Source organism: Acinetobacter sp. NIPH 817 (assembly GCF_000368405.1).
GTDB lineage: Bacteria > Pseudomonadota > Gammaproteobacteria > Pseudomonadales > Moraxellaceae > Acinetobacter.
On the sequence record NZ_KB849420.1, the window covers coordinates 1452578 to 1510248 of the forward strand.

55 protein-coding genes (1 of these 55 cut by a window edge) are annotated in these 57671 nt (G+C 39.7%); 22 read left to right on the forward strand and 33 right to left on the reverse strand.

Annotated features, from left to right (window positions below):
* The 7 genes from F968_RS10510 to F968_RS10540 form a co-directional block, all read left to right on the forward strand.
* Positions 1-834: the 3' portion of a dicarboxylate/amino acid:cation symporter gene (locus tag F968_RS10510; protein ID WP_004792892.1), read on the forward strand. Its footprint begins 474 nt before the window's first position; the window shows 834 of its 1308 coding nt (coding positions 475-1308); its start codon lies off the left edge, out of view; the stop codon is at positions 832-834.
* Between the two features lie 688 nt (positions 835-1522).
* Positions 1523-2590 carry a type II asparaginase gene (locus F968_RS10515; RefSeq protein WP_004792894.1) on the forward strand — a complete coding sequence of 356 codons (1068 nt, stop codon included), beginning with the start codon at positions 1523-1525 and terminating at the stop codon, positions 2588-2590.
* 199 nt (positions 2591-2789) lie between these two features.
* Complete coding sequence (dnaE, locus tag F968_RS10520) at positions 2790-6353, forward strand: DNA polymerase III subunit alpha (protein WP_004792896.1); 3564 nt, start codon at positions 2790-2792, stop codon at positions 6351-6353.
* A 14-nt stretch (positions 6354-6367) separates the two neighbouring features.
* Positions 6368-7207 (forward strand): RNA methyltransferase, encoded by an 840-nt coding sequence (locus tag F968_RS10525; protein WP_004792899.1) that lies wholly within the window; start codon positions 6368-6370, stop codon positions 7205-7207.
* The gene (gene cysE, locus F968_RS10530; RefSeq protein ID WP_004792900.1) at positions 7200-8015 is read left to right on the forward strand and encodes a serine O-acetyltransferase; all 816 of its coding nucleotides are present in this window, start codon (positions 7200-7202) and stop codon (positions 8013-8015) included. The genes F968_RS10525 and cysE overlap by 8 nt, the downstream gene beginning before the upstream one ends.
* A 105-nt stretch (positions 8016-8120) precedes the next feature.
* Entirely contained in the window at positions 8121-9062 is a 942-nt protein-coding gene (locus F968_RS10535; RefSeq protein ID WP_004792902.1) for an ABUW_2363 family tetratricopeptide repeat lipoprotein, read from the forward strand.
* Between the two features lie 116 nt (positions 9063-9178).
* A complete protein-coding gene (locus tag F968_RS10540) occupies positions 9179-11185 on the forward strand; it encodes an esterase/lipase family protein (protein WP_034596237.1) in 2007 nt (668 codons plus the stop codon).
* A 53-nt stretch (positions 11186-11238) separates the two neighbouring features.
* On the opposite strand, the gene ahpF is transcribed toward F968_RS10540, so the two are convergent.
* The 3 genes from ahpF to F968_RS10555 all read right to left on the reverse strand — a co-directional run bounded on the left by ahpF (position 11239) and on the right by F968_RS10555 (position 14062).
* Positions 11239-12804, reverse strand: coding sequence for an alkyl hydroperoxide reductase subunit F (ahpF, locus tag F968_RS10545; protein ID WP_004792907.1), 1566 nt, complete (start codon positions 12802-12804; stop codon positions 11239-11241).
* Positions 12805-12980: 176 nt separating this feature from the next.
* Positions 12981-13502 carry a chromate transporter gene (locus tag F968_RS10550; RefSeq protein ID WP_004792909.1) on the reverse strand — a complete coding sequence of 174 codons (522 nt, stop codon included), beginning with the start codon at positions 13500-13502 and terminating at the stop codon, positions 12981-12983.
* A complete protein-coding gene (locus tag F968_RS10555; RefSeq protein ID WP_004792911.1) occupies positions 13502-14062 on the reverse strand; it encodes a chromate transporter in 561 nt (186 codons plus the stop codon). Before F968_RS10555 ends, F968_RS10550 begins: the two co-directional genes overlap by 1 nt.
* Before the next feature lie 101 nt (positions 14063-14163).
* On the opposite strand from F968_RS10555, the gene F968_RS10560 reads away from it, so the two are divergent.
* Positions 14164-15066 (forward strand): LysR family transcriptional regulator, encoded by a 903-nt coding sequence (locus F968_RS10560; RefSeq protein WP_004792913.1) that lies wholly within the window; start codon positions 14164-14166, stop codon positions 15064-15066.
* A 58-nt stretch (positions 15067-15124) separates the two neighbouring features.
* Here F968_RS10560 and arsH read toward each other — a convergent pair whose 3' ends face one another.
* The 4 genes from arsH to F968_RS10580 are packed head-to-tail and all read right to left on the reverse strand — an operon-like array spanning position 15125 to position 17690.
* A complete protein-coding gene (gene arsH, locus F968_RS10565; protein WP_004792916.1) occupies positions 15125-15838 on the reverse strand; it encodes an arsenical resistance protein ArsH in 714 nt (237 codons plus the stop codon).
* Positions 15825-16871 carry an ACR3 family arsenite efflux transporter gene (arsB, locus tag F968_RS10570; RefSeq protein ID WP_004792917.1) on the reverse strand — a complete coding sequence of 349 codons (1047 nt, stop codon included), beginning with the start codon at positions 16869-16871 and terminating at the stop codon, positions 15825-15827. The genes arsH and arsB overlap by 14 nt, the downstream gene beginning before the upstream one ends.
* A 10-nt stretch (positions 16872-16881) precedes the next feature.
* Entirely contained in the window at positions 16882-17355 is a 474-nt protein-coding gene (locus F968_RS10575; RefSeq protein WP_004792918.1) for an arsenate reductase ArsC, read from the reverse strand.
* Between the two features lie 5 nt (positions 17356-17360).
* Entirely contained in the window at positions 17361-17690 is a 330-nt protein-coding gene (locus F968_RS10580; protein WP_004792919.1) for a metalloregulator ArsR/SmtB family transcription factor, read from the reverse strand.
* Between the two features lie 83 nt (positions 17691-17773).
* On the opposite strand from F968_RS10580, the gene arsC reads away from it, so the two are divergent.
* Positions 17774-18202 (forward strand): arsenate reductase (glutaredoxin), encoded by a 429-nt coding sequence (gene arsC, locus F968_RS10585; protein ID WP_004792921.1) that lies wholly within the window; start codon positions 17774-17776, stop codon positions 18200-18202.
* A 68-nt stretch (positions 18203-18270) separates the two neighbouring features.
* On the opposite strand, the gene F968_RS19775 is transcribed toward arsC, so the two are convergent.
* The 3 genes from F968_RS19775 to F968_RS10595 all read right to left on the reverse strand — a co-directional run bounded on the left by F968_RS19775 (position 18271) and on the right by F968_RS10595 (position 21158).
* Positions 18271-18432 carry a DUF1427 family protein gene (locus tag F968_RS19775; protein WP_016141301.1) on the reverse strand — a complete coding sequence of 54 codons (162 nt, stop codon included), beginning with the start codon at positions 18430-18432 and terminating at the stop codon, positions 18271-18273.
* 55 nt (positions 18433-18487) lie between these two features.
* On the reverse strand, positions 18488-20362 hold the full coding sequence (locus tag F968_RS10590) for an amidohydrolase (protein ID WP_004792925.1): 1875 nt from the start codon (positions 20360-20362) through the stop codon (positions 18488-18490).
* Between the two features lie 109 nt (positions 20363-20471).
* Positions 20472-21158 (reverse strand): hydrolase, encoded by a 687-nt coding sequence (locus F968_RS10595; protein WP_001043290.1) that lies wholly within the window; start codon positions 21156-21158, stop codon positions 20472-20474.
* Between the two features lie 197 nt (positions 21159-21355).
* On the opposite strand from F968_RS10595, the gene F968_RS10600 reads away from it, so the two are divergent.
* Positions 21356-22246 carry a LysR family transcriptional regulator gene (locus tag F968_RS10600; protein ID WP_004792929.1) on the forward strand — a complete coding sequence of 297 codons (891 nt, stop codon included), beginning with the start codon at positions 21356-21358 and terminating at the stop codon, positions 22244-22246.
* A gap of 49 nt (positions 22247-22295) precedes the next feature.
* Here the strand turns inward: F968_RS10600 and F968_RS10605 are convergent, their stop codons facing one another.
* Positions 22296-23036 carry a GntR family transcriptional regulator gene (locus F968_RS10605; protein WP_081399532.1) on the reverse strand — a complete coding sequence of 247 codons (741 nt, stop codon included), beginning with the start codon at positions 23034-23036 and terminating at the stop codon, positions 22296-22298.
* Between the two features lie 396 nt (positions 23037-23432).
* Between F968_RS10605 and F968_RS10610 the strand changes: the two genes are divergently transcribed.
* Together F968_RS10610 and F968_RS10615 are read left to right on the forward strand one after the other, a co-directional pair.
* Positions 23433-24902, forward strand: a complete 1470-nt coding sequence (locus tag F968_RS10610; protein WP_004792933.1) for an NCS1 family nucleobase:cation symporter-1 — start codon at positions 23433-23435, stop codon at positions 24900-24902.
* Positions 24899-25633 (forward strand): aspartate/glutamate racemase family protein, encoded by a 735-nt coding sequence (locus tag F968_RS10615; protein WP_004792935.1) that lies wholly within the window; start codon positions 24899-24901, stop codon positions 25631-25633. Before F968_RS10610 ends, F968_RS10615 begins: the two co-directional genes overlap by 4 nt.
* Before the next feature lie 66 nt (positions 25634-25699).
* Here the strand turns inward: F968_RS10615 and tauD are convergent, their stop codons facing one another.
* Genes tauD through tauA form a run of 4 tightly spaced genes read right to left on the reverse strand, consistent with a single transcriptional unit; the run spans position 25700 to position 29300 of the window.
* A complete protein-coding gene (gene tauD, locus F968_RS10620; protein ID WP_004792936.1) occupies positions 25700-26581 on the reverse strand; it encodes a taurine dioxygenase in 882 nt (293 codons plus the stop codon).
* Between the two features lie 8 nt (positions 26582-26589).
* Positions 26590-27459, reverse strand: a complete 870-nt coding sequence (gene tauC / locus F968_RS10625) for a taurine ABC transporter permease TauC (RefSeq protein WP_004792938.1) — start codon at positions 27457-27459, stop codon at positions 26590-26592.
* Positions 27456-28250, reverse strand: coding sequence for a taurine ABC transporter ATP-binding protein (locus tag F968_RS10630; RefSeq protein WP_004792939.1), 795 nt, complete (start codon positions 28248-28250; stop codon positions 27456-27458). Before F968_RS10630 ends, tauC begins: the two co-directional genes overlap by 4 nt.
* Before the next feature lie 9 nt (positions 28251-28259).
* Positions 28260-29300 (reverse strand): taurine ABC transporter substrate-binding protein, encoded by a 1041-nt coding sequence (gene tauA, locus F968_RS10635; RefSeq protein WP_004792942.1) that lies wholly within the window; start codon positions 29298-29300, stop codon positions 28260-28262.
* Positions 29301-29739: 439 nt separating this feature from the next.
* On the opposite strand from tauA, the gene F968_RS10640 reads away from it, so the two are divergent.
* Positions 29740-30924: a hypothetical protein gene (locus F968_RS10640; protein WP_004792944.1), complete on the forward strand. Its 1185-nt coding sequence runs from the start codon at positions 29740-29742 to the stop codon at positions 30922-30924.
* A gap of 60 nt (positions 30925-30984) precedes the next feature.
* On the opposite strand, the gene F968_RS10645 is transcribed toward F968_RS10640, so the two are convergent.
* From F968_RS10645 to F968_RS10660, 4 genes are all read right to left on the reverse strand, one after another.
* A complete protein-coding gene (locus F968_RS10645; RefSeq protein ID WP_004792945.1) occupies positions 30985-32451 on the reverse strand; it encodes an MFS transporter in 1467 nt (488 codons plus the stop codon).
* Positions 32452-32645: 194 nt separating this feature from the next.
* On the reverse strand, positions 32646-34037 hold the full coding sequence (locus tag F968_RS10650; RefSeq protein ID WP_004792948.1) for an LLM class flavin-dependent oxidoreductase: 1392 nt from the start codon (positions 34035-34037) through the stop codon (positions 32646-32648).
* Between the two features lie 174 nt (positions 34038-34211).
* Positions 34212-35507 (reverse strand): acyl-CoA dehydrogenase family protein, encoded by a 1296-nt coding sequence (locus F968_RS10655; RefSeq protein WP_004792949.1) that lies wholly within the window; start codon positions 35505-35507, stop codon positions 34212-34214.
* Positions 35508-35625: 118 nt separating this feature from the next.
* Positions 35626-36444 carry a hypothetical protein gene (locus F968_RS10660; protein ID WP_004792951.1) on the reverse strand — a complete coding sequence of 273 codons (819 nt, stop codon included), beginning with the start codon at positions 36442-36444 and terminating at the stop codon, positions 35626-35628.
* Between the two features lie 642 nt (positions 36445-37086).
* On the opposite strand from F968_RS10660, the gene F968_RS10665 reads away from it, so the two are divergent.
* The 5 genes from F968_RS10665 (at position 37087) to F968_RS10680 (ending at position 42217) form a co-directional block, all read left to right on the forward strand.
* Positions 37087-38532, forward strand: coding sequence for a cytochrome ubiquinol oxidase subunit I (locus F968_RS10665; protein ID WP_004792953.1), 1446 nt, complete (start codon positions 37087-37089; stop codon positions 38530-38532).
* Complete coding sequence (gene cydB, locus F968_RS10670; protein ID WP_004792955.1) at positions 38525-39532, forward strand: cytochrome d ubiquinol oxidase subunit II; 1008 nt, start codon at positions 38525-38527, stop codon at positions 39530-39532. Before F968_RS10665 ends, cydB begins: the two co-directional genes overlap by 8 nt.
* Before the next feature lie 14 nt (positions 39533-39546).
* Positions 39547-39681 (forward strand): hypothetical protein, encoded by a 135-nt coding sequence (locus tag F968_RS19785; protein WP_000749813.1) that lies wholly within the window; start codon positions 39547-39549, stop codon positions 39679-39681.
* Positions 39682-39779: 98 nt separating this feature from the next.
* Positions 39780-41198 (forward strand): aminotransferase-like domain-containing protein, encoded by a 1419-nt coding sequence (locus F968_RS10675; protein WP_004792957.1) that lies wholly within the window; start codon positions 39780-39782, stop codon positions 41196-41198.
* A 101-nt stretch (positions 41199-41299) separates the two neighbouring features.
* A complete protein-coding gene (locus tag F968_RS10680) occupies positions 41300-42217 on the forward strand; it encodes a LysR family transcriptional regulator (RefSeq protein ID WP_004792959.1) in 918 nt (305 codons plus the stop codon).
* A 54-nt stretch (positions 42218-42271) separates the two neighbouring features.
* Here F968_RS10680 and madM read toward each other — a convergent pair whose 3' ends face one another.
* From madM to gcvA, 10 genes are all read right to left on the reverse strand, one after another.
* Positions 42272-43033: a malonate transporter subunit MadM gene (gene madM / locus F968_RS10685; RefSeq protein ID WP_034596245.1), complete on the reverse strand. Its 762-nt coding sequence runs from the start codon at positions 43031-43033 to the stop codon at positions 42272-42274.
* Positions 43034-43077: 44 nt separating this feature from the next.
* Entirely contained in the window at positions 43078-43479 is a 402-nt protein-coding gene (gene madL, locus F968_RS10690) for a malonate transporter subunit MadL (RefSeq protein ID WP_004702262.1), read from the reverse strand.
* Positions 43480-43532: 53 nt separating this feature from the next.
* Positions 43533-44465 (reverse strand): malonate decarboxylase subunit epsilon, encoded by a 933-nt coding sequence (gene mdcH / locus F968_RS10695; protein WP_004792964.1) that lies wholly within the window; start codon positions 44463-44465, stop codon positions 43533-43535.
* 12 nt (positions 44466-44477) lie between these two features.
* The gene (locus tag F968_RS10700) at positions 44478-45086 is read right to left on the reverse strand and encodes a malonate decarboxylase holo-ACP synthase (RefSeq protein WP_034596247.1); all 609 of its coding nucleotides are present in this window, start codon (positions 45084-45086) and stop codon (positions 44478-44480) included.
* The gene (gene mdcE, locus F968_RS10705; RefSeq protein ID WP_004792968.1) at positions 45077-45904 is read right to left on the reverse strand and encodes a biotin-independent malonate decarboxylase subunit gamma; all 828 of its coding nucleotides are present in this window, start codon (positions 45902-45904) and stop codon (positions 45077-45079) included. The genes F968_RS10700 and mdcE overlap by 10 nt, the downstream gene beginning before the upstream one ends.
* Positions 45901-46752, reverse strand: a complete 852-nt coding sequence (locus tag F968_RS10710) for a biotin-independent malonate decarboxylase subunit beta (RefSeq protein WP_004792970.1) — start codon at positions 46750-46752, stop codon at positions 45901-45903. Before F968_RS10710 ends, mdcE begins: the two co-directional genes overlap by 4 nt.
* On the reverse strand, positions 46745-47044 hold the full coding sequence (locus F968_RS10715; protein ID WP_000448951.1) for a malonate decarboxylase subunit delta: 300 nt from the start codon (positions 47042-47044) through the stop codon (positions 46745-46747). The genes F968_RS10710 and F968_RS10715 overlap by 8 nt, the downstream gene beginning before the upstream one ends.
* A gap of 2 nt (positions 47045-47046) precedes the next feature.
* Positions 47047-47931, reverse strand: coding sequence for a triphosphoribosyl-dephospho-CoA synthase (locus F968_RS10720; RefSeq protein ID WP_004792974.1), 885 nt, complete (start codon positions 47929-47931; stop codon positions 47047-47049).
* Entirely contained in the window at positions 47931-49610 is a 1680-nt protein-coding gene (gene mdcA, locus F968_RS10725) for a malonate decarboxylase subunit alpha (RefSeq protein ID WP_004792976.1), read from the reverse strand. The genes F968_RS10720 and mdcA overlap by 1 nt, the downstream gene beginning before the upstream one ends.
* A gap of 109 nt (positions 49611-49719) precedes the next feature.
* Positions 49720-50634 (reverse strand): transcriptional regulator GcvA, encoded by a 915-nt coding sequence (gene gcvA / locus F968_RS10730; protein WP_004792978.1) that lies wholly within the window; start codon positions 50632-50634, stop codon positions 49720-49722.
* A 145-nt stretch (positions 50635-50779) separates the two neighbouring features.
* Between gcvA and F968_RS10735 the strand changes: the two genes are divergently transcribed.
* The 3 genes from F968_RS10735 to F968_RS10745 all read left to right on the forward strand — a co-directional run bounded on the left by F968_RS10735 (position 50780) and on the right by F968_RS10745 (position 53557).
* The gene (locus tag F968_RS10735; RefSeq protein WP_004792980.1) at positions 50780-51550 is read left to right on the forward strand and encodes an SDR family NAD(P)-dependent oxidoreductase; all 771 of its coding nucleotides are present in this window, start codon (positions 50780-50782) and stop codon (positions 51548-51550) included.
* A 135-nt stretch (positions 51551-51685) separates the two neighbouring features.
* Positions 51686-52360, forward strand: a complete 675-nt coding sequence (locus F968_RS10740; protein ID WP_004792982.1) for a cupin domain-containing protein — start codon at positions 51686-51688, stop codon at positions 52358-52360.
* Between the two features lie 9 nt (positions 52361-52369).
* A complete protein-coding gene (locus F968_RS10745; protein ID WP_004792984.1) occupies positions 52370-53557 on the forward strand; it encodes an MFS transporter in 1188 nt (395 codons plus the stop codon).
* Positions 53558-53565: 8 nt separating this feature from the next.
* Here F968_RS10745 and F968_RS10750 read toward each other — a convergent pair whose 3' ends face one another.
* Together F968_RS10750 and F968_RS10755 are read right to left on the reverse strand one after the other, a co-directional pair.
* Positions 53566-54159, reverse strand: coding sequence for a GNAT family N-acetyltransferase (locus F968_RS10750; RefSeq protein WP_004792986.1), 594 nt, complete (start codon positions 54157-54159; stop codon positions 53566-53568).
* Between the two features lie 42 nt (positions 54160-54201).
* Positions 54202-54837, reverse strand: a complete 636-nt coding sequence (locus F968_RS10755) for an FMN-binding negative transcriptional regulator (RefSeq protein ID WP_004792988.1) — start codon at positions 54835-54837, stop codon at positions 54202-54204.
* 115 nt (positions 54838-54952) lie between these two features.
* Between F968_RS10755 and F968_RS10760 the strand changes: the two genes are divergently transcribed.
* Positions 54953-56443 (forward strand): MocR-like pyridoxine biosynthesis transcription factor PdxR, encoded by a 1491-nt coding sequence (locus F968_RS10760; protein ID WP_004792990.1) that lies wholly within the window; start codon positions 54953-54955, stop codon positions 56441-56443.
* Between the two features lie 7 nt (positions 56444-56450).
* Here F968_RS10760 and F968_RS10765 read toward each other — a convergent pair whose 3' ends face one another.
* On the reverse strand, positions 56451-57140 hold the full coding sequence (locus tag F968_RS10765) for an LrgB family protein (protein WP_004792992.1): 690 nt from the start codon (positions 57138-57140) through the stop codon (positions 56451-56453).
* A 12-nt stretch (positions 57141-57152) separates the two neighbouring features.
* A complete protein-coding gene (locus F968_RS10770) occupies positions 57153-57584 on the reverse strand; it encodes a CidA/LrgA family protein (RefSeq protein WP_004792994.1) in 432 nt (143 codons plus the stop codon).
* Positions 57585-57671 lie beyond the last annotated feature (87 nt).

Genomic DNA, 57671 nt, shown 5'->3' on the forward strand with positions numbered 1-57671 from the left:
GTACTTGTTTTCTCAATTTTCTTTGGTTCGGCACTTGCTTTTGTAAATCAAGGCAACGAGAAAGGGTCTGTTTTTGTTCGTTTGACTGAAGAACTTAGCAAGATCATGTTCCGTATTACTGATTACGTCATGATGTTTGCACCTTTTGCAGTATTTGCTGCAATCGCTTCAGCAATTACAGTACAAGGTTTAGGCTTGATTGTTGACTACGGCATTTTAATCGCTGAGTTCTATTTCGGTCTTCTGCTACTTTGGATCATTTTGTTCTCTGTTGGTGCAATCGTACTTAAAAAAGATATTTTCCGCTTAGGTAAACTCATTCGTGAACCTGTAACTCTTGCTTTTGCTACAGCTTCAAGTGAATCTGCCTACCCTAAAGTAATGGATGCACTCAATAAATTTGGTGTACCTAAAAAGGTGACTAGCTTTGTATTACCGTTGGGTTATTCATTTAACCTAGATGGTTCAATGATGTACACCACATTTGCGGTACTCTTTATTGCTCAAGCTTACAACATCGATCTTAGCTTCACTCAACAAATCTTAATTCTGCTAACTCTAATGGTAACAAGTAAAGGTATTGCAGGTGTATCACGAGCTTCAATTGTAGTTATTTCAGCAACACTCACCATGTTCCATTTACCTGAAGCTGGTATTCTTTTATTGCTTGGTATCGATCAGTTCCTTGACATGGGTCGTACTGCCACAAACGTAGTAGGCAACAGTATTGCTACCGCTGTTGTTGCTAAGCTTGAAGGCGAAAAAGTAGCAGATACTGAAGAGCTACCAGAGCCTGTATTAATTAAATCAACTCAAGAACAAACAACCGCTTAAGTTTCTCTTTTCTCCCACTCTCCCAACTTAAGAGCAATTTTATATGACCTTATAAAATTGCTCTTCTTTTTATTCTAAAATTAAACAATAAAAATTTATGTGTATTTCCATATTAAATAATGAACTAAATAATGTATTTTCACTTCTATTAAATTTTCTTAAAATAAACCTTAAAAAGAGAATAAAAATCACCCAAACAGAATTTATATTCTTAGAAATAAACATCAATTGATTAATTTTTAATTCATTTCATTAATAATTAATTATATTAAACTATTGAAATTACTATTTAGTTTAACTATCAAAAAATCCATATAATTTTATTAATAAATAATATTATATATAATCAATAACATATAAATACCAAATGGTAAATAAAAACTATATCAAACCCATTATTTTTAAATTTTATAATAGTGATAAAATTATTTACCTCCTTTATATTAAAAACAAAAAAAATTAAGATAAATTAGAAAAACTTAATAGATTTTTTATTTTATTCATGATATTTATTAACGCTAAATAAAGGCAATGACTAAGCAATTGTTGATGAAACAAAATGCTATTCAGGGATGCTTCTTATTCAAACAAGTTACGAATATGTTTTACATGGTATGTGTTTTGCTTAGGAAAAGCTGACATATTCGACAAACTTTTTTACTTTCGTCACTTCATAAGGATATTTTCGATGTTGACTAAAACTGTTAAATCTTTAGGTTTAGCGATGGGCTTATTGGCCTGCTCTCTCCCACTTTACGCAAAAAATAATGTAGTTGTTGTAGCCACTGGCGGTACTATCGCGGGTGCTGGCGCAAGCTCAGCAAACAGTGCAACCTATACTGCTGCAAAAGTTCCAGTTGATGCCTTAATTAATGCTGTTCCACAAATCAAAGATTTGGCGAATGTCACCGGTATTCAAGCATTACAAATCGCTTCTGAGAGTATTACTGATAAGGAATTATTGGAAATTGCTCGTCAAGTAAATGAACTGGTAAAAAAACCATCTGTTAATGGTGTCGTGATTACTCACGGTACAGATACTTTAGAAGAAACAGCGTTTTTCTTAAATCTAGTTGTTCACACTGATAAACCTATTGTACTTGTTGGTTCAATGCGTCCTTCAACTGCTCTTTCAGCAGACGGACCACTTAACCTTTATAGCGCAGTTGCTTTAGCTGCTTCTGATGATGCAAAAAATAAAGGCGTTATGGTTCTTATGAACGACTCTATTTTTGCAGCGCGTGATGTCACTAAAGGCATTAACATTCATACAAATGCTTTTGTTAGCCAATGGGGCGCTTTAGGTACGTTAGTTGAAGGCAAGCCATACTGGTTCAGACAATCTGTAAAACGTTTTACAAATGCTTCAGAATTTAATATTGAAAATATTAAAGGCGATGCACTTCCAACTGTACAGATCGTTTACGGTTCAGACTCTATGCTTCCAGATGCATATGAAGCGTATGCAAAAGCAGGCGCTAAAGCGATTATTAATGCAGGTACTGGTAACGGTTCTGTACCAAAATATATCGTACCAACTTTACAAAATCTTCACGACAAGAACGGTATTCAAATTATCCGCTCATCACGTGTTCCACAAGGTTTTGTATTACGTGATGCAGAACAACCTGACTCTAAATATGGTTGGGTAGCAGCACATGACTTAAACCCTCAAAAAGCGCGTATTCTTGCTGCATTAGCTCTTACTAAGACTAATGACGTTAAAGAAATTCAACGTATGTTCTGGCAGTACTAAGTTTTTCAACCAGCTTAAACCTTGGTGTTTGAGCTGGTCATATTTTATAAAAATAATGTCTTTTATATTAAAACTGCACAATAGATGTTCAACTCATTCTTCTTAAATAATAAAATCCTTAACAGTTTGCCAAAATATTAACCATTTCCTTTTAACTTTGCGTGTTAAACTATGCTTCGGTCGCATTAAGGATTGGTTTATGCAGTTTGTTCATCTAGGTATTTATACAGAATTTTCGATTACAGAGTCGATAGTTCGCATACCTGACTTGGTCAATGCTGCGGTTAAAGACCAAATGCCTGCGTTGGCATTAACTGACCTCTCTAATCTCCATGCGGCAGTAAAGTTTTATAATTCTTGTTTAAAAAAAGGCATTAAGCCTCTTTTAGGTAGCACAATTCGCCTTGATGATGCTCAACACCGTGCAACCTTACTTGCAATGAGTGATGTCGGGTGGAAAAGTCTAACCGAAATTGTTTCACGCGGTTTTATTGAAGGACAACAGCTCAGTATTCCATGTGTACAAAAAGAATGGATACTTGAACAGCATCAAGATATTATCGTTTTACTTGGTCAGCATAGTGATGTTGGTCAGATGCTTTGCTCATCTAACCCGCAAAAAGCAGCTCCTCTTTTAGAAGCATGGCTCGAAAAATTTGGTAATCGTGTTTATCTTGCTTTAACACGTACCGACCGTCCCGGTGAAGAAGACTTTATTCAAGAAGCAACTAAGCTTGCTGCACAATATAATATTGGTGTAGTTGCACATAATGATGTGCACTTTGTAGAAAAAGAAGATTTCGAAGCACACGAAGCACGTGTTTGTATCGCTGATGGTTATGTACTAGCAGATAATCGCCGTCCACGCATATATAGTCCTGAGCAGCACTTTAAAACCTCAGATGAAATGATCGAATTGTTTTCCGATATTCCTAGTGCTATCGAGAACACCTATCATATTGCTAAACGTTGCAACGTTAAACTGCAACTCGGTACTTACTTTTTACCTGACTATCCAATTCCAGATGGTTTTACCATCGACACTTATTTTGAACATTTATCTAAAGTGGGCTTGGAAGAACGCTTAAATTATCTTTACCCTGTTGAAAAACGTGGCGAAGACTGGCCAGAGATTCGTAAGCCTTACGATGAACGAATTGATTATGAAGTTGGTATTATCCTGAAAATGGGTTTCCCTGGATACTTCCTCATCGTCATGGACTTCATTCGATGGGCAAAAAGTAATGGTGTTCCTGTCGGGCCAGGTCGTGGTTCAGGTGCAGGTTCATTAGTCGCCTATAGCTTAGAAATTACTGACCTTGATCCTCTTCGTTACGATCTGCTCTTCGAACGTTTCTTGAACCCAGAACGTGTATCGATGCCTGACTTTGACGTCGATTTCTGTATTGCCGGACGTGACCGCGTTATTGATTATGTATCACGTACTTATGGTCGCGAAGCCGTTTCACAAATTGCAACTTTCGGAACCATGGCAGCAAAAGGTGCAATCCGTGACGTTGCACGTGTATTGGGTAAATCTTACGGTTTAGCTGACCGTATTTCAAAAATGGTGCCTACCAAACCACTCGGTGTGGACTTAGCCACCGCCATTGATATGGAACCTCAGCTTAAAGATATTGTGACCAATCCATCTAACCCAGATAACGACGATGCAAGCGAAATCTGGGAAATGGCATTAAAGTTAGAAGGTATAACCCGAAATACTGGTAAACATGCCGGAGGTGTAGTTATTGCACCAGGTAAAATTACCGATTTCTCGGCTGTACTTTGTGATGCAGATGGAACAAACCGTGTTGCTCAATATGATAAAGACGATGTAGAAGCAGCGGGTCTGGTCAAGTTCGACTTCTTGGGTTTACGTAACTTAACCGTTATTGAAGACGCGATTCAAAATATTAATAAAAACCGCGACAGTAATGATCAACTCAATATCTTGCATGTTCCTCTAGACGACGCTAAAGCCTATTCTGTCTTTGCAGATGCAAATACGACAGCGGTATTCCAGTTTGAATCCGTCGGTATGAAACGGATGCTTAAAGAAGCACGTCCAAGCAAATTTGAAGAAATTATTGCGTTCGTATCCTTGTATCGTCCGGGTCCAATGGATCTGATTCCTGACTTTATCCACCGTATGCATGGTGGAGATTTTGAATATCTCCATCCTCTTTTAGAAGGTGTATTAGAACCAACTTACGGGATTATGGTTTATCAGGAACAGGTGATGCAGACTGCACAGATCTGTGCAGGTTATACGTTAGGTGGCGCAGACTTATTACGCCGTGCAATGGGTAAAAAGAAACCCGAGGAAATGGTCAAACAGCGCCAAATCTTCTTAGAAGGTGCTGCTGAAAAAGGGATTGACGAAAGTACAGCAAACCATATCTTTGACTATATGGAAAAGTTTGCAGGCTATGGTTTTAACAAATCTCACGCGGCTGCTTATGCCCTAGTTGCCTATCATACTGCATGGTTAAAAGCTCATTATCCTGCTGAGTTTATGGCAGCGGTAATGACATCGGAAATGCAAAACACGGACAGTGTTGTATTTTTGATTGATGACTGTCGAAACAATAATCTTGAAGTCTTACCACCATCAGTCAACATGTCGACTTATCACTTCCATGCAAGTAACGATAAAACGATTGTTTACGGTTTAGGTGCAATTAAAGGCGTCGGCGAACAAGCAATGCAGTCAGTTATTGACTCTCGTCGACAATTTGGTCCTTATACAGATTTATTCGATTTTTGCCATCGTATTGATTTGAAGAAAATCAATAAGCGTACTCTTGAAGCTTTAATTCGCGCGGGTGCACTCGATTGCTTAGGAATTGAACGTGCAAGCTTAATGGCACAATTGCCTGAAGCTGTTCAAGCTGCTGAACAAGCTCGAAGTAACCGTGAAAGCGGAATTATGGATTTATTTGGTGAGGTTGAAGAAGTTCAGCGCAAGCCAGCTAAACCAGTAAAACCATGGAGTGACGAGGTTCGTCTCAAAGGCGAAAAAGATACGCTTGGTTTATATTTAACGGGTCATCCAATTGATGTCTATCGACAAGAACTCAAAGCTTTTATTCCTGTAAAACTAAATGAAATTACTGCGACGCGTCGTGGTGTTACAACGGTTTATGCAGGTTTGGTCATTGATGTCGCAAACTTCCCGAACCGTGTGGTCATTGTACTTGATGATGGCACGGCACGTATTGAAGTCAGCTGTAACCATGAACGTTTCCAACGTTTTAAAGATATTGTGCAAGTTGAACGTGTTGTAGTTTTCGAAGGCGAAATCTATGAGCGAGAAGGCTTTGATCGTCCAATGGGACGTTTAACCAAGGCTTTCACATTAAATGAAATAAGACAAAAACGTGCTAATAGTATTCAAATCAAATTAACAGAAGAGTTCATGCAGCCAACATTGGCAAAAGATCTGCAAAACATGATCTTGCCATTTTGCAATGTAGATATGCATCAACATATCACTCTACAGTTACAGATTGACCAGCCTTATGCTCAAGCCGAGCTTCTGTTTGGTCCTCAATGGAAAGTCGCTCCTCTAGATGAATTACTTGCTAAACTCAGAGATTATTTTGGTAAAGATAATATTTATATTGAATATCAAGTAAAGTCGAAAGCAGCTAAAGCAGCAGACCCTGTTCGTCCACATGCTGTTGCCCCTCCTCCTGCGGGTATGTCTATGGACGATGCATTGGATTTATACCAAAGCGAAGTTTCTCAATATTCGTAATTTCTGGAAATCTTATGAGTTCGTTTGACCACACCACCGTGTCAAAACAATTAGCACAAGTGCGTATTGTCATGGTAAATACTACTTTGCCTGCTAATATTGGCAGTGCTTTACGTGCCATGAAAACAATGGGACTCATTAAATTAGTTCTTGTAGCACCCAAAACATATCCTCATCCAGATATACAAGCGCTTGCTGCTGGTGCTCAAGATTTATTTGAGCACCTTGAGATTGTAGACACCTTAGAAGATGCGATTAAAGATTGCCATTTGGTCTTTGGAACAAGTGCACGTAGTCGTACCATTCCTTGGCCTTTACTGGATGTGAGACCTGCAGCTAAAGAAGCTATTAAGGCAACATCTCAAGGACAACAAATTGCTATTGTTTTTGGCCGTGAAGACCGTGGCTTAACAAACGAAGAATTAGCACTGGCAAATTATCATTTAACGATTCCTGTTAATCCAGACTATGGCGTATTAAATGTTGCGCAAGCGATTCAAGTTGTATGTTACGAACTTCGCATGTCTGCTCTTGAGCAAGAGCAAGTCGATCAGAATGTAGATGAAATGCCATTAGTTCAAGGCCAAAGCATGCAATGGGATGAACCTTTGGTGACTCAGCAACAAATGGAAGAGTTTTATCCTCATCTTGAAAAAATGCTGACTGAAATTGAATTTTTAGATCCAGAAAATCCACGTTTATTACCTTTACGCTTGCGTCGTTTATTTGGTCGTATACAATTAGATCGTATGGAATATCATTTACTTCGCGGTATTTTTAGTCGCGTACAAGCTTTAACAAGTGGTAAATGGAAAAAAGCATTATCTGACAAGGAGGATCAACCCAATGCTTAAGCAGCTTAAAGAAGATATAAAAGCTGTATTTGCGCGAGATCCTGCTGCCCGCAATACACTCGAAGTTCTTACCACCTACCCTGGCATTCATGCAATTATGATGCATCGTGTCGCGCATGAATTATGGCAAAAAGATTGTAAAGGTGCGGCACGCCTACTTTCTTCATTTAGCCGTTTTGCAACAGGTATTGAAATTCATCCAGGCGCTAAAATTGGTAAGCGTTTTTTTATTGATCATGGCATGGGTGTTGTGATTGGTGAAACTGCTGAAATTGGCGACGATGTAACGCTTTATCATGGGGTAACCTTAGGTGGTACAACATGGAAGACCGGCAAACGTCACCCAACTTTAGAAGATGGCGTGGTGGTTGGTGCGGGTGCGAAAATCTTGGGTCCATTTACTGTAGGTAAAGGTGCAAAAGTCGGTTCGAATGCTGTAGTGACCAAAGCTGTTCCTGCCGGTGTGACTGCTGTAGGCAACCCTGCTCGCTATATCTATAAAGATACCGACAAAACTAAAGATAAAGATGAAGAACGTCGCCGCGATTATGCACAAAGTATTGGTTTTGCCCCATATGCGACAACTGCTGATCAGTCGGACCCTATTTTAGAAGGTATGCGCGTTTTACTTGATCGTATTCAGCACAATGAAACGCGTATGAATAATTTATGTCAGCGTTTATCAGAGCTAGATCCTAGCTTCAAAAAGGAAAGTCAAGATGAACAACCTTTTAGTGATGAAGAGCTAAAAATTCTTGAAGAAGTGCGTCGTGAATGTGGGGCACAAAACAAGATATCAAAAACGTAATATTCTTGATTCATAATGTAACACGCTTACTCTTGCATGTCGGTTTAGCTTTTTCTAGACTTGTCACTACCAAATCTGACTTTACTAAAATGAACGGAAGATCCTATGAATTTTAAGCCTTTGGCATATATCATCCTTGCGACTTCAAGTTTAACAGCTTGTACAATGGCACCTGTAAAACAACAAAAAATTGAGCCTTTTGTTTTCAAGGAACCAGAGCTTACTCCTCCTTTTTATGCGTTAAATCCTTTTAACTACGATCAACCGCCAGCATTTGAAGTTGCCTTAAAAGACGCTGCTGCACAGCCAGTAACCAAAATGGTTGTTAATCGTCAAGATGACCCAACTAAACAGCTTACTCTCGACGTCAATAAATTGATTGTTCCAACTGTAAATAATTCACAGCGTTCAATGAAATATGCTGTTTTAGCTGGTGAAAATGAAATTGATGTTACAAGTATTGACGACTTTTTACAGTTAGTAGAAGGCAAAGCTCGTCACTACCCACCTCGCTTTACTGATCGCCAAGAACGTAAAGGTTTCGAAAGTAAACTTAAAGAAGTAACACAACAACTTGATACACTTGCTGCAAACCCAAATGCATCATTTGATATTTTGCTTCGTGCTTTCAAAGCAAGTGTTCTTGCGCGTAATCTTGATTTAGGTACCGTTCATACCACTAGATCTTTAGAATATGCTCAAAGACTTTTAAAAATTAGCCCAGATGATGCAGAAACGAACTTCTGGTTTGGTTTCGGTTTATCTGAAGGTGGTGGTCAACGTGAAGCCATTCCTTACTTAGATAAAGCCATTAAAGGTAATGTTCAAGAAGCATATCTAGCTGCTGCAAATAACTATATTGCAATGGAGCAAAAGAAAAACGCGATTCAGACACTTAAAAATTATAAAGTTAAATACCCAGATGAATCGGAAATTGCTGATCGTTTAATTCAAGAAATTGAAAAACAAGGCCGTTGGAATGTATGGCAAGTTTTAACTAACCCTGCAATGTCTGCAACTACGCCTAGTGCTACATCTAAGAAATAAGCTTAATTTAGATAAAAAGGGCTGTTTTGACAGCCCTTTTTTTTATTTGATCATTTGAAAAGTACTTTAAAATTTGTATGATCTACATACCATTGAGCCACTATATTTTGACCCTAATGTTTTCAATAAAAAGAAACAAAACAGTACTGACGGTCATGCTACTCGGTTCAATTCTGAGTGGTTGTCAGGTCGTAAATGTTAAACAGCAAGCTTTGAATGTAACTATTGCAAATGAACGTAATAGTATTCTCACTCAAGACAAACTTAGTGAAGCAAGCTTAAATGTTTTATCAATGTCAGGTCAAGAAGCCAAGGTATGTACCGAATCACCTGAAACTTGCGTTAACCAGTTAAAAAAGCTTCCTCAGATTCTTGATGAACAATTTCTCTCGTCTGCCAGTGAAATGTATCTTGCCAAGGCGATGGCTTTGTCAAATTCTTCAGATTGTAAAGTGAGTAGATTTAGCAAGCATAGAGGCGAAGAGGAACAAAAAATAATTCAAAATAAATATGATGATTGTTTAGACCAACAATTAGATTTACTCGATAAAAGTATCCGTTATAGCTATGCTTATCTTTTTGCAACGAAACGCTTACCTGCCGACCGTATTTTTGATAATAGACAAGTTCAAATACGTGACTTTTACAATCAAGCGATTGCTAAAATGGTGAGTGTTTATGATTTACGCTATCCTAAAAAAGATACTGTAGAGCCTCAAATACATATTGGTAAAAGTGTCTATTCGATTGATTTTGAATTTCATCGACAACTTACAGGTCAAAAACTAGAAAAGTTAATTTCGAGTTATAACTTAAACTTTTCTGGTTTAAGAACGATAAACCGTAGAGATGGTTTTGGATCAGAGTTTGTGGCCGTTTTTCCAAATACTGTGAAAAATGAAACCAACGAATATATTTTAGATCCCCTCAACTATACTTATAAAGATGGGATGAATCCTAATATTCATCATGCGCGTTATTTGGCTGCCACGATTGTCGCAGAACCTAAACATGCAACAACTGTTGAAGAAATTATAAACACCCCCGAATTTGTGATTCGGGTTTATGACCCCTACCGTACCGACAACATTAATGTGGCAGGAAAACAATATCCATTAGCAGCGAATTTTTCTGCACCTTATGGTTTATGGTTAGCCGAAAATAATTTAGGTGTTGCAGCTTATTTAAGTTTGATTGATCGTGATCAGCACTTAACTATGCCGCACCTCTACATGCTTGAACCGTATAATCCAAATAAGAAAATTATTGTGTTAGTCCATGGTTTGGCAAGTAGCCCCGAAGCTTGGATTGCACTCACCAATGATGTTATGGGTGACACTGTTCTAAGAGATAATTATCAAGTTTGGCAAGTCTTCTATTCAACCAATATGCCAATTTTGGAAAGCCGTTTCCAAACTTATGCCCTTCTTAAACAAGCTTTTGGTTCTTTGAACCCAAATGATCCTGCTGCACATAATGCTGTTCTTGTGGGCCATAGTATGGGAGGTATTATTAGTCGGTTACTGGTTAGTGATGGTGATATTACTAAGCCTGCTTTAGATTTGATGACGATTCGTCAGCAAAACCGTTTCAAGAAACATCCAATGGTTACTGAGCGATTGCAAATGCATTCAATCAATAATTTTGATCGTGCAATATTCTTGGCATCGCCTCATAAAGGCACAGATTATGCAGATCGTTGGTTTACTTTAGCTGCTCGTAAAATTATTCGCCTACCCGGTGCATTTTTGTCAGCTGTAGCAACGTCTCTCACCACCGAAAATCTAGATGTTAAAGATTTCTTAGGTAATATTGATAATGGCTTGATTCAAAATGGTCCAAGCGATTTGAGTCATCAGTCCAAGTTTATGGAACTTACAGAAAATATTAACCCTCATAAAGGATTGGTTTTTCACTCAATTATGGGAAATATCACCAAGAGCGATGATCCAAATGTAATTACGGATGGTATTGTTCCTTATAAGAGTGCTCACTTAGAAGGTGCCAAGTCTGAAAAAGTTCTCCCAGGGGGACATTCAATCCAGCTTACTCCGCAAGCCGTATTAGAGCTACGCCGTATTTTACGAGAGCATTTAGTCGAACATGGTTTATATAAACCTTAAAAGTAAAAAGAGCCAAAGGATAACCTTTGGCTCTTTTGTTTTGGCGTTAAAGTTTACTGCCCAGAACGGATGATGTAATCAAACGCAGAGAGTGATGCTTTAGCACCTTCGCCTGTCGCAATAATAATTTGCTTGTAAGGCACAGTCGTACAGTCACCCGCAGCAAATACACCTTTGACATTGGTTTCGTTGCGGTCATTCACAATGATCTCACCACGGTTGGTTAACTCAACTTCACTGTCTTTCAAGAAGTCAGTGTTTGGCAATAAACCAATCTGTACAAAGATACCAGCAAGCTCTACAACATGCTCTTCATCAGTCGCACGGTCTTTATATTTAAGACCAGTCACTTGTGAGCCATCACCTAACACTTCTGTACTTAACGCATTCATAATCACAGTTGTGTTTGGCAAGCTATGCAGTTTGTTTTGCAAAACTTGGTCAGCACGTAGTTTTGTATCGAACTCAACCAAAGTCACATGCTCAACAATTCCTGCAAGGTCAATCGCAGCTTCAACACCTGAGTTACCCCCACCAATCACGGCAACACGTTTGCCTTTGAACAATGGGCCATCACAGTGTGGACAGTACGCGACACCACGGGTACGGTATTCTTGCTCACCCGGTACATTCATTTCTCTCCAACGTGCACCTGTTGAAAGGATCACAGTTTTTGATTCAAGTTTTGCACCGTTTTCAAGTTCAACTTCAACCAGACCATTTGCAGTTTGGTTGGCACCTGTGATTTTGCTAACACGTTGCAGGTTCATGATATCGACATCGTATTCACGAACGTGTGCTTCCATTTCAGCAGCAAACTTAGGACCTTGAGTCTTTTGTACAGACGTGAAGTTTTCAATGTCCATGGTATCCATCACCTGACCACCGAAGCGTTCAGCCACGATACCTGTGTTAATGCCCTTACGTGCTGCATAGATTGCTGCTGTTGCACCCGCAGGACCACCACCAATCACTAATACATCAAAAGCATCTTTGGCATTGAGTGCTGCTGCATCTTTTTCAGCTGAGTTGGTGTCAAGTTTTGCCACAATTTCTTCAAGGGTCATACGACCTTGACCAATGTGTTCATTGTCTTGGAATACCATTGGTACAGCCATGATTTTGCGTTGTTCAACTTCGTCTTGGAAGAATGAACCATCAATCATGGTAGCTGTGGTGTTCGGATTATAAATTGCGATCAGGTTAAGCGCCTGTACCACATCCGGACAGTTATGACAGCTTAGCGATACAAACACATCAAAGTTGGCTTTGAGGTTTAAGCCTTTAATCTGGTTGAGCACTTCATTTGACACTTTAGGTGCATAGCCAGACACTTGTAACAGAGCCAAGATCAAAGATGTAAACTCATGGCCCATTGGTAAGCCTGCAAAGAACACACGAGGTTGTTCACCTACTTTAGCCACACCAAAGCTTGGACGACGTGTATTGTTGCCATCAAAACGGGCAGTCACCTTTTCAGAAAGTTCAGCGATTTCACTCACCAACTCTTTAATTTGAGCTGCTTTATCTGATTCATCTAAAGCAGCAACTAATTCGATTGGACTTTCTAAACGTTCTAAGTAAGCTTTTAATTGAGTTTTAATGTTTTGATCTAACATCTATTTTTACTCCAATGCATCCAAATTCTTTCAATAGATGCATAGTACGTTAAAACATAAAATAGGTAAAACAGTATGTTTTTATAGATTTAATCGGTTTTTTAGATTTTATTATTTACTTCAATCAAAAAAAGCCAACCTGAACTCATCCAGCTCAGGTCGGCAAACTGGTTAAACTATAGTAAAACTACACCAAATAACGCACCAGCAATCAAGACATGCAAGGGATGAACTTTTTTAATTAAAGATAATAAAGTTGCAATGACTACCATAATGACAAGTAAAGTATTTATTGCTGCTGCCTCAGAAATAATCCACGCACTGGCAAGCACCGTTCCAACAGTGACAGGTTGTAAAGCAAGCTGTAAAACACGGCGCCATTTTTTATCTTTAAATTTTGACCAACCTCTCATTACAAATACAGTAATAATCGATGAAGGTAAAAATTTAGCTGTAGAGGTTACAAGCAAACCAGACAACCCTGCTACATGCCATCCCACCAGTGGAACGATCATCATGTTCGGTCCCGGTGCTGCTTGAGCCATGGCGAACAATGCACTAAATTCTTGTGCTGTCATCCAATGGTGAATATCAACCACCTGACGTTGCATTTCGGGCAAAATCGTATTTCCACCACCAAATGCAATAAGAGACAATTGAGTAAAAATGATGGCTAAAGTAAGTAGAACTGCACCCATTACACACGTCTCCAAATGATGGCAGAATAGATCGATAACAAAATCACCATCGTTAAAAGTAGAGAAACTTTTAGAAAGGCAATACTGACAATTGCAGATACGACCACACACATCGCTAATGGATTACGTAATAATGGTTTAAGCATTTTCAAACCTGTTGCAACCAAAAGTCCTGCCGCCGCTGCTGCTAATCCTTCGAAAAGATGCTTAACCATAAGGTTGTCTTGGAACTGCTCATAGACATAGTGTAAAAGTACAACAATTATCGTAGGCGCAAGGATCAAGCCAATCAGTGAACTCACCGCTCCCCGAACACCGCGAAACTCCATACCAATCGCAACAGATAAATTAATGATATTGCCGCCTGGTAGGAATTGGCATAGACCCAGTAACTCAGTGAATTTTTCAGGACTTAGCCACTGCCTTTGCTCTACAACAACTTTACGTGCTAAAGGCAATACACCACCAAATCCAATTAAACCTAATGTTAAAAAACCTAAAAATAACTCCGTGCAGGTCGGTACGCTCTCCTTCTGCACGGCAATCTCAACATGGTTCATTTTCGTTACTTTTCACTTTATCTGACCAAGATAGAATGATACTTTTATGATATATCTACAAATGCTTTTATTTTCATTAACCATACCCTAAAGGTATTCCTATGCTAGATTTACATAAGCTTCATGCCTTTGTGGTGGTAATTGAAGAAAGAAATATTACTCATGCAGCAAACCGTTTGTTTATTCAACAACCGCCTCTAACGCGTTTACTCAAAAAACTTGAACAAGAACTCGGTACTCAATTACTTATTCGTCAACCGCGTGGAATTGAGCCGACAGAAGCAGGTTTAGCCTTATTTAAAGAAGCACAACTTTTATTAGAACATGCCAGACATATACCCCAATTAGTCCAAGATGTTAGCCAAGGTAAAACGGGACAACTTAATATTGGTTTTACTAGTTCAGCCGGCTTACATCCGCTTATCTCATTAGTATTACGTTCATATCGGGAAATATATCCAGGAGTACAAACCAAACTTGAAGAAGCAGGCAGTCAAAAACAACTGGACTGGTTAATTTCAGAAAAGCTAGATATTGCTTTTTTAAGAGCACCGATCAGCCGTGATATTGGGTTAAAACACTTACATATATTAGATGAGCCAATGGTGGTTGCATTGCCTATAGGACATCCTCTTACGCAAAAAGAGAAAATTAGTTTAAGTGACTTATCAGATGAGAATTTTGTTTTATACCGTCGTTCTTCTGGACAAGGTTTATATGACAATATTTTATATAGTTGCTATCAGGCAGGTTTTAGTCCACGCATTATTCAAGAAGCGCCGCGTCCTACCGCAACATTAAATTTGGTTGCTGCCGGAATTGGCATTACTATTGTGCCAGCCTCAATGCATAATTTTTGGGATCATGAAATTATTTATCGCGAGTTTGATCACTCAATAAAACTGAATGCACCCATTTACTTGATTACCAGAGAAAATGAAAATTCGGCCAAAGTTTCCAACTTTATTGAATTATTACAAAAACTATTACCTACAATGACTTAGTCTAAAAAACACTCAATAAAAAGTGCTCTAACTAGAGCACTTTTTGGGATAAAACTTTTTATTTTTGATTTACTCGTTTTGATAGCTCTTCTGCCGATTCTTTCCGCTCCGAATAGCGATTGGTCAGGTACTGTTTTTGCCCGCGTGTTAATAAAGTGAATTTATAGAGTTCTTCCATTACATCAACAATTCGGTCAAAGTAAAAGGATGGTTTCATACTGCCATCTTCTTCAAACTCTAAAAAAGCTTTAGCAACAGAAGACTGATTTGGGATGGTAATCATGCGCATCCAACGTCCTAAAATACGCATTTGATTCACAGCATTAAAAGACTGTGAACCACCGCTGACTTGCATAACGGCTAAGGTTTTACCTTGTGTTGCACGTATTGCTCCGCCAGCTAAAGGAATCCAATCAATTTGAGCTTTTAAAATTGAACTCATTGCCCCGTGACGTTCAGGCGAACACCACACCATACCTTCTGACCAAGCCAAAAGTTCATGTAACTCTTGTACTTTTGGATGATCAGTTGCTGCATCTTCGGGCAAAGGCAAACCTTTAGGGTGAAAAATTTTGACTTCGGCACCTAGGTATTCAAGGATACGCCCAGCTGTTAGTACAGCAAAACGACTATAAGAGCGTTCACGATTCGAACCATATAACAGTAAAATACGGGGTGGATGTTCAAGCTGCTGTGCTTGTATTTGTTCGAATGTAGGCTTATCCAAAAGGTTAAGCTCTACATTTGCTAAATCATTATTAGAACTGTTCATGTGAGAAATACTTTTTCTTTAACCAAAGCGAAACTGAAACGAGTGAAATTAAAACCGGAACTTCAACCAATGGTCCAATTACTGTAGTAAAAGCAACCGGAGAAGCTAAGCCAAATGTTGCAATTGCAACTGCTAAAGCGAGCTCAAAATTGTTACCCGCTGCGGTAAATGAAATGGCAGTAGTACGTGGATAGTTATTCCCCATTCGTTTACTCATAAAGAAGCTGATAAAGAACATCACCACAAAGTAAATTGTTAGTGGGACAGCAATCAGTAATACATCTAGAGGTAAACTCACCACATCGCCACCTTTTAAACTAAACATGGCAACAATAGTAAAGAGTAAGGCGATTAGACTTAACGGGCTAATTTTTGGTAAAAACTTGGTTTGATACCAACTCAAACCTTTTGCCTTAACTAAAACTAGACGAGTCAAGAAACCCATTAAAAATGGAATACCCAAATACACCAATACAGCATGGGTAATGGTCCAAAAATCGACATTAATGACTTGTCCTGCCACACCAAAATAAGGTGGCAAAAAGGTTAGAAATAGCCATGCATAAGTGCTAAAGAATAAAATTTGGAAAATACTGTTAAAGGCAACTAGAGCAGCTACGTATTGGTTATCGCCACATGCCAAGCCATTCCAAACTAATACCATTGCAATACAACGTGCTAATCCAATAAGAATCAGACCCGTCATATATTCCGGATAGTTATGCAGAAAAATAATCGCTAAAGCAAACATTAAAACCGGAGCAATTAACCAGTTTTGTACTAAAGACAAAGCGAGAGTTTTCTTATCTTTAAAAACTTCTGGCAAAGCTGCATAGTCTACTTTTGCCAAAGGAGGATACATCATTAAAATTAAACCAATCGCAATTGGAATATTAACGTTATCTACACTGAGCTGATTTAAAGACACTGATGCTTGAGGAAAGAAAACACCAATGGCTACACCTAAAGCCATAGCAATAAAAATCCATAGCGTTAGGTTTCTATCTAAAAATGATAGCTTAGATTTGGCCATGTTATTCTCTTTAATCAATATGCGAGATTTGGTTAATTTCATTAATAAGTTGCGAACGGCTCAAATGTGCAACATCTAATGCAAATAAAGCCTCTAAACGGCGGTTAATATGATTTACAGTATTTTGGAACGCCTTGAGTTTTTCTTCTTTTGGTAAGTCGAGATGTGACGGGTCACTTAAGCCCCAATGTGCTTTAATTGCGCCACCTAAATACAATGGGCATGCTTCTTGCGCTGCTGAGTCACAAACAGTAATTACTACATCTGGTTGATATTGCTCGCAATCATCAATCGTTTTACTCCATAAGCCATCTGTAGATAAACCTAAATTTTCAAGGGTTTCAATCGTTAACGGATGTACCTGACCAGAAGGTTTGCTGCCCGCACTATAAGCTTTCCACCCTTCTGGTGCGCGGCTATTAAATAAAACTTCTGACAAAATACTACGGCAACTATTACCCGTACATAGAAATAGAAATTTCATGATCTTTACTCACAAAAGGTAGAAATAGACCCTAGCCGACCAGACAATGGTTTCATTGCATCGTCATCTTGCTGCGCCAAAATATTCAAAATGTTGATTGCCCAGATCGGCAGCTCAGGATTAACGCTGTAATACACCCATTGTCCCTGTCTTGAATCAAGAAGCATGCCATGGGTGCGTAATAGGGCTAAATGTCGGGAAATTTTTGGTTGGCTCAACTCAAGCTGTTCGGTTAGCTCGCAGACACAAATATTTTGTTTGCTCAGAACTAACTTAAGAATGTTTAACCGAGTTTGATCAGAAAGACATTTAAAGAAATCGACTTGAGTGATCATATGTGCAGCCAATTATATTCGTTATTGCAAATATACGGATATCCATATATAAATGCAATATCTTAATTCAATGAATAGTTATCATGGCGGAACTAGTGAAGATTTATCATAACCCTGCATGTGGCACATCGCGCAATACATTGGAACTCATTCGTCATGCGGGGTTTGAGCCTATAGTGATTGAATATTTAAAAACACCCCCTAGTAAAGATGAACTGATCCAACTCATTAAGGATTCAAAATTAATTGTACGTGAAGCAATCCGTAAAAATGTTGATCCGTATAAAGATTTAGAACTTGAACAAGAGCATTGGACCGATGAACAGTTAATTGATTTTATGGTTCAGTACCCAATTTTAATTAATCGCCCATTTGTGGTTACACCAAAAGGCACACGTCTTTGTCGCCCTTCTGAAGTGGTACTCGACATTTTAGATTCAAAAAACTTAGGCTATTTTGCAAAAGAAGATGGTGAAGTGATTATTGATGATCAAGGCCGTCGTATAAAATAATTGAAGACACTCATCAATATAAAAAGCTAAATGGCACAACACCATTTAGCTTTTTTGAGTGAAACGGGTTAAAAATAAGACTTAATAAAAGGAAGAAGTTGCTCTCCGACTACCATGCCCAATAACCCCACTAATGCAACAAGAGGCGGAGCCGGTGACTTAACATTTAAAACGTAATATAAGACGCCAACGAGCAACCCTACAGCCAAAGATAACAAGTACATTTTCATCGTACATACCTTAGGGAAGCAAGCCATTTAATAGCAGGTTCCCATACTGTTTTATTTAAAATGCAAAACAAGAACACCCGAGTGCACCCCAGAAAGATTTTTTATCTTTATCATTTACAGGAACATCAAGCATCCATGAGTGGCTATGTCCATGCATGCCACAACTGCTAGCACATTCACACAATGCACTTTGTGACTGTAATGATTGATTCGAAGGTGCATTACGATTTTCGGATAAACGCCACTGACCACCAAAGCGTTTTACTGGCGACCATGTTGGAGATGCTGGTGGTAATGGCGGATCATCTTGCTTAAACTCTGCACCTGCATAGACCACTTTTCCGCCTAAAACAGTGAGTACAGACTCAATCCACTGGATATCTTCTGCTTCAACCTTAAAGTAGTCATCGGACAGCACAACTAAGTCGGCAAGCTCCCCTGCGATGAGTGAACCTTTGATATCTTTTTCACCTGAGAACCAAGCCGAACCTTTAGTCCAGAGTTTGAGTGCCGTTTGTCGATCTAATAGATTTTTTTCATCATATAAAGGTAAACCACCAACTGTTTTACCAGTACTTAGCCAATACAAACAAACCCAAGGGTTATAGGATGCAACACGGGTCGCATCTGTGCCCGCACCCACAGGAACACCGAGTTCTAGCATTTTCTTGACGGGTGGCGTTGCTTGAGCAGCTTCGGCTCCATAGCGTTTTACGAAAATCTCACCTTGATATGCCATACGGTGTTGAATGGCGATACCACCACCCAACGCACCTATACGTTCGATATTACGCTCAGATACAGTTTCGGCATGGTCAATAATAAATCGGGTCGCAAATGGCTGTTTGGCATTTACTCGCTCGAATACGTTGAGTAAGCGATTAATACTTTCATCATAGGTTGCATGAATACGGAATGGCCATTTCTTGTCAGCTAAATGTTCAACAATGGCTTCGAGTTCACCTTCCATTTTTTCTGGCAAATCAGGTCGTGGCTCATAGAAATCTTCGAAGTCACCCGCCGACCAAGTCAGGTTCTCACCTGCGCCATTCATTCTAAATAATGCATCACCATCGCCTGGAAATGTCATTTCTGTCCAACGGCGATAATCATCAAGCTCTTGGCCTGCTTTTTGAGCAAATAGGTTATAAGCAATTCGAACCGTCATTTGATTTTGGTCATGTAATTGCTTAATCACATCATAATCTTCAGGGTAATTTTGACCGCCGCCACCTGCATCAATTGCAGAAGTAATACCTAATCGGTTCAACTCACGCATGAAATGACGAGTTGAATTAACTTGATCTTCAACTGGCAATTTCGGCGCTTTACCTAGGGTCGAATATAAAATCATAGCGGATGGCGTTGCGAGCAACAGACCTGTTGGCTCACCTTTTTCATCACGTACAATTTTGCCACCTGGCGGGTCTGGCGTGTCTTTGTTAAAGCCTAATACATCAAGCGCAGCTCGGTTCAACAAGGCACTGGCATATAAATGTAAAACAAAGACAGGAGTATCTGGTGCTGCTCTATTAATTTCTTCTAAAGTCGGTAAACGTTTTTCGGCAAACTGGAATTCAGTCCAACCACCTACTACACGCACCCATTGTGGAGCTGGCGTATTATCTGCTTGCTCTTTGAGTAAACGTAGTGCATCTGCAACGGAAGGTACACCTTCCCAGCGCAGCTCCATATTGTAATTTAGGCCACCACGAATAATATGTAGATGACTGTCATTTAGACCCGGTATAACGCGACGGCCATTTAAGTCTACAACTTTGCTGGTTGGTGTTGCGAGCTTCATAACCTCATCATTTGTACCCGTGCGTACCACTTTACCGTCTGCAATCGCAATTGCTTGTACTTCGGGATTCTGAGGATCTAGTGTTGTGATTTTACCGTTTTTGAGTATGAGGTTTATTTCGGTCATTCTGAACTCCATTCTTGTGAATTATCGTTCTAAAAAATAAAGGCATATCTGTATTAATATCACTTAAATATTGAATACTAGACATGCCTTTACCTAAATCAGTACTGTTTTATTTTGCAGGAACTGGTGCAAGTACTTCGTGTTTTGAAGTTGTACGTTCAGGCGCCTTATGTACCATCGTATAGGCATAGTCCACACCCATACCATAAGCACCAGAATGTTCGCGTACAATTGCCATAACTGCATCATACGTATCACGGTGTGCCCAATCACGTTGCCATTCGAGTAAGACTTGTTGCCAAGTTACCGGAACAACACCTGCTTGAATCATACGTTGCATGGCATAGTCATGTGCTTCTTTCGATGTACCACCTGACGCATCTGCCACCATATAAATTTCATAATCGCCTTCAAGCATGGCACCAAAAGCAAAAGTGTTATTGCACACTTCAGTCCACAAACCTGAAACAATCACTTTTTTACGATTATTTTTTGCAAGCGAATCACGTACTTTTTGGTCATCCCATGAATTCATTGAAGTACGTTCGAGTAATGGAGCATCTGGAAATACATCTAAAAGTTCTGGATAGGTATGACCAGAGAAGCTTTCAGTTTCAACCGTAGTAATGGTGACAGGAATATTGAATGTTTTAGCTGCTTTTGCTAACCCTACAGTATTATTTTTTAATACTTGGCGATCTATTGACTGTACCCCAAAAGCCATTTGTGGCTGATGATCAATAAAAATAACCTGACAATTCGTTGGTGAAAGTTGTTCTAAAAGTGACTTATTCATGGGTAAACTCCATTATTCCTTATGAGTAATGCATTAAAATTGCTTACTGGTCATTATCAAAACAGATAAAAATGTAAAAGCATAGACAGCAAATCAGCACGAATCTGTATGCTGTATGGATACAATAAAAACAATGATTGCTTTTTAATTTTTATAGTTTAATCATTGATATATATTTTTTTAACTTTTGCTTATCCATGGATCGATTAGACTGTATTTCCACTTTTGTAAGTGTCGTAGAACATGGGAATTTTAGTAGCGCAGCCAGAGCACTCGACATCTCTCGTGACTTAGTAGCCAAACGTGTTTGCTACCTTGAAAATGACCTGAAAACCACACTGTTAACCAGAACAACAAGACAGATGAATCTCACCTCTTGTGGGGAAAAATTTTATCAACATAGTAAAGTCATTTTAAGTGAGTTTGAATGGGCTGCTTATGAAATTAGCTACAATCAGCAGTACCCTGAAGGCGAACTTAAGCTCAATACCCCCATGTCTTTTAGCAATATTTTTCTTCAACATATCATTTCAGACTTTATAGAGAAATATCCCAGTATCAAAATTGATTTATTCATGACTGATCAGCTATTAGACACAAATAATAATAAATTTGATTTAACCATTCGTGTAGATGGTTCACCCCCAAATTTGGCAAATAGTAAAATATTAAATACCTATCAACGATATTTATATGCAACACCAGAGTATTTTAATCAGCATGGCCTTCCAACCTCTTTAGAAGAACTTAAAGAACATAAATTTCTGATTTACTATCAAGATAGCCGACATAAAAAATTGATTTTCCAAAAAGATCAAAAAGAAGTGTCCTTTAATTGCTTCCCTGTGATGACCTGTAATAATGGGGAATTATTATTAGATATGTGCTTGAAAGATCACGGTATCGTTTTTCTTCCAGAGTTTATTGCAGAGCCTTATTACAAAGAAGGCAAATTACAGAAATGTTTGGAGGACTACACCAGTCAGCCGCTTCACTTATATGTTACATGGCCAAACCGTAAGATTTTATCGAAGAAAGTCAAACTATTTATTGATTTTCTAACGCGTCAAATCGTTCCTATAAAATAACCAATCTGGGCCTTTTCCATAGGAATTGGCCCATTATTTTTTATTTAGTTTAAATAGTTTCAATTTTTTTATTTTTAAATAAATTTAATAAATTTTGATCTGCTGTTGCTGTGTGGTCTTCTTCAACAAATGTCGTCGCGTAGTGTTCTAAATGCTCTTCCATCAATTGAGTTGCTCGCTTTTCATCGCCTTGCTCAATGGCATTTAAAATTGCACGATGTTCATCTGCCGAACAATTATTATGTTTGGGAATTTCATATAACCCAATTAATAACGAAGTCCTTGCAATAAGAGTCTGCAAATAACTGGTCATAATCGTATTTTGATTTGCTTCAATCAGCTTTAAATGAAATTGTCCTGATAACTTAATCCACTCGGCCCAATTGCCAGCTAAACGCTCATGTGACTCTTGGTCGACTAAACTTCGAAGCTCACTAAAATCTAGCTTATGTGACTTTTGAGCGAGCTTTTTTACAGTAGCGATTTCAAGCATGCTGCGCGCTTCAAAGACCTCTTTTGTTTCATCAGCACTATGTTGTGCGATGAGTGCCCCGCGATTGGGCTGAATTTCGATGACCTTATCATGTGCAAGTTTGACAAAAACACGTCTTAACACTCCTCGCGTTACACCGAATGCTTCACACAAAGGTGCTTCAACTAAACGTGCGCCAGGAGCAAGTTGTCGATTTAAAATAGCATCTACAATAGCGTTATATATATGGTCATCAATTTCATCATTGCTCATTTCCACGGCTTTTTTTGGTGCATTCGATGGCATTGATTTCTCCATTTTTATTGATGCCCCCTCTTTTTAAAACTTTATCTAATGACAATAGTGTAAGTTTAACTTAAGCGTTTTGGAATATCGCTCTCATTCCCAAAACACTTATGTTGAGCTAAACAATTCAATATTAGATCTCTAAATATCTACTTATATACCTAAATTTACTTAGTTTTTATAAAAAATTAAGCACTTCTCATGTTATACATTTGTCTCTGCATATCCAAAATTCATACCAGTTTTAATGACTCACAAACGCTACTTCTTAAATTTGGCATAACTTTTGCTCAATTAATATTGTGCACAATTTAAATATCACATTGTACACAATCTTAATTTCATTCTTTTAGACAGAAAAACAATGCTGCTGAAAGTGCCTCCATCTTAAGGAAGTGAGTGTTCAAGATGAATAATACCGAAGCAATAATTAAACCTTCTTATGATGCAAAACTGACAAATCAAGACTTGGCTCCTTTAAAAAAGCAAACATGGGGCGCTTATAATATTTTTGCTTTCTGGATGTCTGATGTTCATAGTGTCGGCGGGTATGTCATGGCTGGGAGCCTTTTTGCACTTGGGCTCAATAGCTGGCAGGTACTTCTATCTTTACTCATCGGCATTGCCATAGTTCAGTTTTTTACAAACCTGATTGCCAAGTCTAGCCAACAAACTGGTACGCCCTATCCTGTTATTTGCCGCGCAACCTTCGGTGTGCTTGGTGCAAATATTCCTGCCGTTATTCGTGGTCTTATTGCTGTCGCGTGGTATGGCATTCAAACCTATTTGGCCTCAAGTGCTTTCTTATTGGTCATTTTAAAGTTCTTTCCAGAATGGTCGGTCTATGCCGATGTTTCAACTTATGGCTTTCTTGGACTTTCCTATTTAGGATGGGTTGGATTCATGCTGCTTTGGCTACTACAAGCGATTGTTTTTTGGTCTGGCATGGACAGTATTCGTAAATTCATTGACTGGGCAGGTCCAGCTGTTTACATCGTAATGTTTGCGATGGCAATATGGCTGATCTGGAAAGCTGGCTGGCAAAATATTGATTTAAACTTGAGCGGTGTTCAATACGACGGTTTTGCGGTTGTACCAGTCATGATTGGTGCTATTGCACTTGTTGTCTCATATTTTTCAGGGCCGATGCTGAACTTTGGTGACTTTTCTCGTTATGGCAAAAGTTTTAATGCCATTAAAATAGGGAACTTTCTTGGGCTACCGATTAACTTCTTAGGCTTTTCTTTACTTACTGTAGTTTGTATTGCGGCAACGCTTCCAGTCTACGGCAAGCTCATTACAGACCCTGTCGAGATGGTTGGAAAACTAGATAACACATTTGTGGTGATTTTAGGCAGTTTAACCTTAATGATTGCCACCATCGGGATTAATATTGTCGCTAACTTTGTTTCACCTGCCTTTGATTTTTCCAACGTTTCACCGAGCAAAATTAGCTGGCGCATGGGTGGAATGATTGCAGCAGTTGGTTCGATTTTCATTACCCCATGGAATTTATTTAATAACCCTCAAGTGATCCATTACACCATTGATATTTTAGGTGCATTTATTGGTCCACTTTTTGGTGTATTGCTCGCCGATTTTTACTTTGTTAAAAAACAGAAAATCGAAGTAGATGATTTATATACCTTAGATACCAAAGGCTCGTATTGGTACAAAAATGGTTATAACCACTCTGCCTTTTATGCCTTAATTCCAGCTTCATTAATTCCTATTCTATGTGTGCTGCTACCACAACTGTCTGCACTTGCTAATTTCACATGGTTCATTGGGATGGGATTCGGTTTCATTATTTACCGATTTCTTAACCAACCGCTTGGCCATACTAAATCGGCAATGACTAAGGTAAAAGTACAATGAAAATTAAAATTATTAATCCTAATACCACCCAAAGCATGACCGATAAAATTGCTGTATCAGCCAAGATAGTCGCGAGTATTGATACTCAAATTATTGCGGTGAGTCCTCAAATGGGCCCTGCAACAATTGAAAGTTATTATGATGAAGCCCTAAGTGCCGTAGGTGTGCTAGAAGAAATTCGCCAAGGTGAACAGCTAAATGTAGATGCTTATATCATTGCCTGTTTTGGCGATCCCGCGCTTTATGCTGCCCGTGAAATTACGTCGGCACCTGTGATTGGGATTGCAGAAGCAGCTATGCGAACTGCAAGTTATGTTAGTACTGGTTTTAGTGTGATCACCACCTTACAACGCACAGTGAATATGAGCTGGCATCTGGCTCATCGCTATGGCGCTCAACTCTTCTGTAAAAATGTTCGAGCTTGTGACATTGCAGTTGAAGAGTTAGAGCATCCTGACTCAGATGCTTATCGAACCATACGCGATGAGTGCAAAAAAGCGCTCGCAGAAGATAAAAGCGATGCGATTGTTTTAGGCTGTGCAGGCATGAGTGATTTATGTTTAAAGCTACAAAACGAGTTGGGAGTAATTGTTATTGACGGCGTTGCAGCAGCAGTTAAACAAGCTGAAATGTTAGTTCAGTTAAATTTAAAAACCAGTAAATTTGGTGATTGGGCCTCACCCCCTATAAAAAATTACACAGGCATATTGTCAGGATTTGGAATACGCTAAAGAGTTATTGTTTCAATTCCAACTCAAAACGCTGCGTTGGAATTGAAACGGCTCAAAATCAAATAATTAAACTTCGGCTAACTCTGGCTGGTGTTCATTTTTATAAAATGGCACATCACCGTTAATAGTTGCACGGTGCATGATGCGATGAGCATCGCCATAATCAAATAATGCTTTATGTTGTGTGCAACGGTTATCCCAAATCGCGACATCACCATCTTGCCATTTCCAACGCAAATGAAACTGCTCTTGAGTCGCATGTTCAAACAAGAAATTAAGTAATTGCTCACTTTCTTGTTCAGGTAACTCATTAATTCGAGTGGTAAAGCCCTCACTTACAAATAACAAAGGCTCACCTGTAACCGGATGGGTACGCACCACTGGGTGAACCACTGGTGGGTTACGCTTAAATGTTTGCAAAAGCTTTTCACGCTCTTCTTCGTTGTGGGCAAAACGCTCAAGTGGAAAAGACTTACGAATATCGTGTGTTGCAGTTAAACCACGTAATTTTTGCTGTAACTCAAGCGAGAGTCTTTTAAAAGCTGTTGTGTTGCTGGACCACAACGTATCACCGCCTATAGGTGGAATTTTAATGGCTTGTAATACACAACCTAAAGGTGGATTTTTACTAAAAGTCACATCTGTGTGCCAAAGTTCATTATCACGCAAGTCTTGTTTCCAGCTATCGAGCACCATCACTTCAGGTACATCTTCAATTGAAGGATAAATTGGGTGCACATGTAAGGTGCCAAAACTACGGGCCAAGTCTGCTTGTGCTTGCGGTGCCAATTGTTGCTTTCGAAAAAAAATGACCTGATGATCAAGCAAAGCCTGCTGGATTTGTTGCGTCGTGTGTTCATTTAACGCATTCAAATCGACATCATGAATAATTGCGCCAATGGTAGGCTTGATCACTTCAATATTTAAATTTGCTACGACTGTATTCATCTTCTTTACTACAACTGCTGACCATACCAAGGAGAAAACTGTTTTTGTAACCAACGTAAAAACAGCTCAAAACTAACTGCGACAATCGCAATCACAATAATGCCCAGAATCACCGTATCGGTAATTAAGAACTGCGCTGCTGATTGCACCATAAAACCAATACCACGATCTGCTGCAACTAACTCTGCTGCAACTAATGTTGACCAGCCCACCCCGAGACCAATACGAATACCTGTAATAATATGAGGTAAAGCGGTTGGTAAAATCACATGCCAAAAGACTTGTGCCTGACTTGCTCCTAGCGACAGTGCAGCACGCTCACGATTAAGCTGATGGCTTAACACACCATGCGCACTACTAATAATGACAGGCGCCAAAATCGAGAAGAAAATCAAAAGTACTTTTGTGGTTTCGCCAATACCAAACCAGATCACCAGTAATGGCAAATAAGCTAACGGTGGAATTGGACGTAATAATTCAACTAAAGGATCTAGAACAGCACGGACCCATTTGTTCAAACCCATCCATAAACCCAATGGAACACCAATCACTACAGCAGCAATCAAAGCTAAAAATACTCGAGAGATACTGGCTGCTAAGTGTTGCCACAAAGTTGCTTTCATAAAGCCTTCTTGGCTGACCGATATAAATTTCTGCCATACGGCCTGTGGACTCGGTAAAAATAGCTCAGGTACGATATGCAAAGCAGTAATGAGAAACCAAAGCGCAACCACACTTCCCACACTGATTATGCTAACCGCCAAAGTGCGATGCTTCTCAAAAAATGACAATAAAAATGAAGCTTTTTCTGATTGTGCATCTGGCTTAAGTTTTAGCTCTGTTTTGTCATATTCATAGACGTTATCTTTAGTGTTCATGTAGGTAACGCCTCCTTACCGCTTTGTTTTTGTGCCCTTAAAGTTTCAAATAGCTGTTCTCTGAGCTGAATAAATTGAGGGTCCGATTTAATCGAGCGAATAGACTCACCCTGACGATATCGTTCAGCAAAATCGAGATGTAGAGTTTCTACAATTTTGCCTGGATGCGCTGTCATCAGAACTAACTGATTGCTGAGCAATAATGCTTCTTCAATGTCATGCGTAATTAAAAAGAAACTTTTATTTTGCTGAATCCATAAATCGAGCACTAACTGCTGCATGTTTTCACGTGTAAAAGCATCTAATGCAGCAAAAGGTTCATCTAATAAAATAAACGGCGCGTGACTGATCAAAGCTCTGGCAATACCAACACGTTGTTTCATACCACCGGAAAGTTCCCAAATATTGGCTTTTTCAACGTGACTTAAACCTACAATTTTTAAAATTGCGTTCACTTGAGCTTCGATATCTGCGCACTTTAAACCTTTTAACTGCAAAGCGAAACCAACATTATCTGCAACATTCAACCAAGGAAGGAGTGCATGATCCTGAAATACCACAGCGCGGGTTACATCTGGTCCATTTACCACTTCATGATTTACAAGCACATCACCTGAACTCGGTTTTTGAAAGCCTGCCAAGATATTAAGCAAAGTTGTTTTGCCACAACCTGACTCGCCCAAAATCACGGTTAAAGAACCTTCTTCAATCGTTAGGTTAATGTCTTGTAAAACTGGCTTTTGTTGTTTAGGAAAAGTCAGATGAATATGTTTGGCTTCTAGTACACTCATGACAACTCCTTAAGGCTGCAAAAATGAAGAATTCACGTTGCCTTTATAATCGGCTTTCAGTTGATCGACTTTGCCCTGACCTTTTAAGAACTTCGCTGTATCAAAAATATTTTGCGCAAATTCACCATCTAAAGTTTGTTTTTGCTGAGCGTGGTCAAGGTAAATATTTCCACTTAATAAAAGCGGGATATCTTTTGGATCGGAACCTGTGAGCTGCGCAATTTTTTGCACATTATCGGCATCTTTAACGTAAGCGGCTGGGTCTTGATTATATTTTTCAAGCTGCTCAAGCGTAGTTTGGACAAAAGCTTTTAAGAAGTCAGGATTTTTCTCTGCAAAGTCTTTACGTACTACCCATAAATCATAAGTTGGAGCGCCCCATTCACCGACTTGTTTTGAGTCAGTTAAGACTGTGCCAGATGCTTTGGCTTTACTTAAAGCAGGTTCCCACACATAGGCAGCATCAATGTCACCACGTTCCCAAGCAGCTGAAATTTCAGGTGGACGCAAGTTAATAATTTTTACTTTATCTTCTGGAATATTCCAATGTTTCAGTGCAGACAAAAGGCTGTAATGTGTGGTTGAAACAAACGGTACAGCAATGGTTTTGCCAATTAAATCTTGAGGGCTTTTAATCCCTGATTTATTACTCACCACGAGTGCTTCAGATGCACCAAGTTTTGAAGTAATTAAGAATACTTCAATCGGTAAATCACGGCTGGCCGCAGCAGCAAGTGGGCTTGAGCCAATATTGCCAAGTACCACGTCGCCCGAGGCAAGTGCATTAACTACATCTGAACCCGCATCAAATTTTTTCCATTGAATGTTACGTTGGCTATGTTTTTCATACTCCCCATTCGCCTGCGCCACTTTGCTTGGGTCAACTCCAGTTTGATAAGCAATCACAACAGGTTTGTTGTCACGAACTGAAGCACTTGTATTATTGTCTTTTTTATTTTGCCATACGATAAATGCAACAATTGCGACTACTACAATTGCCGTGATAATCAACGGTTTGGTCTTCGTGCTCATAATTTCATGATCTTTCAATAATATAAGCTCATGGTATGCAGCTGGCTTTATAATGAAAAATAAAAAAATATGAGTTGCTTATCTAATTTTTATAAATAACTTTTTCTTATAAGTTTTTATCTTTTGGTAAAAAGAAAATTTTAAGTAATCTTATAGGATAGATACAAAATTAAAATACTTATATATCAATAATTAAAAACGATATTCCTAAATCATATGATTAGGAAAGCCTGACATATACCTTCTGGTATTTTATCCTACTCATTTCATCATTTTTATTTTTGCTTATCGCATCCAGAGTTTTGCATCTAATTAATTTTCATTCTTTTATATAAAGTACAGATTTTATTATCTTTTTATCTTGAATCTTCTGCAAATATTAAGATTTGGACAAATCTTTTTCTGGTTTATACATGAGGCAAATTTAATTTTTATTTTTAAGAGGAGAAATCATCCCTTGTTTAAACGTCCTACAACTTTCAAAAAAATATTCATCGCGACGACTTTGATTACATTCAGCCTCTCAAGTCATGCAGCACTTACCTTTGGCAATGCTGAAGAAGGTCAACTTAAAGTAAGTGGTACTGTTCGGGCTAAATATATTTATGATTTTGACTCTGAACCTTCTACCAGTAAATTTTCCTTTAATGACGCAGTATTATGGCTGGACTATAACTCACCGAAATGGATTGGCCGTCTAGATTATCGAGTTTATGAGTATTATGGACGTTTAGGCGATGCCAACTGGCTCACCGATGCGTGGTTGGGTTATAAAATTAATGACAACAGTAAAATTATTGCTGGCTTAAACCCCGTTCCTTTTGGCTTGGGTCGCTTTTGGGGAAATACTTATTATTTAGGCATTGCCAATAGTGCGGGTTGGGAAGATGTACACAATCTTGGGGTGAAATATGATTTCAATGATGGAACCAATGAAGCACAACTCGCCTTTTACCCTACCGATGGTGGCACTTATAGAGGTAAAAGCAAAGACTCAAGTCGATTTAGTATCAACCCTGTCAATGCGGATGACTCTGTACCGCAAGGCACCAATACTAAAGAAAAGAACTCGATTGTGGTTCGCGGCGCTCATACCTTTAAAAATGTCTTAGGCCAAGAAAATTTCTCTACCCAACTGGGTGCTTCTCTTTGGTATTCCACCATTGAAAACAAACGTTCAGGACAAGATGGCGATCGCCAAGTCTATTCGGTTTTTAGTAATACCAATTATAACCAATGGAATTTACAGCTTTTGGCTGGTTATCAAGACATTGATAATGCCGATGCTCAATATAAAGATCACCTGACTTTGGGTGGTTTCGATTATTCATTTAACTCTGCAACCAAAGGTCAGATTTATTCAGCCGAACTCAGCTATTTATTTCCTCAGCAATTTGGCCCCATTACCTCTGTTCGTCCTTACTTGAACTATAGTTCTTATCGAAAAGAACAAGATGGCTTTAAAGATTCAACCCGTTTTATTCCCGGCATTGCCTTTAACTATCAAAAACTGACGGTACAAGCCGAATTGCTGATGGGTAAACACGATCCATATCTAGGAGACAGTGAAGGCCTTGCAGCTGGTGGAAGCAATGATAAATGGAATAAAAAAGCGTTTGTGATTTTTGCTTATTACTTCTAATTTTTAAAACAAAGGCCAACAGATGTTGGCCTTTGTTTTATCTAGATATTTATTTTTACTCTAGTCGATTACTGGTGAATTATTGAGAGGAAGTTCTGTTTTATCTTCATCAATCACATCGACATCTTGAGCGGTAGGCTCAAACTTAATCAGTAGTCCAATCACAATTAAAGGAATAAAGGCAAAGATAGAAATAATCAGGTAAACATCGGTTTTATATCCCGCCATCCAGATCGGTAAAACAAACAAAGCAATTGCTTGAGCAACACCCGTTACTGCACGGTTAAAGCCGACACCAACGCCACGAATCGAAGCTGGATAAGCCATTGTGGGATAAACCATCATTTGTGCCCCAGGCCCAAAGCCTTCGGCAAAAAGCCACAAACCGAGCATGCCAATTGCGGTGTAGAGTAAAAAGCTATTACCGGGTTCACCAATTAATGCTAAGGCAATGAGGGCTATAAACTGGAGTAAAAAGCCTGTAAGCAACACATGACGAGATTTAAATCTGCTAGCAACAAATACGCCTAACAGTCCGCCCGTAAATGCAAACAGTAAATTAAGTCCAAGTGTTGTAGTAATGGTCGTCAAGACATCGGTATGAAAGAAACGCGTTAAAATAGAAGGTAAAAAGTAGGCAATGGTCGTGTACTGAAATGCCACCGAAATGTGAATCACAATTGCCACAATAGTTCTTGGTAAATAGGTTTTATTAAATAAAACTGCAAAACCCTCGCGCTTTTTCTTATCGCTAGTTCTTTCTACTTTTTCAACTGTAGCGACTGCATGAATTGCATAGGACTCTTGTAGAACTTTTGCTGCCCCTTTTAAATCGCCTTGGTTTGCAAGCCAAATGGGTGACTCAGTTAAATATTTACCGCGAATAAAAATAATGAGTAATGCTGGCACTGCTCCAAAAATTAAAGATGCTCGCCATAACCAGTTGCTATGCTCAGGGGGTAAAAGAAAATAAAGCGCCAGAACTAGACCAAAACATACCGAAGAAGCGGCGTACCACATTGGGCACCATGCGGCTAAACGCGCTGCCTTGTTGCTACTACCGTTAAATTTGGAGAATTCAGATAAGTATGACATTGCGACAGGCAAATCAATACCAACACTAATTCCCATAATAAATCGGGCTAAAATCAAAACCCAGACATTCGGTGCAAAGCCTGCGACAATTGCCGCAATGACAAATAGCACCATGTCCGCCATGAAGACCCTATAACGGCCGATTTTATCTGTCAGCCAACCACCAATCAGGTTACCCACAATGGTTCCGCAGACAATTGCTGAAGCTACGACCCCAGTCATGACAGGGCTTAAAGAAAACTCAGAGATAACTTGCTCAATACCAAATGAGAGCGTTGTTAAATCATAGGCATCAATAAACACCCCAATCAGTGCCAACCAAATGACTTTATTCGACTTACCCTTCCCTGCAAATTTGGAAATTAATTGTGAAACATCATCGGGAGATTTAATTTCATAACGATGGTTATGATCGAGTTCTTGTGTGCTCACTTAATAATTCCTGTATTTTAGTCACAGAAACAAAATAATGATTATTCACATAATACAAAAACAAATTAATCTGATGTTTTAATCTAAATTATAGAATTATTTTTTCATTATTAACTCAGCAGTAAAACCGATATAAAAAGACAAAATAAAAGCTGGCATTTAACCAGCTATTTATTTAAAGGTTTTCCGAAATATTAACTCGCCTCAGCAAGTTTTAATTCCTTTAGATTACGATATTTTGCACCGCGGTGATTTTCAGGCAAATATGGCCCAGCCCCAAATAGTTTTTCTCTTAATGTTCCTTGTGCATACGACGTTTGATATACCCCTCGTTTTTGCAACCCTGGCACAATAAACTCAACTACATCGGCAAAGGTTTGATGAGCCAAAATGTAGGCAAGGTTAAAGCCATCGACATCGGTATCTTCAACCCATTGTTGTAGAGCATCCGAAACGGTTTCTGCCGAACCCACCAATACTGGCCCATTACCACCTAAGCTGTTCCAATTTGCAATTTCTTCAATGGTCCAAACACGCTCAGGATCTGCATTTACGTAAGAATCTAATAAAGATTGAATGGCATTGGTTTGAATATATTCAACTTTGTCAGTGGGTTGATATTGTGAAAAATCGACACCAGACCAGCCAGATAGCAATGTTAAAGCCCCATCGTAGCTTCCATAACTTTGATATTCTTTAAACTTAGCCTGTGCTTTTGCATCGGTTTCATCAGTGACAATCGACAAAAGTGCATAAATTTTAACTGAGTACGGGTCGCGGCCTTCTTGAGCCAATTTTTGGCGAATACCCTGCACTACTTTTTTAGTGGCAATTTTAGACGGCGCTGCAATAAATACACACTCGGCATTTTGACTTGCAAACTTCTGCCCGCGTGAAGATGCGCCTGCTTGGTAGAGTACTGGGGTTCGCTGCGGTGATGGTTCACAAATATGGATACCGGGCACTGTAAAGTATTTACCTTCGTGCTGAATTGGATGTACTTTTTTATGGTCAGCAAAGATACCGCTTTCACGATCACGCAGTACCGAACCTTCTTCCCAAGAACCTTCCCAAAGTTTGTAAAGGACTTCTAAGTATTCATCAGCAATATCATAACGATTGTCATGATTAACCTGAGTTTTTAATCCTAAGTTTTTCGAACCACTTTCCAAATAAGAAGTCACGATATTCCAACCAACTCGCCCTTTGGTTAAATGGTCTAGCGTGCTAATACGTCTAGCAAAAGGATAAGGATGTTCAAAGGAAATCGAGGTTGTGACACCAAAACCCAAGTGCTTTGTGACTGCCGCCATCGCTGGCACAATCTGTAGCGGATCATTGACCGGAACTTGTATTGCACCTGTTAAGGCATGTTTAGCGCTTTGATGATAAACGTCATAAATACCGAGCACATCTGCAATAAAAATACCGTCAAAAAAACCACGCTCAAGAATTTGTGCTAAATCTGTCCAATATTCTAAATCTTTATATTCAACAGATCGATCTTGAGGATGTCGCCATAATCCAGGAGATTGATGGACTATACAATTCATTTCAAAAGCATTAAAACTAATTTTCTTAGTCATAAAATATCAACCAGCATTTTATTTAATTTTTATACTAAAGCAATTTTCAGGTTTTCTTTATAATATAAACCCCAAACAAAATATGATTTTATTCTAATAGATTTTTATAATTCATTTTAAAAACAAAATAATATTAAGCCACTAAAATAGCAGCTTAATATCTAAAACTATAATTTATTGTTTAGCAACATTTCCTATTCGCCATTGATAAGGTGGTAATGTGCCATTTACACTAAAATCACCGACAATTCGATTTTTAAATACTCTCGGGTTGTGTGAAGATAAAGTTCGTACATTACGCCAGTATCGATCCAAGCCTAAGTCTTTGTCTGTTGCAGAAGCACCTAAAGCGTCAAATAAAATTGTAGAAGCATTTAAAATTAAATCGGTAATGACCGTTTGAGACTGCGCACTTTCAAGCTCGGCAAGCGCATTTTGCTCTTCTTCCAGCTGCTCATTATTTTGAAATGCAGCCAAGTAAGCACGCTGTAAGCTTTGTGCAACTTTTTCAACAATCGCCCCTGCACTGTAAGCCGCACCACGAACTTGTCCCACTACTTGTAAAATTTGTGGATCCTGTTTTACAAATTGGGCATTTGCATGCGTGTAGTTTCGGGTACGTTTGGCCACAGCTTGCGAAACATCATAGGTTGCAGCACGTCCTAGACCCGTAATGATTGCCAGTTGGACCAGTTGATAGTAAGCCGCTGAATATTTAAAACGATCATCATCAGGTAAGATTTCAGTTTCATCGACCAATACGTCATGGAAATATGCCGTGCCACTTGCGGTGAGTTGCTGACCAAAGCCATTCCAGTCATCAACAATTTCAACACCCTCATCTTCGCGGCGAACAACCACCGAACCAGACTCACCCTTTAAATCTGTTACACCAATTTCAACCCAGTCTGCATATAGACTGCCTGTGGTGTAGTACTTTTGACCTTTAACACGAATTTTTCCGTCACTATCCCGATATAGATAAGTTTCAAACTGATCAATTGACTCTTTTCCACCTTCAGACCACGCACTGCCAACCGTTTCCCCATTGGCAATTCGATTGAACCAACGCTGTTGAAACACTTTATCTTTACTCACCAACACATCTTCAGTGAAACCAAAGTGCACACGCAAAGCTTGTGGTAAGTTTGAATCGACCTCTGCAAGTTCAATGAGCAATGCAAATAATTCAGGAATGGTTGCATCAAAGCCACCATGGGTTTTAGGAAGTCGTAAACGTGTAAAGCCAACATCTTTGAGCCACTGAAGTTGTTCATAGGGCAAAATATGCTGTTGCTCACGGATTAAAGCCCCTTCTTTAATACGGGCAAAAGTCGGTCTGAAATTTTTTGCCAATTCATCATAACGTTCTGAAGGGCCTTCACCCCATACGCGAGAAATAATTGAGGCCTGACTAAGTGCTGCATGCGTTAATGAACCGAGATGATGCTCAAAATTTAAATTTGTCATGTAAGTAAAACCAATATTGCTTTGCTTTTACCATAAAATATTTATTTCACATGAAAACGATTATTTTTTTATAACAGTATTCAAACTTTATATAACGCACAACAAAAGCCTGCCAACGCTAAGCGATCTCTTTCTTGTTAAGACTATGCTGACTTTGCAATAAGGTTTGCATATATTCTGAATAAACAGATAGTTTTTCGAAAATATGCTCTGAATAAAACATATCATCAATTAAATGAGTCATTTGATGCGTCGTGAAGGTGTAACACAGTCCTACCAGCTCTGCATTCATTTGAGCAAACTTCGCGCATAATTTGACATAAGTTTCATCTTTATTTTTGAATAATAATTTCCGCATTTCTAAGCTATTAAAGTTTTTTAAGTCATCATCTTTTGTGGTTTTAATCCAATAAATTTTGACCTTTAGAAATTGCTCAAGAGCTTCTAAATGCTCGACATCTATGTCTAAACTTGTAATTAAAAAAACTGTAGAAAGGTCACTTCGACACAGTGCTTTGATTAAGCTTAAATAAATAAACTCAACTTCATTAAGCTCTGCAAGTTCCAAATCAATATAAATTTTTAGACTTTCTAAAACTTCATCTACCTTAAATAGCACCTTTTTATCTGCTTGATAATATTTATTGAGAATAGAAAGTACAGGCGCAGTCGCAGGTGTCGTATAAATGGCAGGCTTGTTTAAGTTTGCAAAAATAAAAGGTGAAAATAGGTAGGCCACGCTACTTTGCTGTGGCTTAATATGAGATTGGATTAAATATACAGTTTCAGGTTTGGAAAAGTCTCTGAGTACTTTTGCTCTTAATAAAGTAGCTTCAAAATTAACGTAAGTCTGCTCTAACTGAGCCAATATAGAAATAGGAATAGGCTGATTTTTAATAATTTTATGCAGGACATTGAGTTGAGAGGTAATAAACATTTTTTAACATCCAAGCTATTTTAGAAGAGCTACACTTAAATCAGGTCTTTAATAACCTACGTAACAACCAGACCTCACGCAAAACAACAAAGGAATAAAAGAGAAGAAACTATTCTGCGCTTATTACCTAAATTCACATTCACTTTGTTTTGAAAGTGATTTTGGCCATTCGTAAATCTTGTTCATTTATTTTGGACTTTTGAAGAATGGATACATAGCTACAGATATTTGAAAAAAAACTATAGCACACCTCACGAATGCTTCAGACTGTTATAGTTTTATAAAAAATTTCTGTATCTACATATACAAAAATAGTAAGTGCATGATTAAGTAAACTTCTTAAGGTAGGTAGTTTTCATGAGACGATCTATTGCATATCACCAGATATTTCATCAATGTTTCAATGCAACATGCATTTTTACAAATGCAACATCAAGCATAAACTTTGTTAACAGATTGAGAACAATCAATCAGTCTATTCTCTTGAAATATCAAGCAATTATATTGCTTAACCCTGTTGGCATTTTACTTGCTAAGAACATTTATCACAGAAGTAAGTTTAATCGCCAAAATACTTTGTTGCCTGAAAATAAGTATTTAACTCATTTAACCATCATCAGCTAGTTCACAGGGGGAAAGTTTATGAGCCTCGGTCTAACCGCTCTAGAATTAGCGCGAATACAATTTGCTTTTACAGTATCCTTCCATATTATTTTTCCGGCCACTTCCATTGGTCTTGCCTGCTTTTTAGCAGTGTTAGAATGGAAATGGTTAAGAACCCAAAACCCGATTTATAAAGATCTATTTAAATACTGGATTAAGATCTTTGCTGTTGCCTTTGGTATGGGTGTGGTCTCGGGCGTGGTCATGAGTTACCAGTTCGGTACTAACTGGAGTGAATTTTCACGTGTTGCCGGAAGTATTACTGGTCCTCTACTTACCTATGAAGTCTTGAGTGCCTTCTTCTTAGAAGCAGGTTTCTTAGGCATTATGTTATTTGGTTGGGGACGTGTTGGTCCTCGGGCCCATTTCTTCGCAACACTTATGGTTGCCATCGGAACATGTATTTCCATGTTCTGGATTTTATCTTCGAATAGCTGGATGCAGACACCTCAAGGCTTTGCCATCGAAAATGGCATTATTGTGCCAAAAGACTGGTTTGCAATTGTCTTTAACCCATCCTTCCCTTACCGCTTTGCCCACATGGGTGCAGCCGCCTTCTTGGTTTCATCATTATTGGTCGTTGGAACATCTGCATGGCATTTAGTAAAAGGCCGTCGTGATGAATTGGTGAAAAAATCGTTTTCGATGGGTCTCTGGATGGTGCTTGTGACTTCATGCTTGCAAGTAGTGATTGGTGATAACCACGGTTTAAACACACGTGAACATCAGCCTGCCAAACTTGCGGCAATGGAAGGCCACTGGGAAACCAATCACAATGAGCCGATGCCATTATTGCTATTTGCAATTCCAGATATGAAAGAAGAACGTAACCACTTCGAAGTGGGTGTTCCTTATTTGGGTAGCTTAATTTTAACGCATAGCTTAGATGGCCAAGTGACAGGCTTAAAAGATTTCGCACCTGAAGATCGTCCAAATTCAACGATTGTTTTCTGGAGCTTCCGTGTGATGGTGGGTCTTGGTGTACTCATGGTCACTCTTTCTTTAATAGCACTTTGGTTACGTAAGCGTGGAAAACTCTATGAAACTTCGTGGTTCCATAAATTTGCATTGGTGATGGGACCATCTGGTTATGTCGCTATGCTTGCAGGTTGGGTAACTACTGAGGTTGGCCGTCAGCCGTGGGTTGTATACGGCATTATGAGAACTAAAGATGGACTTTCACATACGGTTTCCGCAGATCAGGTCGGACTGAGCCTGTTTATTTTTGTGGTGGTCTATACCATCGTTTTTGGTAGCGGCATCTACTACACCTTAAAACTAATAAACAAAGGCCCATCATTTATTGATACACCAAATGTTGAAACTGGTGGCGTAGGACACTTTAAAACACCAATGCGTCCACTTAGTGCAGTCGATGAAAATATTGACAGCAAACAAAACTCTGGGGAGAACCGTCATGATTGATCTTTCTTTAATATGGGTCGGTATTATCGGTTTAGGTGTCATGATTTATGTGGTCATGGACGGCTTCGACTTAGGAATCGGGATTATGTTCCCATTCATTAAGGACAGCCAAGAACGTGACGTGATGATGAATACCGTGGCCCCTGTCTGGGATGGTAACGAAACTTGGATGGTCCTCGGTGGTGCTGGTCTATATGCAGCATTTCCACTGGTCTATTCAACAGTTTTATCAGCACTATATTTACCGATCATTTTCATGGTGATTGCCCTGATTTTCCGTGGCGTGGCGTTTGAATTCCGCTTTAAAGCTCATCGCACCAAACACCTTTGGGACTTGGCATTTATCTGGGGTTCAGTTTTAACCAGCTTCCTCCAAGGGATTATTCTGGGTGCCTATATCCAAGGAATTAAAACCGAAAATGGTATTTATGCTGGTGGATCACTTGATTGGTTATCTCCGTTTACGGTCTTCACAGGTATTGGCGTAGTTGCGATGTATGCAACTTTAGGTTGTGGCTGGCTTATCTTAAAAACTGAAAAAGGCTTACAGCAACGTATGTATGAGCTTATGCCAAAGCTGATTATTGCACTGCTGATCATTTTTGGTGGCGTGAGTTTATATACGCCGTTGACTCATCCTGAAATTGCAGATCGCTGGTTCTCTTTACCAAATCTGTTCTATTTTAGCCCAGTACCTATTTTGGTCTTATTGTTTGTTGGCCTGATTTTATCAGCATGTAAAAAGCAGGATCATGACCTTAAGCCATTTGCATATACATTGGCGCTCGTTTTCCTTGCATTTACTGGTTTTGTGATTAGTTTATGGCCCTATATTATTCCGCCATCAGTCACCATTTGGCAGGCTGCAGCGCCTCATTCAAGCCAGATGTTTGCTTTGGTCGGTGCATTAATTCTGATTCCAATTATTATTGCTTACACCATTGTGTCTTACTGGGTATTTAGAGACAAAGTGCGTGTAGGTGACGAAGGTTATCATTAAGTATGGAGGGTTTTATGAAAAAGTCATCCGTTAAACTCAATCAAACTCAATGGTTTATTCTGTTATGGTTGGGCGGTTTTTTAGCCTTAGCAGTGATTGCTGGTTTGTTTAAAGTTATATTGATTTATGCTGCCCCTTACTTAAAGTAAATCTATCGTTCTAAACAAATGCCGTTTGTAGATTCTGCAAACGGCATTTATTATTGATTCAGTGCATCTTTCATTTTGTTATTTCGTGCAGCTCATACATGTATAAATCAGAACAACTCGCTCATAGCATTCGCCAACTCATTGAGAGCGGCAATTTAAATGCACATGAAAAATTACCGTCATTGAGAGATCAGGTACAACGCTCTGGCTTTAGTTTAATGACCGTAATGAATGCTTATCAGGAGCTTGAATCACAAGGTCTGATCTATTCAAAAGAAAAATCTGGATACTTTGTTGCCGAGCAAATTGCACTTAAACCACTCGAGCAATATTCAGTCGTTTCACTGAATTCTAAAATTGAAATTAACTCATTAGTTTTTAAATATCTTAAATCGATTCAACATGAGTCTGTCGTGCCTTTTGGCTCAGCTTTTCCTGATAATCAACTTCTAACAGCCCCCAAACTTATTCAAATTATGGGACAGCTTGCGCGCCAAAGACAAAGTTATGACCAGACCACCAGTTTGCCTCCCGGTAATTTAGCTTTAAGAAAGTTGATTGCCCAGCGCTATTGTATGCAAGGCATACAGACCGAACCAGATGACATTGTCATTACATCTGGAGGCTTAGACGCGCTTAATCTTTCTCTACAAGCCGTAGCTCAACCCGGCGATTATATTTTATTACAGCAAACTGTGTTTTACGGCGCTTGGCAAGCTGCCGAGCGTTTAGGGCTTAAAGTGATTACCATTCCTGAACATCCTCAGCATGGTTTTGACTTAGAAGCTTTTGAACAGGTCATTCAAACATATCCAATCAAGGTGTGTTGGCTCATGCTGAACGCCCATAACCCGATTGGTTTTACCGTCAGTGATGACATTAAATATAAAATTGCCAAACTGCTTCACGAGCACCAAATTTATTTGATTGAAGATGATGTCTATGAAGAGCTTTTTTATGGCGGCCAAAAACCACTTTCAATGAAGTATTTTGACCAACAAAATCTGGTGCTTCACTGCTCTTCTTTTTCTAAAACGTTAGGTGCTGGTTTTCGGGTCGGGTGGGTCTATGCGGGTAAATTTTCAGACCATATTCAACACTTACAGCTCATGAGTACCATTTCAGTCAATGCACTCATACAAAATGCATTAGTCGAGTTTTTGTCTCATCATCATTATGAAAAGCACTTGCGTACACTTAGGCTTTCACTTGAGCGTTATAAAAAGCAGTTTTACCATTATTTGAAACAACATTTACCTAGCTCTTGTGAAGTGTATTACTACCCAAGTGGCTATTTTCTATGGGTCAAACTTCCCAGTACCCTAGACAGTATGCAAGTTTATGAAGAGTTGATTCAGCAAGATATTGGCGTTGCACCAAGCCCTCTGTTTAGTGTTTTACCTGCACAACAGCATTATTTGAGAATCAATTGTTCTTTTGAATGGAACACTAAAATTCAAAGTGCATTAGATCAAGTGATTAAAACCATTCAACAAAGGGTCAAAGCAAATTCTTAAAAGAGATGCTTCGACCTAAGCACAATTTTATAGTCTTTATTTTGTGGTAACTTTATAGCTCAAATCTATAGTTTTAAGGGAAACAGGTTCAAGGAATTAATATGGAAATTGATGAAGAACTCACCCTTAAAAAAATACAGATTTTTTTGGCTTTCATGCGCTGTGGAAATTTGTCTAAAACAGCCACAGAAATGCAGTTGAGTAATGTCAGTGTTCATAAAGCCCTACACTCTTTAGAAAGCGCTTTACGTTGTCCTCTTTTTAAAAATGAAGGCCGTAACCTCATTCCTTTAAAAAGTGCTTATGTATTTGAAGAACGCGCACAAAAAATCGTCCAAGACATTTTTATCACTGTAAATAAAACCAGAGAAGCTGCTGGCTTTGCAGCTAAGGTTTTACATTTAGGTTCTCTTTATTCTTTGACTGTAAACACAATTCCAAATGTGATTAGCGGTCTTAAGCTCAGACGTAGTGAGCTTGATATTCAACTATTACTCAGTTCAAATCAGGATTTGGTGAAAAAGCTGAAAGCAACGGAACTTGATGCCATTATCGTGGCTTTAAATGAAACCACTCAAGACGATGACTTTGAAATTTTACCAATGTTTTCAGACGACATTTTTTTGGCCGTCAATAAAGATTCAAAATATGCCGAGTTTAAAGATATTGATTTAAGCATTTTAAAAGAAGAGACGTTTCTCACTTTAACCAAAGGATTTGCGACCCATCACGATAGCGACATCATTTTTAAAAAGGCGGGTTTTTCACCTAAAGTTGCTTTGCAAGTAAATGATATTTTTACTCTCATTAGTATGGTCAGCTCAGGCGTAGGCTTTGCACTATTACCCGGTCGTATTTCTGCGGTTTATGAAAGTTCGGTAAAACTCATTCCACTGAAACAGCAATATCATATGCAACAAGAAATTGGTTTGGTCTTTTTAAAAAGTAAGGAACGAGATCCTAATTTACTTGCTCTGATTGCTGAATGTCGTATGTTTGCATCCAATTTTAAAAGATAAATATCGGCAACCTATTACAAATTAATAAGTTGCCGTTAGACACTTTACAAAGACTTATCCAAAAATCGCATTAACCGTTAAGAAAAAGACAGATGGTCCAAGTAAGCAGCCGAGACCTGTATAAAAGGTTGCAACCAAAGCGCCATAAGGTACCAATCGTACATCAGTGCCAGCTAGCCCAGCAGCCGTACCGCTCGTTGTTCCTGCTAAGCCGCCAAATACCATGGCTGAACGTGGACTTTTTAGGTACATGAATTTTGCAAGTAATGGCGTACCGACCATAAAAAAGACTGACTTGATTAATCCAATTGCAATAGAAAGTGCGATCACATCAGAGCTCGCGCCAATTGCAGTTCCTGTAATCGGACCAACAATATAAGTCATGGCACCGGCACCGATCGTTGTCATAGATATTGGATCTCGATAACCCATGACCCATGCGACCATAACCCCAATTGCAAAAGGCACAACGCAACCAAGAATTAAGGCAATTAGACCAATTTTACCGGCTTTCTTCACCTCTTTCACATCAACTTCAAACGCAGTTGAAGCAATAGCTAAATCTCGAATCATTGCGCCACCCAACATCGCAAAACCAGAAAAAATAGCGATATCAGAAATGCCCTTAGTTCCTTGCGTATAAACTCCTGCAAAATATGCAACGACCAAACCTAGGGTGATCGCAATTGCAGAGCTTTGTAGTTTTCCTTTCGTCAAATATTTTGACAATAAATGAGAAACGAACATCATTAAACCAGTTACTGCGAGTGCAGTGACGAATGCATTTTTAGATAAAACAGCAATTATAGCGTCCATCATTTAAATCCTTTTTGATTGACTTTTTTATAGTTTATGAATGCTTAAGCTACTTTTTGCTTTGTTTCTATCGTCCATTCATATGTTTCATAATCGCCACTAATTCTATTTAAATAGCGAATGACTAGAACAGTACCAATCAATGAAGCAATAGAAACGATTAGGCCTAACATGCCACCCGATAAAGCTGCAACCACATTTTGACCCGCTGACATCGCAACCACGATCGGAATATACATACCTGACCAATACAAAACTCCAAATTGGGTAACTTGTGGTAAGTAACCTTTTCGCGCAAGCAATTCTTTAGTCAAAATCAATAGAATCATTGAAATAGCTACGCCACCAACATTTGCTTTTACGCCCAATAACATTCCTAGCGTATTACCAAAATAATCGCCTAATAAATGACAAATCGCTAATATTGCCGTTCCATAAATAATCATTGTAAATCCCTCATATCCTTGAGTTATTACTCAATTTTTAATTTGTATTGCAATTACAAAGAAGCATAATTTCCGTTTTGCATTGCCAACTGAATGCTGTCTAAACGTGTTCCTTGAAATGACAATACAGTTCCATCTTTAAATGTTCGACGTGCAAGTGTAGTAAGTACCGTTCCCGGTAAAGCTTCAATCTGCAACCTCACACCTCGCTCCCATGCAGCTTGGATGGTACTTTCCCAATCTACAGTTCGACTCATATTGAAGGCCAAGTCTTCACCAATCTGTTCTGGCTTGCCAAGTGTACGAGCCGTTGTACCACTTAAATAACGTATTTTAGGCTGCTTTAAAGTAACTCCCTCCATAGATGCTGCAAGTTGCTTTGCTTGCTGACTTAATAATTCACAGTGCGATGGCACCGATACATCTAATTTTTTTGCTACCACTCCCTGCTGCTTTGCCAAAACAGCAACTTGGTTCATGGCTTCAAAACTTCCTGAAATAACAATTTGATTATGTGCATTAATATTTGCGACAAAAACCTCTGGCGTTATTTCATAAATTTGTTTAACCCATGCTTCGACAGCTGCACGGTCTGCACCTATTAAAGCTGTCATGCCATAACCAGTTGGATATGCCGTTTGCATGAGTTCACCTCGATAGGCAACCAAGCGAACGGCATCCTCAAAGGCTAAAACCCCTCCGACAACCGCAGCCGACCATGCACCAATTGATAAACCCGCTACATAATCAGGTGTTAAGTTTTCCGCGGTTAATAAAGCTGAACTCACCACACCTGAAATCAGTAAACAAAGCTGTACTGCACGTGTCGATTGCAATGCAGCTGGACTATCCAGCATTAAGGCATCTTCTTTAAGTGCATCCGAAGCACGCTCAAGATATTCTTTAACTAGAGCGGTTTGTGGTAGGTCGTGCAACATATTGCATCGTTGCACACCTTGTCCCGGATATACCCAAATTGAAGCCATGATATCTATTCCCTAATTCCATGGGTTTTCTACTAAGACAGCACCATCGGAACGTTTTAATAGAACTTTTCCACTGTTCCCAGCCCATTCTTTTAACGCCAAACCACCTTGTGGAAGTTGAAGCTGTATATCCACATTGAGTCCTGCTTGCTGAAAATTTTCGAGTAGTTCAATTGCCTGCTTTTTAGCAAAAGGTTGTTCAGTTCGAATCAATAAATCTATGTCACTTTGCTCGGTTACTGTTTTAATGCCCGTTGCCAGTTCAAACCCAAAACTTCCTGTATATCCCCAACATCCTGAAAAGTTTTTCATAATGCTGGAAATGGTCTGTAAACGTTCTGCCAAATGTTCAAACTGCTGTGTATTAACGTGAGGCAGCGCTTCTGGCTTAAGCTGTTTGCTGATTGCTGATCTTGGCATTTGAGCTGCATATCGTTGATGACGAAATTGCCCTCTTACACCCACAGCCACCTGATCTACAGGAGTAATTGCCCGTCGAACTACGACAGGATCACCTCGTTGCAATACCTCTTTCACCCAAAGTGGAGCATCATCAGCCAAGCAATCGACGGTCATGCCCCACAGTAAATCATGGGCTTCGAGCTTAAGTTTCATGACCATTGCTCGCGCAATAATTCACGGACTTTTTTAGACATCTGACGGTTTTGGCCGTGAAGTCTTTGTTCCAATCCTCTCGATTGATCAGCATTAATTTCTTTAAATGCTTGAGCAATTGTCTGCTTCGCTAACAAAAGATCATCGGTTGTCGGTTGTTCAGGGTTTTCAACAGATAACAGTTCAGATAACAAACCAAGCGTTGCATAACTTTCAATGTCATAAGCCATTGGAGGAATGCTTGAGGCCAATTGTTCTAGTTCATCAACCGAGCGTAAGGTAACGCGTGCGGCAGATTCCTTGCCCATTGCATGCACCATAACACCTGAATCTTTTAAGGCAATAATACGATTGGCTTGGTAACCATGAGCTAAAAAAGCACCCGACATTGACTTACCAACCAATAAACTCACAATAGGATGGCCTGCCAATCTAGCTCTTGCATAGCTGTCTACTGCACCAGCTAAAGCTTGATGGATGCCTAACAATTCTTCACGGCGTCCATAGGCCTGACTAGGTACGTCAACCAAACATAAAATAGCGCGTTTAGTTTCCGAATGAACATCGGCCTGAATCACTTCATCAACCGCTTTTGCTAAACTCCAGCCTTCCAAGAGTCCAACTTCACCTTGTTTTGCCCGAGGGAACAGATTATTGCTGTCTTGGACAACGGCAATCACACGTACCTCTTGCTGGTCAATCTGACCATCAGCTACCCAAACCGAAGCTGGAAAACCTTCAACTGCCTTAAAGCCTTGCGTGAGTGCTTTAAACCAATGTGCACCACGAGTAGATGCTTTTAATGTATCAACGGCGATATTCATGCTTGCTCTCCTTGATACAAAGCTTGAACTTGTGCTGGGGTAATCTGCTCAGCAGTATCAACTCGTTGTAGCTTTTCTAAATAAAATGAGTAATTTGAACTACGATGCTGCTGAGGCACGCCTTGAGTTAAATAATCGATGACTTGCTGACGAATTTTCTGGCGATCATCGTCTACATAAGCATCTGCCAAACCACTAGCGAAACGCTGATTACCACCCGTAATACTCCATATAAATGGACGATCTTTGGCGTTATATTCTTGTACACCAGCTTCTTGTTCGATCACCTGTGGGCCATTTAGTCCTAAACGTCCATCTTGTGTCATTACAATATAGCTACATAGTCCAGCTGCAATTGACATACCGCCGAAGCACCCTACACTGCCAGCAACTACGGCAATCACGGGTTGATACTGACGTAAGTTCACTATTGCAGCCTGAATTTCAGCAATTGCTGCCAAGCCCAGATTTGCTTCTTGTAAGCGAACACCGCCCGTTTCTAGTAGTAAAATTGCAGCTGTTGGAATACCTTTTAGATTATCTTCAGCCGCAAGTTCTAAGGCACCCGCAATTTTGGCACCGCCTACCTCGCCTAAACTTCCACCTTGAAATAAGCCTTCAATTGAAATTAAAACCACTGGGCGTTCTTGAATAGATCCTTTTGCGATCACTACACCATCATCGGCTTGCGGCACAATATTCTGTTTAACGAGCCAAGGCGACATAACACGTGCAAATGGGTCGAGTAACTCTCGAAAAGTCCCTTCATCTAATAGCGCTTTAGCACGTTCTCTTGCACTCAGCTCAATAAAATCTTGTTTATTTAACAAGCTCTCGATATCAGTCATGAGCAATCTCCTCTAATGCTTGTTCCAGACGTAAGCGAACAACACCGGGGGTTGCACCAAAGTCATGAATATCAATATTGACGGCAGGTGGTATTTGCGCAGTAAAAATTCGTTCAAAAAGATTGTGCCAACGTGCTGCACTGCCATCTACAGAGGTGACGACATGAATAGAGGCTTTTCCCTTTTCACCAGGTTCCATCAAAATTTCTAAATCGCCCGAGCCAACACATCCTACCAATGCTTTTTTTACCGGTGGCTCTGTCGCCACAAATTCAAAATGAAGTGTTTCCATCATTAAAATCCCTCTTTATTTTTTAAAGATGACTGCTGAGCACAATCTATAAACAATGTTGCTGCCAACAAATCTGCGGCACCACCAGCAGAGGCTTTCATCCGAAGTAGATCAATCTCTAAAAGATGCAAAGCGCGGCGACCTTCTAAGCTTGAACTACCGCCCAAATCCAGTACCTGTTGAGCACCTTGTTGCATACGCTTTAAACCCGATGTTCCCGAGCGATAAAGCACACAGGTATCGGTCAAATCAGTCATCATCGCAAGTAAGGCATCTAAACGAGCGAACTCTTCTTTCATGGGTTTACTACGGCTTTGATAAAGCTGCTTTAAACCAAAGTTCACAATCGTTGGAAAACCTTGCTGAGCTTGTTCTTTTGCACCTACGACGCCTAATTTTTTCTGTACCTGCTGACCATGACTTAAAGCTTGCTTTGGAATAAAGCAATCTTCAAGCTGAGCAATCTGACCTGCTAACTGGCAGAGCTCAACAGCCGATAAATATTGTTGATTGGTACGTGCCAATGCCGCCGCCGTCACCATTAAACCCAAGGCCCAGATTGCACCGCGGTGTGTGTTAACACCATCTGTTGCCGACATCATGGTGTTTTCACCTTGGCGACCAATTTCACCAATGTCTTCGCGCAAGGCTAAACAAACTTCACCATGGTGCATGGCTGCTTGAGCCATTTCCTCAAACATGGGCCCTAAACTTTTCGCAGAGCGCTCCATTAATTCCAAACTCAGGTCATTGTGTGCACCACTACCACGACGGTCGACTAAGGCTGGCTTAGGAGTCAGATTAACTTCATCAATCAAAGCCCCGACCGCTAAACTTGCCAAAAGCTGACTATTGCTGAGCGTTTGATATTGAACTTGTGCCATCATTACCAACTCCTGAATTTTGCAGGGGGTTGATATAAGCCATCTGACCATGTCACCAAGTCGGCAATATTTTTTGCAGCTAAAAGCTCACGGGTGGCATCGGTACGGCGAATACCTAAATCCTCAGGGAAAACCACCAAACCCTCGCGTCTTAAGCGCGCTGTCGTTTTAGGGTCTTGACTTAAACCGATACTGGTCACGCCTGCCACTGCAGCAATCATGGCTTGGCGCTCTTCTTGGCTGCTTGCTTTATATAGATAAGCAATGCCTTCTTCGGTCAGTAAATGGGTTACATCATCGCCATAAATCATGATCGGTGCTAAAGGTAGGCCTGCTGTTTTAGCAACATCAATTGCATCGAGACGATCCACAAAAGTCGGCTTGCCACCCTCTTGAAAGGTTTCCACCATTTGCACCACTAGTTTTTTACCACGTGCCAAATAGGTTTCAGTTTCATTAGCGCCTTCCAAACGCATATCTAACCATGCTGGTGTATCGTGACGACGGCCACGTGGATCATGCCCCATGTTTGGTGCACCGCCGAAACCAGCTAAACGGCCTTTGGTAACAGTCGAAGAATGGCCCATGCCATCGACTTGCAAAGTTGCGCCAATAAACAAATCAACAGCATACTGACCTGCGAGCTGACACATCATGCGGTTGGAACGTAAAGCGCCATCACGACCTGTAAAGAACACGTCGGGACGAGCTGCAACATATTTTTCCATACCGAGTTCGGTACCAAAGCAATGCACGCTTTCAACCCATCCTGTTTCAATCGCTGGAATTAGGGTTGGATGTGGATTCAATGTCCAGTTTCGGCAAATTTTTCCTTTTAAACCCAAAGACTCACCATAGGTTGGTAAAATCAGTTCAATTGCTGCGGTGTTAAAACCAATACCATGGTTTAACGATTGCACATTATGCTTTTCATAAATTCCGCGAATTGCCATCATCGCCATAAGCACATGCACTGGCTTGATATGTTTCGGGTCACGAGTGAATAACGGTTCGATATAAAATGGCTGATCTGCCACAACCACATAATCCACCCAAGAAGCAGGAATATCGACACGTGGTAACTCTGAGACGTCATCGACCAGTTCATTCACCTGTACAATCACAATACCGTCGCTAAAAGCCGCAGGTTCAATAAGTGCAGGAGAATCTTCGGTACTTGGCCCTGTATAGATATTGCCTTGGCGGTCTGCCATAAAACCTGCCGAAAGCACTACATTTGGAATAAGGTCAACCACCAAACGTGAATACAACTCAATATAGGTATGAATTGCACCAATCTCTAATAATCCATCTTCAATGAGCTGGCTAATACGTAAACTCTGTGGGCCAGCAAAAGAAAAATCGAGTTTACGTGCAATACCTTTTTCAAATAGATCAAGATGTTCCGAACGTCCCACGCTCGGCATGATCATATGTAAATCATGCAAAATATCAGGGTTGGTTTGAGCCAAAGAGCGTGATAAAAAATCTGCCTGCTTTTGGTTATTCCCTTCGAGTACAACTTTGTCGCCCGGTGTAATCAGGGTTTCTAAAACTTTAATAATGTCTTGAGTTGGAATCACCACACCATCGGTATATTGGTTTGCCATCTCTAGTTTTAGTTGTTTGGCATGACGCCGCTTTGTCCATAACCGTTCTTTATTCTGAACTGAGCCTTCCATGTGTTTACCTATAGATCGCAGTTTTGTTCTGAATCTATAAAAACGCTTTATGGGATTTCGATCAATCAACCTAGATGAACAGTCATTAACTTCAAGTTAACGATTAATTTTATATTCGACGAATTTCTTCAAAAAACCAATCTAGACAGATTTTGACTTTGGGTAAATTTGCGTATTGTGGTCGGTACACTAAATAATAAGAAAAGGGCGATGAGAAGTGAATTTGAGGAAATAAACGTATCAAACGCCCGGTTTGTATATCTTTTTGCACCATAACACTACGCGCTAATGCAACACCATGTCCTTCCATTGCAGCCTGTAAAACTGCAGATGAACTGTTGATTTGCATACCACGGCTAATATTAATATCTTCTAACCCGACACTTTTTAGCCAAGATTGCCACCCTGGAAATTGTTGATGTTTTTCCATAGAAAGATCATGAATTAAAGTGATATTTTTCAGATCATTTGGGGTTAAGAGCGATGAATGTTCATTTAAAAATGCGGGTGAACATACAGGATAAACCTCTTCATCCATAAGTTTAATAGCTTCTAGCCCTTGCCAGTGTCCTTGACCATATCTGACACCCACATCGACTTTCTGCTCTAAAAAATCTACGGTTTTTAAGTTAATGTCTAAACGAATATCAATATCTGGATATTGTTTTTGAAAATGGTCAATTCTTGGTAACAGCCATTTTTCAGCAAATGCTGGACTCACTGCAATATTAAGAACACCTGATAGAGAATCTTGTTTTAATTTTTCTAAAGCCAAAGTGAGCTTATCAAAACCCGCCCGAATATCCGGTAAAACCGATTCAGCCAGTTCAGTAGCGACCAGTCGATTTTTACCGTTAGTTTGCCGATGAAACAACGGAAAACCTAACCAATCTTCAAGTGTACGTACCAATTGCCCCACCGCAGCAGGTGTCACATTCAACTCTTTTGCCGCAGCAGAAAAACTTTTATGTCGGGCACTTGCCTCAAAAGCACGAAGTGCATTCAAATAAACTGGTGAATTCATAACACTAAAGATTTTCTTTATTGAAGAAGCAGATTATCTCATTTGTGATTAAAAAATACTATTTCTAAAATAAACCTATATTGATTGAAATACCTCAGATTCACGAGTCAATCAATTTATTTTATTTAATCTTAAGGATATACACATGAGTAGATTTTCTTTAAAAGTTGCTATCGTTACGGGTGGCGGTTCTGGTATTGGTAAAGAAGTCGCAATTCGCTTGGTTCAAGAAGGCGCCAATGTTGTGATTGGTGGTCGCGATGAAAATAAATTGCAAAAAGCTGCCCATGAAATAGATCCAACAGGTGCAAAAGTTCGCTACTTTGCTGGTGATATAGCCGAACCCGAAACTGCAAAAAACTTAGTAAAAGTAGCATCTGAAGCATTTGGCGGTGTTGATATTCTTATCAATAATGCAGGTGTATTTAACCCAAAATCTTTCCTTGATATTACTGAAATAGAATACGACTGGTTTTTAGATACCATTTTGAAAGGCAAGTTTTTTATGGCGCAAGCTGCTGCTAAAGCCATGCAACAACGTGGAGGCGGCGCAATTGTACAAACAGGTTCGCTTTGGGCATTGCAAGCTGTAAAAGCAACCCCTTCTTCTGCTTACTCAGCAGCAAATGCAGGAGTACATGCACTCACTCATAACTTAGCCATTGAATTGGCCGAATCAAATATCCGCATTAATACCGTTGCACCGGGTGTAGTGGAAACACCGGTTTACAACACGTTTATGAGTGAAGATCAGGTTAAAGAAGCCTTACCAACTTTTAACTCATTCCATCCATTAGGCCGCAACGGTCAACCTGCTGACATTGCTGAAGCGATTTTATTCCTTGCATCATCCAATGCCTCATGGATTACAGGAACTATTCTTCCTGTAGATGGTGGTGTGATGGCTGGTCACTAAATTACCAACCACCCTGACCTGTTCAGTATAAGTTCAAGTTGATTAAAAGACCTTAGAGCATTAATTTTACTTGCTAATTCATTCTATTTATTTTGTTATTGAATAAAGAGAATTTAGTTTACGAGGAAAGTATTCATGTTGATCCATGCCGATTTTTCACAGGCTGTGATTGTCAAACCTGAAGACTATCACTGGGTGAAATCTCCCCGTGGGGAAGTTGATCGCGTCATGCTTGATCGTATTGGCGATGAAATAGCTCGTGCGACCAGTTTGGTGAAATACACACCGCATACAATCTTTCCTGAACATCGACATCATCATGGTGAAGAAATCCTCGTACTTTCAGGTGTATTTACTGAAAATCAAAATCAGCACTACCCCGCTGGATGGTATTTACGGAGTCCACATCAGTCGGTACATCAACCGTCGAGCGAAGAAGGTGCATTGATTTTTGTCAAACTTATGCAAATTCCTACGTCAGAAACGCAAACCTTACGGATCAATACCAACGATCCAACACAATGGCAAGAAATAGATTCGCGTTTAATTTGCACATTGGTTGATGCAAGTTATGAGCACACCTATTTAGAAAAACTCAAGCCGCAGCAACTTTTTATGGAAGATGCTGAGGGTGGAATCGAAATTTTGATTACCCAAGGTCAGATGGCCGATAAAGAAATGGTTTATGACGCTGGAACATGGATACGCCTACCTCCGAAAACACATGCCCATTTTCAAGCGGGTTTGTCTGGCGCTTCTATTTATGTAAAAACCGGACACCTAGCCTCAGCTATTGCTGAATATAATTAAAGGCTCGTTATGCTTCAAAATACCATGCACCGCCAAGTATTAATTCTGGCGAGTTCTCAATCACTTTTCCAAACCGTTTCCGTCATGGTCATGACCATTGGCGGCTTGGCTGGCGCTAATATTGCAAACATACCAACACTTGCAACGCTACCCATCGCATCTATGTTTTTGGGTACAGCCTTAATGATGTTCCCTGCATCAATGCTCATGGCACGTGTAGGACGACGTAATGGTTTTCTATTCGGCGCTTTCTTAGGTGTACTCGGCGGCATTATTGCATCAATCGGTATTTTTTATAGTTCACTCATGCTTCTGGCTTTGGGTACGCTATGTGTCGGGGCCTATCAGTCGTTTGCTCAGTTTTACCGTTTTGCTGCCAGTGAAGTGGCAACTGACGCGTTTCGCTCACGTGCTATTTCTTGGGTGATGGCAGGTGGAATTGTTGCAGCACTGATTGGTCCGACTTTAGCGCGTTTTGGTGGTCCCTTATTCCAACATTTAGAATATATCGGTTCATTTTTAATTATTAGTATTATCTCGCTTGTGGCAATGGGAATTTTATCTAGCCTACATATTGCCGATACAGTTGAGCAAAAGTCTGACTTTACGGCTGGTCGCCCATGGCAACAGATTGTCTTTCAACCGACCTATTTGGTTGCGTTATTTGGCGCAGTAACAGGCTACGGCATCATGATTTTAGGTATGACTGCCACACCAATTGCTATGCGACATTCACACCATGAACTTGGATCAATTACCACCGTCATTCAGCTACATGTGCTTGGTATGTTTCTACCTTCATTCTTTACTGGAAATTTAATTGCACGTTTTGGGGTGATTAAAATCATGTTTGCAGGTCTTTTATTATTTGCCTGTTATATCGGATTTGCTCTCTCAGGTATTCAGTTCGCATCTTTTGCAATTTCACTCATTTTATTAGGTGTGGGATGGAACTTTTTATTTATTGGTAGCACGTCTTTGCTTACCGGAACGTATACAGCGGCTGAAAAAGCCAAGGCTCAAGCCATTAACGACATGACTGTTTTTGTTGTGGGCTTAATTTGTTCGTTTAGTGCAGGTGCTTTACTGGATTTATTTGGCTGGGAAGCAATGAATATGGCTTTAATACCATGGCTGGTGATTGCCGCAGCTTCTCTCTTCTGGCTAAGCCAAAAAAGAGAAAAACAGCTTGCTTAAAATTCCTTTTAGCGCGGTTTATTCAACATCCATTCCAGATTTTGGCGAACCGCAGGCCACTCATGTTTTAAAATGCTGTAAACGTGAGTGTCCCTCAAAATATCATCTTTCACAATTTGATGGCTTCTTAGCACACCGTCTAGCTTTGCACCCAAGCGTACAATCGCGGCTTGACTTTGAACATTTAAAGAAGATGTGCGTAACTCAACAGCAATACAGTTTAAAGTCTCAAATGCATGAGCCAACAATAGCTTTTTACATTCAGTATTTACAGGCGTACGTTGTGCAGACTTTCGATACCATGTTGAGCCAATTTCTACACGGCGATGAGCTTCTTCAATATGCATTAAAGTTGTCATGCCCAGCGCTCGCCCCGTTTTTCGGTCTTCAATATAAAATGGCAACATAGAGCCAGATTTTTGCAAATCAAGACGTCTTTCAATTTCAGCAGTCATCTGTTCAGGTCTTGGCACACGGGTATACCAAAGATTATAGAGTTCCCCATCACAAACGGCCTCTACCAGTGATTCAGCCTGATTCACATCTAGCGGCTTTAAAATAACGTGTTCACCCACTAACTCAACAGGTATAGTCAAAGACATCTTTATCTCCTCAATTGATATTAAGCTTTTATATTTTCAAAATTATTTATTTAACTCAGCCACACTGTACATGGCATCGGCTATGGTTTGATGACCAGATTTTGATAGGCCATCTGCCGCACCTAGAATGTCTCGGCGTTCTTTGTTTTGCCCAAGTTTTGATTTTCCTTGCAGCTTAGTAATTTCAATTTCTATTCCTACAATCGCCTTTAACATCGGTTCAAGATAGTCTTTCGGTGCATCTGACATTTTCCATGGTTCAGGTTGAGATGCTTCATGGGTACGGGTTAAACGAGCCACTACACCGCGGACGTAACGTTCATCATCTCGAATGGTCACTTTGCCATAAGCATGCGCAACCCTATAGTTCCATGTCGGCACTTGTCTGTGCTGTTCATGTTTGGATGGGTACCAATTTGGTGAAATATAAGCATCGCCTGCTTGAAACACGACCAGCACCTCATCTCCATTTTTAATGTCCTGCCAAACACGGTTCATTCTAGATACATGTGCATGTAACACACCGAACACCCCTTCATTTGCCTGCAACTCAAATGGAAGATGATTTGCATCTAAGCCATTACTTCCATGAGTAAAAAGTACCCCAAATGGAGATTCTGTAATAAGAGAATGCAACACATCCAAACGGTTTTCTGCAAAATCATCGGGGATATACATAGCTAAAAACCTCACTGTAAATATCAGGGTTATTTATATTTTGTGTTGTAAATTTTCTGGTTTATGTGGTTTATTAAAAAGAACCACTTTGTATTTTTTTAAGTAGACCAGAATTATGGCAAGAATGGCAAAAGTTATTGAACTTCCGTGGATTGCAAAGATTGATAAAAGCCATGGAAAGATTAGTGCTCAGCTGACCCAAGCTTTACGTGAAGCTGTACAAAGTGGTGATTTACAGCCTGGCGATCCGTTGCCTTCTTCCCGTGAACTGGCTTTAACCTTAGGTGTCGCTCGCGGAACCATTATTGAAGCTTATGATCAGCTTTTAGCTGAAGGTGTATTTGACTCTCAACCACGAAATGGCACTTACGTGTCTCATGCTTTGGTTAAAACATCTGCAATACAACATTCATCAAAAGAAAATAAACCTAACTCGATATCTTTGACCAAATCGGCAAGTTCTTATGCCCAAGTGCTTGATGAATTTAAGCCACTTCCTCATGTTCCTTTTGCGGTATCTGTCCCTGTCGGTCGTACTCAACCAAGTGATATCTGGCGTAAATTTGGTAATAAATTTAGATCTCGGGGAGCAGGTGTTCCTTCAGGTTATGGTGAACCTCAAGGCGTGCTATCACTCAGAATTGCTATAGCAGACTATGTACGCCGATCACGCTCTGTTCACTGCGAACCTGACCAAATTGTGATTACTCCTGGCATTCAACAGTCACTTTATATTTGCAGTCAGATTTTATTTGAAGCAAAAGATGAAGTTTGGGTTGAAGATCCAGCTTATCGGGGTACAACGGCTATTTTTGAGCATGCTGTACAAAACATTCGTATGGTACGTGTTCCTGTTGATGAAGAAGGCATTCAGGTTGAAACTGGCATTAAGCTTGCAAAACATGCACGTGCTGCTTTTGTGACGCCATCTCATCAATACCCACTTGGTATGCCAATGAGCCTAGCAAGACGTACTGCTTTATTAGCTTGGGCAAAACAGCAAAATGCATGGATCATTGAAGATGACTATGACAGCGAACTTCGTTATAACGGCCAGCCTTTCCCATCTTTACAAGGCATGGCACCCGACCAAGTGATTTATTTGGGTACTTTCAGCAAAGTGTTATTTCCATCCCTTAGACTTGGCTATGCAGTGTTGCCTAAAGAATTGGTAGCTCCTTTTTGTGGGCTTAGAGTCTTAATTGATCGGCACCCGCCTGCTGCCGATCAGCATGTTTTAGCTGCTTTTATTCAAGAAGGCTATTTAGAGCGGCATATTCGACGGACTCGGAATGTCTATGCAGAAGTTCGAGAATACATTATTGGCTTGATTGAAAAATATATACCCCAAGAGCTGGCTTGGTTACAGCTAGGCGATCAAGGCATGCATATGGTGTTATGGCTTGCTCAGTATATTAATGATATTGACGTTGCAAGCTCGGCAGTCGATGCAGGCATTGCCATTAAAGCAATTTCACCGACATTTTCAAAAGAACAACAACGTCCGGGGTTAATTGTTGGCTTAGGCGATTTTGAACCTGAGCTGATGAGACAAGCCATTAAAAAACTATCAAAGATTATTCAACAACATGCCAAGCCGACTTAGACAAAGCCTACAAAAGCAACCATAGATGAATCGCAAATGGCCCAATGAGTACCATTAAAATACCGGCAATAACCATAGTCAAACTAGCAATTACACCTTCTTCGCTATTACGCTGCTGTGCTCTGACTGTACCAAAACCATGGGCTGCATTACCAAAAGCTGCCCCATTGGCTACATTAGAACGGATTTTAGTAATCGCTAAAATCGCATCGCCGCAAATCATACCGACCAAACCCGTAATAACGGTAAATAGTGAAACCAATGCTGCCGAACCGTGAATATCTTCCGCTAAAATCATGGCAAATGGTGTTGAAATAGAACGGGCCATCAAACTGTTGGTGACTTCAGGGCTAAAGTGAAACCACTGTGCCATTTCATAGGCAGACATTACGCCTACACTCATGCCCACAATAATTGCAATCGAGAGAACTCCGAGATTTTTACGAATCGTTTCCCGATAGCGATAAATCGGTACAGCGAAAGCAACCGTTGCAGGCCCTAATAAATTAACAATCCACTGCGTATCTTCTGCATAAGTTTGATATGAAATTCCAAAAATCGTCATCAAAATAATGGTGAGTACAGGCACACTAATCGCAGGCGACAACCAAAGTTTTGGATTTTTCTGATAGATTCGCTTTGCCACAACATAGGCGACCAAAGTCCAGATCAGACAAAGGATTGACCAAATATTCATATGGTTTGCCCTTTAGATATGCTTATGTTGAAGACGTTTTCGAGCCTGTAAATAAGCTTTCAAACGATTGTAATAGTGAATGGTCAGACATGTACTGAGCATGACTGAAATAGTCCCAACCGCAATGCTCAAAACAATTTGCCAGCCTTCGGTCATAAACAAAGTTTTATACTGAACTACGGCAACCACAACAGGCACGAAAAACAGCAACAGTTCACCTAAAACAACGGTTGCTCCCATTGCCACCTGATCCATTTTGATAATTTTAAAGAACAGGCATAAAAGCAATAAAAACATCCCTAAAATGCCTGCCGACACAGGTATGCCAAGTTTTTGATGTAAGAGATATCCTACCCACCAAAATCCAGCCAAAATCAAAATTTGTTTAATTAAAACTAAAAGTGAAGGTTGTGTGGGTGTTCCGGAAGCAGATTCAGTACTCATTTTGCGAAATTAAATGGTTAACTACACCATTATGCTATCTTGGTTAAAGCTGCTAAATATGAATTATTCATGTTAAAATTATTCAAA

What these genes read in the sequence shown, in the direction of transcription:
- F968_RS19775 (WP_016141301.1), bottom strand. Translation starts at nt 18,432, where the DNA reads ATGAAAATGTACTTGTTATCTTTGGCTGTAGGGTTGCTCGTTGGCGTC.
- F968_RS10655 (WP_004792949.1), bottom strand. Translation starts at nt 35,507, where the DNA reads ATGACAAATTTAAATTTTGAGCATCATCTCGGTTCATTAACGCATGCA.
- F968_RS10745 (WP_004792984.1), top strand. Translation starts at nt 52,370, where the DNA reads ATGCTTCAAAATACCATGCACCGCCAAGTATTAATTCTGGCGAGTTCT.
- ahpF (WP_004792907.1), bottom strand. Translation starts at nt 12,804, where the DNA reads ATGTTAGATCAAAACATTAAAACTCAATTAAAAGCTTACTTAGAACGT.
- mdcE (WP_004792968.1), bottom strand. Translation starts at nt 45,904, where the DNA reads ATGAATATCGCCGTTGATACATTAAAAGCATCTACTCGTGGTGCACAT.
- F968_RS10710 (WP_004792970.1), bottom strand. Translation starts at nt 46,752, where the DNA reads ATGACTGATATCGAGAGCTTGTTAAATAAACAAGATTTTATTGAGCTG.
- F968_RS10715 (WP_000448951.1), bottom strand. Translation starts at nt 47,044, where the DNA reads ATGGAAACACTTCATTTTGAATTTGTGGCGACAGAGCCACCGGTAAAA.
- F968_RS10660 (WP_004792951.1), bottom strand. Translation starts at nt 36,444, where the DNA reads ATGTTTATTACCTCTCAACTCAATGTCCTGCATAAAATTATTAAAAAT.
- F968_RS10605 (WP_081399532.1), bottom strand. Translation starts at nt 23,036, where the DNA reads ATGGAGAAATCAATGCCATCGAATGCACCAAAAAAAGCCGTGGAAATG.
- F968_RS10535 (WP_004792902.1), top strand. Translation starts at nt 8,121, where the DNA reads ATGAATTTTAAGCCTTTGGCATATATCATCCTTGCGACTTCAAGTTTA.
- tauC (WP_004792938.1), bottom strand. Translation starts at nt 27,459, where the DNA reads ATGAACACTAAAGATAACGTCTATGAATATGACAAAACAGAGCTAAAA.
- F968_RS10555 (WP_004792911.1), bottom strand. Translation starts at nt 14,062, where the DNA reads ATGAACCATGTTGAGATTGCCGTGCAGAAGGAGAGCGTACCGACCTGC.
- F968_RS10610 (WP_004792933.1), top strand. Translation starts at nt 23,433, where the DNA reads ATGAATAATACCGAAGCAATAATTAAACCTTCTTATGATGCAAAACTG.
- F968_RS10760 (WP_004792990.1), top strand. Translation starts at nt 54,953, where the DNA reads ATGGCAAGAATGGCAAAAGTTATTGAACTTCCGTGGATTGCAAAGATT.
- F968_RS10515 (WP_004792894.1), top strand. Translation starts at nt 1,523, where the DNA reads ATGTTGACTAAAACTGTTAAATCTTTAGGTTTAGCGATGGGCTTATTG.
- cydB (WP_004792955.1), top strand. Translation starts at nt 38,525, where the DNA reads ATGATTGATCTTTCTTTAATATGGGTCGGTATTATCGGTTTAGGTGTC.
- arsC (WP_004792921.1), top strand. Translation starts at nt 17,774, where the DNA reads ATGGCGGAACTAGTGAAGATTTATCATAACCCTGCATGTGGCACATCG.
- madM (WP_034596245.1), bottom strand. Translation starts at nt 43,033, where the DNA reads ATGGACGCTATAATTGCTGTTTTATCTAAAAATGCATTCGTCACTGCA.
- F968_RS10765 (WP_004792992.1), bottom strand. Translation starts at nt 57,140, where the DNA reads ATGAATATTTGGTCAATCCTTTGTCTGATCTGGACTTTGGTCGCCTAT.
- dnaE (WP_004792896.1), top strand. Translation starts at nt 2,790, where the DNA reads ATGCAGTTTGTTCATCTAGGTATTTATACAGAATTTTCGATTACAGAG.
- cysE (WP_004792900.1), top strand. Translation starts at nt 7,200, where the DNA reads ATGCTTAAGCAGCTTAAAGAAGATATAAAAGCTGTATTTGCGCGAGAT.
- F968_RS10700 (WP_034596247.1), bottom strand. Translation starts at nt 45,086, where the DNA reads ATGGTCATGAAACTTAAGCTCGAAGCCCATGATTTACTGTGGGGCATG.
- F968_RS10750 (WP_004792986.1), bottom strand. Translation starts at nt 54,159, where the DNA reads ATGTCTTTGACTATACCTGTTGAGTTAGTGGGTGAACACGTTATTTTA.
- F968_RS10525 (WP_004792899.1), top strand. Translation starts at nt 6,368, where the DNA reads ATGAGTTCGTTTGACCACACCACCGTGTCAAAACAATTAGCACAAGTG.
- gcvA (WP_004792978.1), bottom strand. Translation starts at nt 50,634, where the DNA reads ATGAATTCACCAGTTTATTTGAATGCACTTCGTGCTTTTGAGGCAAGT.
- madL (WP_004702262.1), bottom strand. Translation starts at nt 43,479, where the DNA reads ATGATTATTTATGGAACGGCAATATTAGCGATTTGTCATTTATTAGGC.
- F968_RS10560 (WP_004792913.1), top strand. Translation starts at nt 14,164, where the DNA reads ATGCTAGATTTACATAAGCTTCATGCCTTTGTGGTGGTAATTGAAGAA.
- mdcH (WP_004792964.1), bottom strand. Translation starts at nt 44,465, where the DNA reads ATGGCTTCAATTTGGGTATATCCGGGACAAGGTGTGCAACGATGCAAT.
- mdcA (WP_004792976.1), bottom strand. Translation starts at nt 49,610, where the DNA reads ATGGAAGGCTCAGTTCAGAATAAAGAACGGTTATGGACAAAGCGGCGT.
- arsH (WP_004792916.1), bottom strand. Translation starts at nt 15,838, where the DNA reads ATGAACAGTTCTAATAATGATTTAGCAAATGTAGAGCTTAACCTTTTG.
- tauD (WP_004792936.1), bottom strand. Translation starts at nt 26,581, where the DNA reads ATGAATACAGTCGTAGCAAATTTAAATATTGAAGTGATCAAGCCTACC.
- F968_RS10600 (WP_004792929.1), top strand. Translation starts at nt 21,356, where the DNA reads ATGGATCGATTAGACTGTATTTCCACTTTTGTAAGTGTCGTAGAACAT.
- F968_RS10665 (WP_004792953.1), top strand. Translation starts at nt 37,087, where the DNA reads ATGAGCCTCGGTCTAACCGCTCTAGAATTAGCGCGAATACAATTTGCT.
- F968_RS10680 (WP_004792959.1), top strand. Translation starts at nt 41,300, where the DNA reads ATGGAAATTGATGAAGAACTCACCCTTAAAAAAATACAGATTTTTTTG.
- F968_RS10615 (WP_004792935.1), top strand. Translation starts at nt 24,899, where the DNA reads ATGAAAATTAAAATTATTAATCCTAATACCACCCAAAGCATGACCGAT.
- F968_RS10740 (WP_004792982.1), top strand. Translation starts at nt 51,686, where the DNA reads ATGTTGATCCATGCCGATTTTTCACAGGCTGTGATTGTCAAACCTGAA.
- F968_RS10675 (WP_004792957.1), top strand. Translation starts at nt 39,780, where the DNA reads ATGTATAAATCAGAACAACTCGCTCATAGCATTCGCCAACTCATTGAG.
- F968_RS10550 (WP_004792909.1), bottom strand. Translation starts at nt 13,502, where the DNA reads ATGGGTGCAGTTCTACTTACTTTAGCCATCATTTTTACTCAATTGTCT.
- F968_RS10770 (WP_004792994.1), bottom strand. Translation starts at nt 57,584, where the DNA reads ATGAGTACTGAATCTGCTTCCGGAACACCCACACAACCTTCACTTTTA.
- F968_RS10595 (WP_001043290.1), bottom strand. Translation starts at nt 21,158, where the DNA reads ATGAATAAGTCACTTTTAGAACAACTTTCACCAACGAATTGTCAGGTT.
- F968_RS10580 (WP_004792919.1), bottom strand. Translation starts at nt 17,690, where the DNA reads ATGATCACTCAAGTCGATTTCTTTAAATGTCTTTCTGATCAAACTCGG.
- F968_RS19785 (WP_000749813.1), top strand. Translation starts at nt 39,547, where the DNA reads ATGAAAAAGTCATCCGTTAAACTCAATCAAACTCAATGGTTTATTCTG.
- F968_RS10650 (WP_004792948.1), bottom strand. Translation starts at nt 34,037, where the DNA reads ATGACTAAGAAAATTAGTTTTAATGCTTTTGAAATGAATTGTATAGTC.
- F968_RS10720 (WP_004792974.1), bottom strand. Translation starts at nt 47,931, where the DNA reads ATGATGGCACAAGTTCAATATCAAACGCTCAGCAATAGTCAGCTTTTG.
- F968_RS10755 (WP_004792988.1), bottom strand. Translation starts at nt 54,837, where the DNA reads ATGTATATCCCCGATGATTTTGCAGAAAACCGTTTGGATGTGTTGCAT.
- F968_RS10575 (WP_004792918.1), bottom strand. Translation starts at nt 17,355, where the DNA reads ATGAAATTTCTATTTCTATGTACGGGTAATAGTTGCCGTAGTATTTTG.
- F968_RS10735 (WP_004792980.1), top strand. Translation starts at nt 50,780, where the DNA reads ATGAGTAGATTTTCTTTAAAAGTTGCTATCGTTACGGGTGGCGGTTCT.
- F968_RS10540 (WP_034596237.1), top strand. Translation starts at nt 9,179, where the DNA reads ATGTTTTCAATAAAAAGAAACAAAACAGTACTGACGGTCATGCTACTC.
- F968_RS10630 (WP_004792939.1), bottom strand. Translation starts at nt 28,250, where the DNA reads ATGAGTGTACTAGAAGCCAAACATATTCATCTGACTTTTCCTAAACAA.
- arsB (WP_004792917.1), bottom strand. Translation starts at nt 16,871, where the DNA reads ATGGCCAAATCTAAGCTATCATTTTTAGATAGAAACCTAACGCTATGG.
- F968_RS10590 (WP_004792925.1), bottom strand. Translation starts at nt 20,362, where the DNA reads ATGACCGAAATAAACCTCATACTCAAAAACGGTAAAATCACAACACTA.